Source organism: Candidatus Nitrotoga sp. M5, assembly GCF_927904885.1.
In the GTDB taxonomy this organism is placed as follows: domain Bacteria; phylum Pseudomonadota; class Gammaproteobacteria; order Burkholderiales; family Gallionellaceae; genus Nitrotoga.
This window is the reverse complement of the sequence record NZ_CAKMNW010000008.1, coordinates 57,672-113,523: the sequence shown is the minus strand read 5'-3', so window position 1 is coordinate 113,523 and position 55,852 is coordinate 57,672. Positions and strand designations below refer to the sequence as shown.

Below are 55,852 nucleotides of genomic sequence, written 5' to 3'. Positions count from 1 at the left end.
CCCCGATGCATCCAAGTTACCCCCGCCCCCGAGCGGTTCGACTGCTCCGCCATCTTAGTTAATGAATACGCTCTAACCAATACCAAGCCCAAGCCCTGGCCCAAGTGGTGATACTGTGTTTGTTATTTTGCTCTCCGCTCATTGATTGCCAGGATGTCTCCAACGATGCTTTGACTGCTGCTGGAATACAGTCAAAACTTATGCAATCTTGAGTCCTCTATATTCGTAATTCTAAGCTAAGCAGTCTGTCAGGCTTAAAGGAAATCGGCTGCACATTGGGCAGGGCGATGACTATTTCGCCGCAAGGTGAAAGCTCGAAAATTACCCCTTGCCCAGCTTAAATTTCCGCTACGAATTATTAAGTCTGACAATACTGCTAGTGAGGTGGCATTCCGGGTGCATGAGTATGCCCACCACCATTTTTGTTTGTTGTGGCTGCCCTATCTGTAGTCAGAGCTTCTTGGTCCGGCTCAGCATTTCGTGATGGCTCAACAGTTGACGAATGCTCATGATTATGGCTTGCGTGACTATGGCTCGGTCCTTCTGCTTTGGGCAAGGCCATTACGCCAATTCCATGGCGATATACCAGCTCCGCACCGAGCCATGCCGTACTCATCACGAGCAGCCATGCCGTAACAAGTAACCCCAAAAAACCATATGAAGGCAGCTTTCCAGAATGTCCGCGCCACACATCCCAAGCCATGAGCACAAGTAATGCGGTCAATGTACCCAGCGCCCAATTACGATGCAGGGTCATGGCGGCATGACTCACTTCATCATGAGTTACGCTATTGAAGGCAAACCAGCCGAATGTGGCAGCAATCAGCGCGAATAATGCTGTGCTCCAGAGCATCCAACGGCCTGTCATCAGACACTGCGTTGCATGTGACCAGCTTCTGAATACCGTGCCAGTGGTGATGAATACGACCGCAGCCGTGGCAAAGGCAATTGGGAAATGCACAATTGCTGGATGAAAATTTGGAATAATCTCGACCATGATTTTTTGCTCCTTAAATGTTCTTTTTTTGATGTAAGAGTGCTTCTTGTGGTGAATACGACCGGTATGGTTCGGCCAGGTTTTGTTGCGCAGTATCACATGGTTTCTCAGCATGCCCGTCTCCATAGCCAGTTTTCATCATCCTCATAACGATCGCTTTCCAGTTAAACGACAACAAATATCACCTGTCCTGTTTGATGCTGTTTCATCTATGCTGCCCCCATATAAAGGTTTTGAGCAGTTGACGAATGTTAGGAGTCGGCACATGACCTTCAACCACATCGACGATGGCCAGTTCCGTGCCTATACCGACCAAAGTGGTAGTCAGATAAAAGAGTTGTTAATTTTTCACTTTAATCCTCTCACTTGAAGCCAAGTTCGGAGATTTGATTTCCGCGGCGATTTTCCTGCAAATTCAATACCCAACCGTAAATGACCGGCAACACCAGCAGTGATAGTACAGTGGCGGTAAACATACCGCCGATCATCGGTGCGGCGATCCGCTGCATTACATCTGATCCAGTGCCGCCACCCCACATGATGGGTATTAGGCCGGCGATCGTGGCAGTGGAGGTCATGGCGATGGGCCGCACACGCTGGGTGGTGCCGTTCAGCACCGCTGCTGTGATGTCTGACACTTCCAGCGCGCCAGGTTTCTCGACGCGGCGTTGGGCGATTGCCTGGTCAATGAAGGTCAACACCAGCACGCCGATTTCGGCTGATACGCCGGCCAGTGCGATGAAACCGACCGCCACGGCCACCGACAGGTTGTAGCCAAGCAGCCAGACCGTCCAGAAACCGCCGATCAGCGCGAACGGGATGGACAGCATCACCACGATGGGCGCTGTCAGGTTGCGGAAGTTGAAATAGAGCAGCAGGAAAATGGTCAGCAGGGTAAATGGAATAACTATTTTCATGCGTGCGGCAGCACGCTCCATGTACTCAAATTGCCCCGACCATGCCAGCGAATATCCGGGCGGTAGTTTGACCGTGTTTTCAATCTGTTTTTTCGCCGCAGCCACATAGCCGCCGATATCGCTGGTCTTGATGTCCACATAAATCCAGGCATTGGGGATGGCATTTTCCGTTTTTACCACTGACGGGCCGCGCCGCAGCTTAAGCTCGGCTACCAGCGAAATGGGAATCTGCGCGCCCGTCGGAGTCATCATCAGCACGCGCTTCAATAACTCCATGTTGTCACGCAGCTCTCTTGGATAGCGCAGGTTTACCGGATAACGCTCCAATCCTTCGACGGTTTCAGTGACATTCATGCCTCCGATGGCCGATTGCACCACATCCTGCACATCACCCACGGTCAATCCGTAGCGCGCCGCCTCTTCGCGTTTGATATCGAAATCCAGGTAGTAACCGCCAACCGCCTTGTCGGCGAAGGCTGATAACGTGTCAGGCATGGTGACCAACGACTTTTCAATATCGCCGCCCACCTTGTCCAGCACATTCAAATCCGGGCCGGAGACTTTGATCCCGACCGGTGTCTTGATGCCGGTGGAGAGCATGTCAATACGCGTCTTGATCGGATAGGTCCACGCGTTGGCCACACCCGGGAGCTGGATCGCATTATCCATCTCGCTGATCAATTCTTTGGTAGTCTTGTTCGGATTCGGCCATTCGGATTTAGGTTTCATGCCCACGATCGTTTCAATCATGGACAATGGCGCCGCATCGGTAGCAGACTGGGCTCGACCAACCTTGCCGAACACGTGATGTACTTCAGGGAAAGTCGAAAGTATTTTATCGGTTTGTTGCAACAACTCTTTCGCTTTGGTGATGGAAATGCCTGGGTAAGTGCTCGGCATATACAACACGTCGCCCTCATCCAGTGGCGGCATGAATTCTGAACCGGTTTTAAGCACCGGATAAACCGTCGCCGCTAGCAACAGCAATGCAAGCACGATGGTCACGCCACGCCGACGAATGGCAATATCCAGCAGCGGGTGATGCAATCGTTTCAGCCAGACATTGATCGGGTTGCGTTCTTCACTCGGTATCTTGCCGCGTATCAGCAAGCCCATCAGCACTGGCACCAGCGTGATGGCCAACAGTGCGGCGGCGGCCATGGAATAAGTTTTTGTGAACGCCAGCGGGGAAAACATTCGCCCTTCCTGTGCCTGTAGCGTGAACACCGGCAGAAACGAAACGGTAATGATCACCAGCGAGAAGAACAGCGCTGGGCCGACTTCTTTGGAAGCTGCACCAACCGCCTTCCATCTTGCCTTTATGTTGTTGTTCGCTTCACCCAGACGCTCAAGATGTTTGTGGGCATTTTCGATCATCACGATCGCGCCGTCTATCATCGTGCCGATGGCAATAGCGATACCGCCCAGCGACATGATATTGGCGGACAGCCCCTGCCAGCGCATGACCATGAACGCAATCAAAATCCCGATTGGCAGGCTGATGATGACAACCAGCGCGCTTCTGGCATGCATCAAAAACAGCAGGCAGATCAGCGCGACCACGACGAATTCCTCGATCAACTTGAACTTGAGGTTGTCCACGGCACGTTCAATCAAGTCGCCTCTGTCATAGACCGGGACTATCTCCACCCCTTCCGGCAGTCCTTTTTTCAGGCTTTCCAGCTTGGCGCGCACCCCTTTAATGGTGGCCATGGCATTCTCGCCAAAGCGCATGATGACCACGCCGCCGGCCACTTCACCCTCGCCATTCAATTCAACCAGGCCTCGGCGTAGCTCGGGGCCGAGATGAATATTGGCGAGTTGCTTGAGATAAATCGGCGTGCCGTTCGCGTCCACGCCGACAGGGATCACTTCCAGATCGTGCAGGCTCTTGATATAGCCAGCAGCGCGCACCATGTATTCAGTCTCGCCCATTTCCACCAGACGACCGCCCACGTCGTTGTTGCTGCGTTGGATGGCCTGCTTTACCTTGGATAGCGGTATGTTGTAGGCGAGCAAGGCATCGGGCTTGACTTCAACTTGGTACTGCTTGACATAGCCGCCGACGGAGGCGACTTCCGAGACGCCGTCTACTGTCTGCAGCGGATAGCGCAAATACCAGTCCTGGATCGAGCGCAACTGCTCCAAGTCATGTTTACCGGTTTTATCCACTAGCGCGTATTCATACACCCAACCCACGCCGGTTGCATCCGGCCCCAATTTAGGCGCGACGCTAGCGGGCAGGCGATCGGCGGCGTAATTCAAATATTCGAGCACGCGGGTGCGTGCCCAGTACATGTCGGTGCCGTCTTCAAAGATCACATACACCATTGAAAAACCGAAGAACGAATAGCCGCGCACCACCGTGGTTTTCGGTACCGACAGCATCGCAGTAGTCAGCGGATAGGTCACCTGATCTTCCACCACTTGCGGTGCCTGACCGGGAAAGCCGGTAAAGATAATTACTTGTACATCGGACAGATCAGGAATTGCATCCAGCGGTATGGTTCGCATTGCCTGGAAACCGGCTAAGGTAATCAGTAGCGTCGCAATCAATACCATGAATCGGTTCCTGATCGATGTATCAATCAGCGAATGGATCATTGCTTGCCCTCCGCATCCATGCCGACCATACCCTTCATGTCAGCGTCCTTCATTTTCATGTCACTCATGTCATCCATGTTGTGATGGCGGTGGCTGTCTGCGCCGCCGATGTCAGGCTGATGCGTCTCCATGGGCGGCATTCCCGGATGCATGGTTGGCGCAGGTTTGACTTCGGAGATTGCGCCGGAATTAGACTTGGCTGCATCCATCATCTTCGCGGTTGCTTCTTTCAGCTTCGATTCCGAATCCAACAGAAACTGGCTGGAGGTCACCACCATTTCACCTTCGATCAGGCCGCTTACGATCTGGGTTTGTCCGTTCGCTGACACGCCGACCGTCACCTGGCGCGGCTCAAACCGTCCGGGGGCGCGCTGGATGAACACCTGTTCCCGTGTGCCGGTTCGCACGATCGCCTCGGCAGGCACGACTAGCGCATCCACTTGTTTGTCAGCCTGGATATCCACATTGGCGAACATGTCCGGCTTCAGCAGCAGGCCGGGGTTGTCGAACTCCAGACGCACCTTGATGGTGCGTGTCTTCGCCTCGAGATACGGATAGATGTAGGTGACCTTCCCGGTGAAGATGCGGCCCGGAATGCCTGCTACCGTCATTTCAGACATATCGCCTTCATGTACCCAGGACATATCATCCTCGTAGATATCCACGATCACCCAGATCCGGGACAGATCCGTAATCATGAAAAGTTCTGTTGCAGGGGTGATCCGTTCGCCTTCGCGCGCACCGATGTTCATTACAATGCCATTAAAGGGTGAGTGGATATGTATGTCCTTCATCACTTTGCGGTCGGCTTTGAGTTTTTTGACTTGATGTTCCGCCACGTCAAACAATTTCAAGCGTTCTTGTGCGGAACGCAGCAGACTTTCTGCACCATTGCGAATATCCGGAAATGGACTGTTTTTCAGTATTTCTGCACTATTCAGTGCAAGGAGATATTCTTCTTGGGTAGCCACAAGTTGGGGTGAATATATGGATACCAGCATAGTGCCGATATTGACTTGATCGCTGGTATTATGGACAAATAATTTCTCAATCCAGCCATCATATTTTGGATGCAGGCGCGCGACCCGCTGTTCATCATAGGTAACTCGGCCGATCGTGCGAATATTTCGGGAGAGGGCGGCACGCTTCACGGTTGTGGTCCGGACGCCAATATTCTGAACAACGGTGGGATCAATTTTGACCGTTCCTATTGGCGCATCCGTTGCCGTACCATCCTCTTGGTACACGGGAATATAATCCATGCCCATTTCATCCTTGGCCGGAACTGGAGAGGTTCTGGCCGGGGTCATCGGGTTGCGATAGAACAACACTTTACGTTCACTTATTGCTGCTTGCTTGCTAGCCGATCCGGCAGGCTTGCCGGAGAATATCCAATAGCCGATGCCACTGCCGATCAGCAAGGCAATGACTGCCGTTAAAATGATATTCCTATTCATGAGCCCTCCCCTGGTCCGTTTTGAGGGCATAATTGCGAGGTATCGTCGTGCCGACTGCGGCCTCCAGCCTTGCCCAAGCCTGCCAGCCTGAACTTAATGCTTTCCAGTATTGTGTTTCATAGTTGTAAAGTGTGATCTGCGAACGCACGAGATTTAAGAAATCTACCTTGTTCACCTGATAGGCTGCCAGCATGGATGACACCGTCATGCTTGCCTGCGGAATAATACCGGTTTTAAACAATGATGCCTGATCATGGCCGGCGCGATAATCGGCCAGGGCCTGCTCGATCTCTGTGTCCACCTGCACCACTCGGTCTTCCAGACTGAATTTTTCCTTGACCACTTCGGCTTTGCGTTGAGCCAACGCCCGATCTTGTTTTTTCCCAGTGTAAATCGGTAGATTCATGCTGAACATGATGCTGGTGAAATCGGCTCGTGCGCTGCCATTAGGGTTACTGCCATTGCGTGCACCATACGCCGCACCCAGCTTGAAATCCGGGTAATAATCTTTTTCGGCCAAATTTACGCGTGTATGCGCCGCATCCAGTTGACTACGCTGCGCAGATAGCGTCGGCCGGGTATCAAGAGCCAGCTTGCGCAATGGTGCTATGTCAGGATAATCGGGCAATAATTCATTCGCCTCCTGTGGTAATTTCACCTGCATGTTTGCGGGCCGGTTAAGCAGTGCGTTCATTTGCGCAGCCTGACCTCGACGCGATGCTTGCAAACTGATTTCAACATCCAATAATTTGGACAGCTCCACCTGAGCCAGCAGTACATCAGATTGCAGGCCTTGGCCGGTCTTATATTTTATTTCTGCGATCTTGACGAATTGGCGTAGCAGGACTTGATTTTGTCGAGCAATAAAAATTGCCCGATCCAGATAAAACAGGTTCCACCATGTCATGCGGACATTACGGATAACCACAAGCCGGGTTTCCAGGGTGTCCCATTCTGCAGCTGCGGCATCAAACTGTGCCGCTTCTTCACGCAAGCCCAATTTACCCGGAAAGGGCAATGTTTGGGCAATGCCGATCTGCATCTGTGTCATTGCTTCCTGCGAGCGCGAAAATGTATCCGTCGGCAAATTGAGTGCATTCAGTGACAGTGTTGGATCAGGAAGCGTGCCAACCTGTGACGGCACCTCGGCCAACGCCCGCGCTCGGGCGCCAATTTTTGCCAGGCCGGAATTACCCGCCACAGCGAGTGTTACTGCATCTTCCAGCAGTAATGAGTCTTCCGCTGCTGCCAGCCCAATCTGCGCTAGCAAAGAGGCCAGCAACCAGGCACGAAGAAAATTTTTGATCAAGTTTTGCATTCTGTTTCCTCCCTTTAGTGCGTCAGTCGCGGTGATCAACGACTGACGCATAGCCGACTCGTGATTATTTATGTGACGCAATGCGCGAGACTAAATACTTTGCTGAATGAATTTAGGGGGACGAAGTGCTTGGCGATGCACGAAAAAAAACGACGTACAGTCGCGGCACCGAACAGCGCGGGAGGAGAACCGGCTTATGAAAACAACAGACGGATTTGTCCCGCGTCAGGCGCGGGTAGATGGAGGGTGAAGTAGCGGGGCAGAAACGTGAGAGATAAAAATCTCAAGTGTGAATCTAATGAGTTGCTTGGTTGTGGTGACCAAGGGGTCAAGGTTAGACTGAAAAACCACGAAATTGTGGCAAACCAGTAGGCAGACACCGCAAGCCGCGCAAGGAGCAGAAGTATCAGTATTCGCGGCTTGATTGTCGTGTTGCGACATTACCATGGACTCATGGCAGCTGCCAGGTTGCATCTGCATGGCAAACGAGGCGGACAGTGCGCTACCGATGGAAAGCGGCAGCCACAGCAGCATGAACAATGCAATCAGCCTGGATGTGGTTATTGACATAGCGGTAACTGTTGCAGAGTTCGTGGTAATAGTCAATTGATTCATGTAGACAAGCGATAATTTTTTCGAGCAACGTCGTATTTCGACCAAAAGAGGCGCGCAGGCAAGCGGGTACATGCAAAATTTAATTTTTAAATGGGTGGAAGTCTGACAGTCTGTTTGCTCGAGTTATGCGTCATAACGGCATCGGAGTAGAAAAAAATGATTTCATTGGTAGCTATTGATTTTGTGCTAAATTAAAATAAATGTTTTTTTAAAAAGATGAGCAATGAGAGCCTTAATGTTGGTTTCTTCAAAGTTTTCGCAAAATACTATCCACCGGCATTTGTTGTTTCTTTCAAAACAGCTTACTTTTGTCCATTCAGTTCAGGCTGCGCGGACGTTTATCGTGGCGGGCGAAATAGACATCGTCTGTGTCGAAGGCGTACTGCCCGATGGATCCGGATTGGAGTTGTGCAAGGAAATCAGGCAGCATCCTTCTGGACATAACATCCCGGTTTTAATGCTCACTGGGTCAGATGATCCTAATCTTGAAACAGATGCCAAGGAAGCCGGCATCACTCAGATATTTCACAAATCTAATCTTAGTGCGCTCGCTGACTATATCACCGAATTCGAAAAGGATAGCCGGTCGACAGAAACGTTAACCGGAATGGCACTGTTGGTCGAAGATAGTCCGATGATGGCCAATTTTTTTGGTGAAGTATTACGCGGCATGGGCCTTACGGTGACAACACTGGCGAGCGCCGAAGACGCTTTTGATCTCTTCAGGAAACGAAAATTCGACATCGTTATTTCAGATGTTCAACTCAAAGGAGACCTCACCGGGCTTGGCTTGGTGCGGGCCATCAGGCAGCTGGACGAACCCTACTGCCGTGTACCGTTTCTTGCTGTTTCCGGTTCCATCAGTAAAGAGCGCCAGCTTGACGTTATTAGCTATGGTGCCAACGACTTCGTAGCAAAACCAGTCGCCTCCAAGGAGCTTGAAGTTCGGGTACATAATTTGCTCAAACAGAAGCAATTGTTTGAGCAAGTTGAGGCGCAACGTGATTATCTGCGCCATCTGGCGCTAACAGACCAACTCACTGGTTTGTTTAATCGGCACTATATGTCAGAGGTCGGCTCCCAGCGGATGACTAAGGCGATGCAGCATGGCATCCCGGTCAGTTTTTTGCTGCTGGACTTGGATCACTTCAAGAGAGTTAACGACACCAAGGGCCATGACGTAGGCGACACTGTCTTGTTTGAAACGGCCCAGGTGCTACATGAGCATTGTTTGAGTGGGGACATTGCTGCACGGGTGGGTGGCGAAGAATTTTGTGTCACGCTAATAAGCCGTGACCAGACCAACGCCATCGGCTTCGCCGAAAACCTGCGCAAGAGCATTGAGGTCAGGTTGCCTGAGGGAATTTTTGTTACTGCCAGTATCGGTTTGGCCACAGTGCCCAAGGATATGGTGGTGGATTTTACGACCCTGTTCAAAGCTGCCGATGAGGCGATGTACAAGGCCAAATTGGGTGGGCGCAACCGCGTTGAATCAGCTTGGGTCAATCGCTGACCGCCGAGCCTGGAACGAACTGGAAATGCCACGTTGGGCAAGCTCCGTGCTAAGGTTTCATCGACGCAGAGCGCATTGAATCAATTTAATTCTCGATTCGATCGGCGATCAGCAGTGGCGGGATTGGAGGACGATGTAGTACAGCATTCTCGTCAGAAATCTATTTTTGACTCTGGACCGCACAGTAGACTTGCGCAATTTAATTCGTCCAAAACTCAGGACACCTCCGATCAATGGAGCGTCGTCCATGTTTTCTATCACAACGCTCAGAACTTTAATGACAGGCATCCCGTAAAGCAATAGCTCTGCCATTCAAGCGCTGGGCGGTAAGCCGACCTTCGCGATTTTAAAGCGAAATGGGCCATGGTCTGACCCAGCCTATTCCGGATGGCTATGATACTCCCGGTAGTGGCAGCGCCGACGTAGCCATCGACAAGTTACTAGCCTCGATTGCCAGTTTCAAAGCCGATACCAACACTCTCCAATCCATTTAGCCAATGGCGTACTTAAAGCGATGCTGGTTAAGACAACAGATCTTGCAGGTTGCGCGTCATAGCTGTAGTTAGGTAAACAGGGTGGGCAGAAATGAAACAATAGTCCTTGGCATGTCGGTGAAATTCGAAATTGGAATTGAACAATACCGCAAGCCGACACGACACGATACATGTCATGGACATGATGATCCGTATCGTGCGGTGGACGGATCTGTGCGCCACAAAAAAGGTAAGGTAGAAAACGGGGCGAAACTTGACATACGGGTTGCTGAGGGACATCATTTAAATGACCATAATATTTTTAAGGCCATAAGGCGCAGTTACCTGCTGAGCGGCCTAATTATGAGCCGAAAATTTTTCTACCGCAGTTTGAAAAGAGGCTTAGTTTTTAAGTTCTACTTGGCTCAAGAGCCAGAAAAAATCTGATGGAGGTAAGCCACGGGGATTTAAGAAATAAATAACGAGAGATGAAATTTTTTCAGACGCGGAGTGAAGTACTTAAATATAAGGAGTAAATATTATGCTTCAACGATCAAGTAAAATTAGAAAAAATATAGCAGGGGTTTTTTTTCATTTCTGTTTATTTTTCTTAATTGCGCCCAGTTTAGCTTCGGCCAGTAGCGAAGAGAAAGCCAAACAAATCATAAAAAACCAATGCTCTGAATGCCACAGAACGACTGGGGAGGGAAAATCCCGATTTGAGATCAAAGCGCCGGATTTAATGTGGGCTGGAATCAAATTTAAACGCCCCTGGTTAATAAGTTTCTTGACGGGTAAAGAAGATAACATTTATCCAAAAAATTACCGGTGGGATGAGTCGACTAAGGCCTTGAAACACGTAGTCTTGTCCGAAGCGGACGCGGAATTGGTGGCGGATTATTTTAAAAAACATTTTATGGATCCGCGAGTCAAGAAGGACGCCCTCGACCTGTCTCATTTCACAGAATTGCATGCTGCTTTCGGCAGGCAGTTGTTCATTGAACATTCCTGTACCGGATGTCACCAGATCATGGACGACGGGAAAAAAATGGGTGGGCCGCAAAGTGCGTCCTTCGTTGGTGTAGGGAAACGTTTGAACAAGGACTGGATCTTGCGTTTCAACTCCAATCCACCTGATTTTGTTCCTCATAGTGGAGAATTTGTGGCCGATGTGAGCGAACTTGGGCTTCATTACATTTCAGGTTTTATAGCGACAGAAGGGGATGATAGTTTTAAATTTTATGAGCCCTGGAAGAGTGAATATTTTAAAAACGCCAGTACCAGTCGAGGGAAGACCATTTATAAAGAGTATTGCTCACAATGTCATGGTCCTGATGGAAAAGGCGATGGGCCGGCGGCATCGGGTCTGAATCCCAAACCCGCTGTTCACGCTCAAACGGCCCTGGATCAATATCCTCTGGATTATCTCTACAACATAGTCTATTACGGCGGTAAAGCGGTTGGAAAATCACACTATATGCCTTACTGGGGTCTTACTCTAAAATCTCAAGGTGTTGCTGATGTCATCGCTTATATGAGGGAAACTTTTAAAGGTGGGGAAAAAGTAGTTGCAGCAGCGGGGACGAAGAACTCAGGAGATTGTCCACAAAACCGCAATACCAAGGCGGTTTCCTCGGAATACATGAGCAAGCAAAACCCCCTGCAAGCGACACCCGCCAATTTGAAAGCGGGAGAGACGTTGTTTCATAAAACGGCTAAGCCCATGACCTGCGAGCTTTGTCATGGGAAACGTGGGGATGGCAAGGGACCCGCAGGGTCAGGCAGCAATCCCGCGCCCCGAAATTTCACCTGCTCTGAGACAATGAAAGACATTTCCGATGGGCAAATGTTCGGCATCATCAAGACGGGTTCTCCGGGAACCATCATGCCTGCCTTCAAAAACCTTAAGGATGAAGAAGCATGGCAGTTGATTCATTATATTAGGAGTTTTTCGAACTAAAAATTTGCTGAAATTTCGTTATTACTATTTATTTGAAGGGAAAGCGACTTGTTCCAAAGCGATGCTCTATCTGCCACAAGCTTAAAGGAAAACCGAATCCCAGTTTAATCTCAAAGCTCCCGCCCTGATGTGGGGTGGGAGCAAACTTTAAAGGGGATGGCTGGTTCGATGCCTCATGGTCAAGAAGATTGCCAGTGTCAGAAAGACGTACAAAGGGGTAAATCCAAAAGATATTCCAAGTATTTAGTTGTGATAAAAAATAAAATGAGGCCATCGCTGATTGTTTTAGTAAGAAACTGAATGATTCAAAAGTATAGAAATATTTTGGATATCACTCATTTCGCTGAGCTAGAAACTGCGTTAGGAAAAGAGATTTAGAAGTTCTCCTATATCGCCTTCCATCAAATCAAAGAGGTTGGCAAGGCAATTGGGGGCACACAAAGCATGTTCTTTCATGATGTGGACAAGCCACTTAATGAAGGCTCGGTTTATCGCTTAATTTAGATTCGCCCGGTTTTTTCTGTACCGCGGCGATTTTTTGACGTCAAATAATAACGGGTCAAGTTGCTTGATCAGTACCTTGGTAAGGATGTTTAACTTAGAAGTTAAAGTAGAGGAGGTTTGCAGATTTTTTAATTTATAAAGCAACTTGACCCATTGCTCGCATGTGTTTAACTTGTGAATATAATTACCATGCTATTTAATTCAGCCTACCAGCTTTAATTTTAATATATACATGGTCAGCATTTATGGTTTTCTTTGATGCTAAATAGTAATTGTTAGCATTATGATAACTGTTCGTGTTCTGATATAATTGTATATATCGTAAGTAATTTTTATATGTTTAAGGGGTGTGCTCATGAAAGCACTAAGTATTGTTTTATCGGCACTGATGTTAGTTAGTTTTAACTGCCAAGCCAGAGATTCGCTGAATAGTGCAGAAAAACTAGGCGAACTTTTATTTCAGGATGAAAATTTGTCTCTTAACAAAAATCAATCTTGTGCTACTTGTCACAGTCTGCAACCAACAGACAGTAAAATTTTTCCCAGCAGGTCAGTTTCAGGGTTTGTTGATCCAGATAACTTGAAAGAAGGATCCGCCGTTTCGGCAGGATCGATTCCAAATGCCACGGGCTCTTTAAATACCCCAAGCGCAGGCTATGCGGCATTTAGCCCTTTATTTCATTGGGACAAGGAAGAAGGCTTGTATGTAGGAGGACAATTCTTGAATGGGCGCGCGAAAGATTTAAGTGCGCAAGCTCGAGAGCCTTTATTGAATCCGCTCGAAATGGCAATGCCTAGCGAAAGTGCTGTGGTTGACCGTATAAAGGAGGATGAAAGATACAATGAATTGTTCTGGGAGGCATATGGTATCGATGTGGCTAAATCTAGAGTTGATCTCGTTTTCAATCTTGCAACAAAAGCTATCAGTGAATTTGAGAAAACTGCTGTTTTCAATAAGTTTACATCTAAATACGACTATGTTTTGGCTGGTCAAACCACTTTAACTGCAATTGAAGAAAAAGGTTTAAAGCTATTCAATGACGTAAATAAAGGCAACTGCGCCGCCTGTCATACCAGCGAGCCTACCCGTAACGAAAGTGGCGAATTAATGCTGCCGCTGTTTACCGATTTTACTTATGACAACATCGGTTTGCCACGTAATGTAAGAATTCCGAATAATCCAAAGCCGGACCTTGGGCTTGGCGGCCGTAGCGATATTGCAGCTACAGACCCAGAAGGCAATGAGCTTGGTAAGTTCAAAGTTATGACGCTGAGAAATATTGCACTGACGCCCCCTTATGGTCATAACGGCGTTTTGGACACGCTAGAACAACTTGTGCATTTTTATAATACCCGCGACACCTTGGGTGTAGCAATCGACAACAATGATCCAGGATTTGGTAAATCAGGTTGGCCTGAGCCAGAAATTAAGCAAAATATGAATCGTGAAGAGCTGGGTGATCTGGGGCTAAGCAACGAAGAGGAAATGGCTATTGTCGCCTTTCTGTACACCTTAACGGATGACTATCAAATTTGGGGGGGTGATAAGTGTGTGCCACCTTGGTCTCCGGCCCCGTTCGAAATATCTCCGCTAAACAGGGTAGTAGATATACTTTGCCCATCCGACCAAACTGCCACGGATTAAAAGACATGAGAATTATTGTCTTGCGCCAATTAGAAATGCACTTATCAAAGGTGCGCGGGCACGTCGCCCACTTCTCCTGATTGGCGAAGCCCTTATAGTTTTGTTGTAAAGCGGTGAAAGCGGTGAAAGTGGTGAGAGGGGCTGAATTGGGCTGATAAGTTAAGTAAATTTAGCATGTGGCGTGCTAACGTAGAAAGCACAATGCAACATTTTAATATTCTATTTAAAATAGAAAAATGTATTAATTTGGTGGTGGTGTTCGGATCGGATCTATAAAGAGTGCCTTTAAAATTTATAGATTCATCCGGAAAGTGCGAACTTATGTGATGAGCCGGCCAGATCATACTTGGCCTCATGCGGCGTAATTATTTTTAGTTTAGATAATTAATATCCCTGAAGATATAGGCACATTTTGTGCAAAATTTTAATTTTATTGTTGGTGCCTTGTATTCGTTGAATGGCAGTATCGATTGATGCTGCTCGTTAACCAAACGGCACGGTGCAAAAACGATTTATAGGCTTGCCTCTGCAATGCAGATCATGACTTCGTCAAACCGAACACCACTTCCGCAATGCGTCCTATTGTGTTTGAACAGTTATAGAGCTCGGAATAAAACGAGTGCTTTGACAAAATCATTAAATACGCCAAAGGTTTAATACAGCACACTGTTGTACACATTGAAAATGTCTCATGGTTAAAATCCAGAGACAATTCAATCTTAAGTCACTTTCATCCAATTGCTTTTGTCATCGCACTTGCCGGATGAAGCAGTTTTATGATCCCAGACTTTATTAGATCAAAAATTATCTGTCTCTGATCGAAGACCTGAAATCTAATATATATTCAATATGTTACTGGTATTGATAAGAAAGTGTCCCCTGTAAACGACATGATTATGTTCAATTTCAGTTAATCACGTCTCTTTGATCTATAAGATATTGTTTATTTATATATATTTAATTATGGCATAAATATTGCTTTCCAAATAATGGCTGACTTAGGGTCAGTTTCTATTAATTTTTTAAAGGAACTTAAGCAATGAAAAATTTAATGAATATGCTAGCGTTTATTTTGGTTGCTGTCGTGAGTTTGCCGGCATTTGCAAACGCCCCTCAGTCGGTGGAAGAATGTCAAAAGGCTTTTGCTGGCGACCTTGCTAAAACTCAGACTTGTATTGATGGTTTGAAGAAATAATTTGATGACCTCCTGGCAAAGCCAGCGTTAATTATCAGTGCTCTCTAAAAGAAGCAATCTATTAAAGGAAGTCAATTTATGGATAATTTCATGGATATGCTAGTTTTTGCATTGGCAGCTATTGTCGCTTTGTCGTCATATACAAGAAGCTCCCCTAATTCGGTAGCAGATTGCCAAAAAATTCATGGGGGCGATATTGTCAAAATATAGCTTGGTATCGATGGTTTGAAAGAGGATTACAAGGCCTCGGTAAAGCATGAGGCCTTGTGGACGACCTCTTCAAACAATCAAGCCTTGTCTCACAAAACAACATGCCTTATTAATGATACGGTGTATGTGGCTGCAAGACCTGAAAGTTATAAATAATACAAATTGTTATAATAAACATTGAGGGCGTCTGTGCGCTTCAGTAGTATGAACTAATGGCATGTGGCAACACGCTGTTGTAAATTCTAAACAGCAAGAGAGTTGGCCGTAACGAATTTAAGCGTAGAAATGGCCTCGAAATTCAAAAACTCGAAGGCTAAGCCCGTAACTGAAGGGCGAAGCAAGCAAGGTAGTCGAAATCTGACCGATACGACTATTCCATGTTGGCGGGGTGAAATTGGCAGTACGGTGGCAATGGCACGTAAAGCCTGCTGTCTGATGAGTGGTGGGTAGTGATTTTCAGTCTCTTCGACGTTTTTTGTTGGCCCATGAGTGTGTCTATATTTCAATTTATCCGCCACTGTTATTATCAGCGGTCATTTCTATTCGGGAAAAGTGGACATTCTACTTGGCGCAAACACTCTGCAAATGGCGCATGAAATGCTTATACTAAATATTTGATGCTGGGAACTGTCGGTGTCACGTTTGCGGACATCGAAGAGCAACAGATAAAGAATCAATTGATAGGGTGCACGTATGAGCCGTTACCAGCACGAAGGAAGGAAGCACTAAAAGGGCGACGGTAAATATAGGATTCTAGCGATTCGTGATCATGTGGTAGAGGGAGTTTTCAAGCTGATACTGGAGCCAGTCATCAAGGCAGACCTTCCAATCAGGGTCATGCCGGTCAAAAACGAGCGGCACGTGAGCGTTGAACTAGGTGGCACAAGTAATTGTTCAGGACAAGACGCAAGTGTTTGAGCTTGATCTTCGCACCTACGGTGACACAGTCAGGCAAGGATATCTGCTAAAAAGGTAACGCTACGCATCAACGACGATGACGTGATGCGCTTGCTGAAAGTGATACTGAAAGCCTCTGGCAAAAAAGCGTGCCGGAAAGAGGGGGGCGCAGTGCTCAGCAATCTTTATCTTGACGAGAAGACTGGATGCTGGAGCGCACGAAAGAAGTCACGCGCCATGAAAAATATACCTGTGTTGAATATGCAATATTTGTTGAGGGCATGGCGAACTTGGTTGACGCCCATCAGCAGCATAACTGGCTGATGAAAGCGGCTACGCGAAAAGTTTGCCAAGCTACAATTTGAGATTAATGAAGAGAAGAGCAGTATTTTTTCTCTGTGCATGAGCCTGGCTCAGTTCGCGCGTTTGCGAAAATGCAAAATGCCCCAAGCTAGATAACCCGAGTTTGCTGCTTTGACCCAGTTTTCAAGTCCCTGAATCATTCTGTCGATATAAGCAGGGTTAATCTCCTGAGTAAGCTCAGCGTAACGGCCGCTCAGACTTTCTTTCACTTTAGAGTAGTGGTTCCTCAATTGATGCGTTAGCTCAAGACATTCAACTTGCTCAAAATTAAGAGCTTCCAGTTCCCGCGTGTAAAACTCAAAGGAACCGAACGAATCCAGACTCAGCCTTTCTAACACGGACTGAAGAACTCCTGAAGGACAGTTGTCCGCTTGCATGGGGTCTGTGAAAATTACTTCTCCACCAGGCTTGAGTACTCGCTCGATTTCTTTCATAACCAGCTGCTTCTGGTTGCTATGCAAAAAGGCATCCTGCGACCAGACCAGATCAAAACTCGAGTCCTCTGCAGGGATGGACTCAAAGCTGCCATGCAAAACACTAACCTTGTCCGTTAGTCCCTGTTGCTCATTCAGCATGCGATTACGTGCATTCTGCACATCACTTAAATTCAAGCAAGTTACATGACACCCTTTAGTCTTCGCCAAGTAACGTGCCGAACCGCCGTAACCGGAACCCAGATCAATCACTTTACTGTTGGCATTTAAATTGCCTAGTCGCTCGACCATGGCCGTGACTGTGTTGCGGCTGGCCTGCTCTATGGACAGATCAGCTTCATAAAGACCTACATGAATGTCCTCGCCGCCCCATACCTTTTCGTAAAACTTATCGGCATCGGCGCTATCGTAATAGTCTTCGGCTATGCTCTCCGCTGTTGATCGTTTATTCTGCATCGTATGCCTTGTATGCTATGTGGACGAAAAAATCAGGATCCTGCCCAGGTTGGGTTTCCTTGAAATCACCAAAAGTTTCAATTTTCTGAAACCCTGCATCTGAAATTAATTTACGGGTATAGTCTTTGCGCAAGGGAAACATATTCAGATGATGCTTGGAGCCGTCTTCAAAAGAATATTCAAAACGCGCTAGCCCGTCATCCATATAGATTGGCTTGGCGGAGACACGCTCACCGCAGTAATAATATTTGTGTTTGGTGGAGAAACCATTGTCCAGGATTGAGTCATAATTACGCTGATCCAGTATCAGTATGCCGTCATGCTTTAATACCGAATAGAATTCAGCCAGCGCTCTTCTACGGTCATGCTCTTCAAATAAATGGGTAAAGGAGTTACCCAAGCAGATCACCGCATCAAATTGCTGGTCTTCCACGTCCCGGTTAAGCCAGCGCCAGTCGCCATGCACGGTTGTTAGTACATAACCGCGCTTTTGCGCATTATCAAACGCTTTAACTAGCATCTGGGCACTACCATCGACACTGGTGACGTTGAAGCCTGCTTTTATCAACTGCACTGAATGAAAACCGGTACCGGTTGCTACATCCAGTATTTTTTCCTTGCCTAGCGCCCGCAACTTGTCTATAAAAAACTGTCCCTCGCCTTCTGTCCGGGCATCCCAGTCAATCAACTCGTCCCAACGTTCAACAAAATTCTCTACGTATTCTGCCTGATAATGATCGGTAGAACGATCTTGGGTAGGATCTTCACCATAGACCTGATGCTTCGGGCTTTCGTGGAGTGGAACCACTTCATTTTTTGCCAAATTGGAATCGTTACTTTCTGCAGACGGCCGTTCGCTTTGTCCAGACATTCACTATCTCCTGCTTTATTTATTTCGAGTTCTAAATTAATGAGGGTCGTATTATAGACATGATCACAAGAAAAATTTATCCCATGATATTCATCATCATAATAGATTTTAAGCTAAAGACCACAAGATACTAACAACCTCTTAGTTCCTACATAGTACACTAAATACGACCAAATTTACCACTGCTGTCCAGTTTAACGAGAGGGCGAACCGCCGAAAGCCACGTATGACGCTGATTCCAAGCGACGATGGTGGTGTCGATTTGAACGGCGCAAGACAATTCAGCCAGTCTTCCGATTTTTCTCCCGGAGGTTGCCATGAAAACTGGCAAGACGCTGCTCGCCCAACTGATGAATTTTCTGCGTTAACAACGTTAGAGTACTATTAACAAAGGGGGGCAAGCCTCGGTGCTGCTCGGTCAATAAAAATTGGTAAAATAAAATCTAGGTTTGAATAGCAAAGCGCTGTCTGAACACTATGAGGTCAATTTTTGACGCCACAGATGTCATCTAGCTCTACATTCGATCGGGACTGCCCAGAAGCTTGCAGCCATTGAGTTAAATCAAACCTTGGTTAGTATCCCAGCGTAGCCATGGTATGGCATATCTTTAATTCAGGTACGGTTGCTCCCCGCTACCATCTTGTATTCAAATAAACGACACTCAATTGCACCGTTAAACAGCAGAGTGCGGCGGGAAACGGACAGGCGGATGAACTTCGGCATGCGTAAGTCGGAAGTAAACAGATAGGCGTTCCATCCGCCGAACTTTTTCTTCAGTACGTCGCCCAACTTTGGGTATAACGCTTGAAGTTCTTCCAAATCGCCCATGCGCTCGCCATAAGGCAGGTTTGCTACCAGCACGCCATGGTCGGCGGGCGCGGAAATCTCCAGCACATTCGCTTGATTGAGCGTTACAGCTTCCAGCAAACCTGCATTTACCAGATTAAGTTGCGCTGCTTTAAGCTCGTCACCATATAAATCACTGCCGAAAATTGGCAATTTGCTAACCGGCTTTTGCGCCGCTTGCGCTTGACTACGCATTTCGCCCCACGCGGTGGCGTCGAAAATTTTCAGTTTTTCGAAGGCAAAACTGCGGCTGATTCCAGGGGCGATGTTAAACGACATCAGTGCCGCTTCAATCAGAAAAGTGCCACTGCCGCACATCGGGTCAAGCAGCGGCACGCCGGGCTGCCAACCCGCCAGCAGCAAAATGCCCGCCGCCAGATTCTCGCGCAGGGGTGCAACGTTTGTGTACTGGCGCACACCGCGCTTGAACAGTGCATCGCCGGAAGTGTCGACATACAGCGTCATGCGGCTGGACTCAAGGAAGGCATGGATGCGGATATCCGGCGTATGGGTGTCCACGCTGGGACGGTTACCGGTGAGCGCGCGGAATTTATCGCACACTGCATCCTTGATTTTCAGGGTGGCGAAATCCAGACTTTTCAAGGGGCATTTAATTGCTGTCATGTTGACGCGGATTGTGTGTGAAGTGCCGAACCAATCGTTCCACGGCTGCGCATAGGCCGTATCGAAAATATCTTGCTCGTTGCGATAGTGTGCTATCGCCACACGCCACAGTACACGACTGGCAATGCGGCTATGCAAGTTGACACGGTAGCTTAACGAAAAGGGACCGGTGAATTGCACGCCGCCATCGGTGGTGCGCACATCTTGAGCGTCGAGTGCATTCAGTTCATTGGCGAGCATTGTCTCCAAGCCGCGCGGACAGGGTGAAAAAAAGGTTTCAAGCATATATTTATACAGGTTTGACGATTACAAGAATAATGATGGCAATCATAAGCAATACTGGGAATTCATTGAACCAGCGATAGAATACATGACTGCGTTTATTGCGATCGGTTTTAAAATCGCGTAGCAGCTTGCCGCAATATATGTGGTAAGCGATCAACAATAACACCAGTGTGAATTTGATGTGCATCCACCCACCAGTTACACCATAACCAAACCACAGCCACAATCCAAAAATAATAGTCAGCACGCCACCCGGCGTCATAATGCCGTAAAATAATTTTCGTTCCATGATTTTGAATCGCTCGATACTGGCCTTATCTTCGCTCATGGCGTGATACACGAACAGACGTGGCAGATAAAATAAGCCAGCGAACCAGGTAACCATAAAAATTACGTGCCATGCCTTAATCCATAACATAATTTATTCCTTGTTCTAAAGGTGCATGCATAAATTCAAAATCCTAAGCGAGACCAAGGTGCAAAGGAGTAAGCCGGCAAGCACACTGGTCGAGAATAAGTTTTAACGAGCAGCATATGTATTATATGTAGGCAATAAAAGTTATTGAGCAACACTGATCATAGCGCTTGCCCCATGAAATTGTGGCGCACAATTTCTTTCAACTGTTCCAGACGGCCATGGAAAAAATGCTCTGCTCCCGGTAATACTACGATAGGCAGACGCTGTGGGCGCGCCCATTGCATAACGTCCGTCAACGGGACGATTTCATCCAGCTCACCGTGAATCAGCAGCGTGTTGTGCGGTACGGATGGCATCGCATAACGCATCACTGCCGGCGCGATCAGCACCAGTTGACGCTGAGGCAATTGCTGTGCCGCGCGCGCCTGCACACAACCACCGAAGGAAAAGCCGGATAAAATCAGAGGCAGGTCGCCATATTCGCTTAATGCATAGCGCGTTACTGCGAGTGCATCTTCTACCTCACCATTTCCATTATCAAACTCGCCGCTGCTGGCACCGACGCCCCGAAAATTGAAGCGTAAAGCGGCGAACCCCAGCTCAGTAAAAGTCTTGGCCAGAGTGGTTACTATCTTGTTTTCCATCGTTCCGCCCATAGTGGACAGCGGATGCGCTATTACCGCGATAGCACGTGGTTCAATGTCCGGCATCTGTACCACAACCTCAAGTTCACCGACTGGGCCGGGAATAGAGACCTTTTTTATAGCGGACATTAAATTTTCAGGCGTTCCACCACGCGTCCATTCTGCAAGTGTTCAACGATGATTTCGTCGAGATCGCTCTCATCCATATAGTTGTACCAGACTCCCTCGGGATATATTACCAATACAGGTCCTTCATCACAGCGATTCATGCAACCTGCTGAGTTGATGCGTATACGATTTTCTTCATTAGACAATCCAAGCATTTGGACTTTATCTTTGACATAGTCGCGCATCCATTGTGCATTAATATTATTGCAACACTCCGCGCCTTCTTCGCGCTGGTTGGTACAAAAGAAAACGTGCTTTTGATAATGACTCATACAAGACCTCACAAGAAAAAATTATAATTATACAGCGCCTCTGCTATGTATCTTTAACACGCCAAAGGTGGCCGACCATGAGAAACGGAAATACATAGGCAATAGTTTGCGACAAGCCATTGTAATTGAGCAGGTGGCCGTAATTCCATTGGTACAGGCGCATGGCTGCAGAAGGCTCACCGCTATCCAATATCCATTGCGCCAACACCCAATAACCTAGCGCGACCAGCGCGGCACATTTCAATAGCTGCGAGCGGGATAATCCGCTAACAGCGATCAGAAGCAGCACGCCTGAGAAAATGCCAAGCATGGCCTCACCATTTAGCCATAGCAGCAGTGCCCATGATTTGAGTAGTATGGCTGCTGCGAGGAACTTCGCTAGCGCTACTGCACACAATACCAGCAACAGTGTACTTACTGCTTGGCGGCGTATGCGTAATAAGGTTAGCAGAAGCATTCCCAGCATCAGCAGATTGAGCAGAACCACCATGCTTTCCATCCAGTTAAACGGTTCAGGCAGTACCACGACGAAAGGCACTCGCGCCACTTCGCTAATAAACACATTGCCCAGCATTGGTAACGAAGGGTTGATTTGCGCGAACATCCACAACGCAACCAGTGCCAAACCGAAATCCACTCCTCCGCTGTCACGAAATAAATGCATACGCCAATACGTCAGATGCAGAGCAAACCATTCGCGTGGTGCAATGCAAATTGCCAAAATCGCCCCCGCCAGCGTGCCGCTACTGTTGGCAAGTAAATCGAGGCTGGAGCTAATACGAATAGGCAAATACATTTGAGCATATTCCATCATGGCGGAAAGCACTACCCCGCCCAACGTAGCGAGGAGTAAAGTCCAGCTTAAGTTGAAGCGTGCGCGTAGTGCCAGCCCAAGCAACAGTCCAAACGGTAAATAGCCGAGCAGATTCGCGGCAGCATCGAACCAAGTATATTGCTGCAATAACGGAAAAGCCAATACAGCAGAAAATTCCAGCCCCTGCTCCTGCCAACCTGTAAACGGCGTTAAGCTGGCATACATGATGAACAGTGCATAACCTACGGCAAGGTATGTGCGCAGAAGTGCGCGAGACGGAGCGATATTAGTTTTTTTCATAATCGGATTACATTCACCCAATTATTTGATTTTGCTCATTTACGCCGTGTAACATTTTACGTGCGGTGGTAGCGAAACGGTGCATGTTGCGGTGGTAGGGCATCTCTAAAAATCCAATTTTGCGAGCAGCCGCTGCTCAGCTTGCCTGCTGATCTCTTTTCGTCACAATACGGCGTTACTCGAAAAAACTATCGCTTACATATTAGCAATATGATGTACTCAAATTTTTTACTTGTGCCTTGTCTTGCTTAGAAACTTGAATTGTTAGAGGTGTCTTTATGGATTTCAATCAAGCGGAACCAGCCGTTTGCAAGCGCTGGCTCATTGCTCAATACTCGCAATCCTGGTACCGCTTCCAACATCTCCTCAAACACCACGTCGAGCCGTGTGGCCAGCTGTCCTGTCAGGGGAGTCAGGCCGCGCCGCACCCAAGCGCGATTTCCACGCCGCAGAAATTTATCGAAGAGCAAAATATGACCGCCCGGCCTGAGTACGCGCGCCGTTTCTGCCAAGCAATATTGCGGTCGTGATACTACCGCCATAATTAGATGCAGCACAGCATAATCGAAACTACCTGAAGCGAAAGGTAAAGCCATGCTGTCCCCTCGCACCCATTGCATACTTAATCCGGTAGCCTTTTTTTTTGCCCGTGCCAACATTGCACCTGTAAGATCCAGCGCAGTGTATTCATGGTGGGGCGGTAAAAAAGGAAAATCCAGGCCAGTGCCTGCACCACTAAGCAGTACGCGCGCTGCACCTTGTTGCGGCAGTCTTGCCAAACTGTGCTGGCGTGCGCTACGCGTGACGCGATCAAGGACGACATCATAAATTGGAGCGATGAAACGATAGCTGGTTTTAAGCGACATTGCGTCAATGCAATACGCGCGGGACACTTAATACGAATTGGGGAATGGGCGCGTCAAATTTGGTGCCGTCTTCCGTTACCATCTGGTAGCTACCAGACATAGTGCCCACCTGTGTGGCGAGCACCGAACCGCTAGTGTATTCGAAACTTTGGTTTGGCTTGAGGACCGGTTGTTCGCCCACGACCCCTTGGCCGCGCACTTCCTGCACATACTGATGGGCATCAGTAATAACCCAATGACGGCTGATCAGCGTGACTGTGGTATCGCTTTCATTAGTTATAGTGATTGTATAAGCGAAAACGAAGCGATTATCAGCCTCATCTGACTGCTCGGCCAGATAATTTACTTCGGTGGTGATTTTTATTTTGAATTGATTATCTTTTTCCATCGCGGTATTACACATCATTTTGTTCGGTATGACAAGGCTGATGGAGACTGGAACTTTAAAAGCAAAGAGCACCTCTAAAACTATAATCTTCATCGCAATACGGCGTTACTCGACAAAAATTATCATTCACGTATACACTATCAAATTGTGCTTAAATTTTTAACTAGCGCTTTGTTTTTATTATAAATTGTATTTTTTGAGGCGCTCCTAAAGTGAGTCCTGATGTCAGGTTAACATTAGTCATTAAATGAGCGTAATATTAAGCAGGTTATGACAGACAGGTCACGAAGCTGACGGCAGGGAGTTTCGAAAATTTTGGCATAGAATTATTATTTTCCATTACCCTGAATTTTATTCGGTTTTGGTTAGCTGGCATTGAGGGTGGCTAGCAACTATAATCGCGCCCTTGTTTAATTTTTGGTCTTTCCTGGACTATGCAATTATTCGCCTTCGGCATTAACCATCAGACCGCGCCGCTTGATGTGCGTGAGCAGATTGCGTTCAATATCGATGCAATGGAGCCAGCCTTGCGCGACTTGGTCGGGCAGGGCGCAGCTAAGGAAGCGACCATACTTTCCACCTGCAACCGCACTGAGGTGTATTGCAGTACGCACAAACCGGCACAGATTGTTAGCTGGCTAGCTAGTTATCATGAGTTACAGCCGCGCGAAATTGAGCCATACCTTTATACCCTGTCGCATGCGCAGGCGGTGAAACACGCTTTTCGCGTTGCGAGTGGATTGGACTCCATGGTGTTGGGTGAGCCGCAAATTCTGGGTCAAATGAAGCAAGCAGTGCGTTATGCAGAGCACGCTGGCACGCTGGGCTTTCTACTTCATAAACTATTTCAGCGCACCTTCTCCGTGGCCAAGGATGTGCGTACCCAGACCGAAATTGGATCAAATTTAATTTCCATGGCAGCGGCTGCGGTAAAGCTGTCCGAGCGCATTTTTCCCAGCATTGCCGAACAGCGTGTATTGTTCATTGGCGCGGGGGAGATGATCGAATTAAATGCTGTGCATTTCGCGGCTAAATTGCCAAAGCACATTACCGTTGCAAACCGTACTTTGGAACGCGCCCAAGTATTGGCTCGGCGTATTGGCGGGCATGCCATCACGTTGAGTGAATTGCCAGAACAACTGTCGCAGCACGATATCATCGTGACCAGTACCGCCAGCCCGTTGCCGATATTGGGTAAAGGTATGGTTGAGCGCGCACTTAAGATCCGCAAACATCGCCCTCTTTTCATTGTTGATCTCGCTGTTCCGCGCGATGTTGAAGCCGAAGTGGCCGAGCTGGAGGATGTGTTCCTGTATACCGTTGATGATTTGGCCGAAGTTGTGCGTGATGGCTTGGGTGCCCGTCAGGGTGCGGTGAAAGAAGCTGAAATAATTATTGAATCTGGTGTGGTGGATTTTATTCACTGGGTAGAATCACGTGAAGTAGTACCCACTATCCGTGCGTTACGCGATCATGCTGAACGCCAACGTCGGCACGAAATGGAAAAAGCCTTGCGCCTGCTGGCCAAAGGCGAATATCCGGAAAAGGTACTGGAGTCTTTAAGTAATGGGCTTACAAATAAATTTCTGCATGCACCTACCCATGCGCTGAACCATGTTCAAGCCGAAGAGCGTGAAGCGTTCCTTGAAATGTTGCGCCGTATTTATCACATGGGCCCCTCCGAATGAAGCCTACTATTGCCACTAAACTTACCCAATTGGGAGAGCGTCTAGATGAGGTGCGTCGTCTGTTAAGCAGCGAAAATGCCACTTGTGATATGGAAAGCTACCTCAAGCTCAATCGCGAACGCGCGGAGCTGGATCCAGTGGTGGAGCTATACCAGGCCCATCAAGCCTGCGCTGATGATATCGCAACTGCACTGGAAATGGCGAATGACCCTGAAATGCGCGAGTTTGCCACGGCTGAGGTGAAGGAAGGGCGTGAACGACTGGAGCAGATTGAGATGGATCTGCAGAAAAAATTGCTGCCAAAAGACCCAAACGACGAACGCAACGTATTTTTGGAAATTCGCGCAGGAACTGGCGGCGACGAGGCGGCATTATTTTCCGGCGATCTGTTTCGCATGTATGCGCGTTTTGCCGAACGTAACCGTTGGCAAGTTGAAGTAATTTCCGAAAACTGCGGCGAAAAGGGCGGTTTCAAGGAAATCATCGCACGCATAGTCGGTCAGGGTGCCTACTCGGTACTGAAATTTGAGTCAGGCGCACATAGAGTGCAGCGTGTGCCTACCACCGAAACGCAAGGCCGAATTCATACGTCGGCCTGCACCGTGGCAGTGCTGCCGGAAGCGGATGAAGTCAGCGATGTTGTATTAAACCCCGCTGATTTGCGTATTGACACCTTCCGAGCTTCGGGTGCGGGTGGTCAGCATATTAATAAAACCGATTCAGCCGTACGTATAACGCACCTGCCGACGGGTACCGTGGTGGAATGCCAGGATGGCCGTTCACAGCACAAAAACAAAGCCCAAGCGCTGGCAGTTCTGGCCGCTCGAATCAAAGACAAAGAAGAGCGTACCGCTCATGCCAAGCAGGCCGCCGAGCGCAAATCGATGGTGGGTAGTGGCGATCGGTCGGAACGCATACGCACTTACAATTTCCCGCAAGGCCGTGTCACCGACCATCGCATTAACCTCACACTGTACAAGATGGATCACATTATGGATGGTGACGTCAGCGAGATGTGCAATGCATTGATGGCGGAATACCAGGCGGAGCAGCTGGCAGAACTATCAAATGAAAGGCCCAGCTAAGCTTGCTGCGCACCATACAAGAAGCTCTGCTTCAGGATGCAGCATGTCTGACCGAGACGCTGGCGATAACCCCCAGCAGCGCACGCATTGAAATTCAGTGTTTGTTGCGACAAGTGTTAAATGTTACGCGCGCCTGGTTGCTGGCGCATTCTGAGTACTGTCCGAACGAAACCGAGCTAACCCGTTACCGTGAATTGTTACAGCGCCGCCTTCGAGGAGAGCCAGTTGCGTATCTGCTTGGGGAACGTGAATTTTTTGGGTTAAATTTCAAGGTGACGCCCGCAACGCTGATTCCCCGTCCAGAAACAGAATTACTAGTTGAGCTGGTTTTGCCGAGCATCTCTCAGCAGGGTTTATGCCGTGTGCTCGACCTGGGCACGGGCAGTGGTGCAATTGCTCTGGCGCTCGCCCATGCGCGCCCGGATGTCGAAGTGCTTGGCTGCGACTCTTCCACTATGGCGCTAATGGTTGCGCAAGCAAACGCACAGCAACTGGCCATCGCAAATGTGGTTTTCAAACACAGCGAATGGTTCGCTGCATTCACAGCACAAAAATTCAACATCATTGTATCCAATCCACCTTACATTGCGGCTGGCGATCCTCATCTGGCGCAGGGTGATTTGCGATTTGAACCAAGATCTGCGCTTGTATCCGGAAGTGATGGCTTGCACGATATCCGTTATATTGTGGCTCATGCTCCAGATTATCTTGAATCCGGTGGCTGGTTGTTCCTTGAACATGGTTACGACCAAGCCACACAGGTTCGTGAACTAATGCAGCAGGCGGGGTTCGACGCAGTATTTTCGGCGTGCGATCTGGCGGGGATAGAGCGGGTCAGCTGCGGACGTATCGGTTGAGGATGTATTTGCAACCGATCAACTTGGTTACACTGCAATTATTGGTTCAATAATTAAGGACTTGTAAACCAATAATTTGACTTTTCCTTGGGCGATTTGGGCGCATTACGTCGGTGTGAATGGATGGTTGCGTTTGTGTTGGGTTGAAATTATTCTGTCGGTTGGCGTTTTGCCAAGTTTTTATTTGCCTGTCCCAGTGTGATTCGCTAGACAACCTTTGAGACCTACCATGTCTAACATTAACTTACTTTCTCGTTCCCATTCTGCTGTATGGCACCCATGCACGCAGATGAAGCACCATGAGACTTTACCGCTAATACCTATCCAGCGAGGACACGGTGTGTGGCTATACGATTTTGACGGAAATCGCTATTTAGATGCGGTGAGTTCGTGGTGGGTAAATTTGTTTGGGCATTGCAACCCACGCATTAATGCTGCCATTACCCTTCAGTTAGAGCAACTTGAGCATGTGATGCTGGCCGGTTTTACGCATGAGCCGGTGGTGCAACTTTCTGAGAGGTTGGCGCAGCTGGCACCTGTCGGGCTAGGTCATTGTTTTTATGCCTCAGACGGTGCATCGGCTATTGAAATTGCGTTAAAGATGAGCGTGCATTATTGGCGCAACAATGGCCAGCCTCACAAGACTGATTTTATCAGTTTGAAAAATAGTTATCACGGCGAAACACTGGGCGCATTGTCTGTGACCGATGTGGCATTATTTAAGGATGCATATGGTGCATTGGTCAAACAGAATGCTACGGTACGATGCCCTGACTGGCGTAATGCAGAGCCAGATGAGAGCGCACGAGATTATGCCGTACGCTGTGTTACGCAGCTTGAAACACATTTGCAGCAGCATCATCACAATATTGCCGCTTTCATTATCGAACCCTTAGTACAAGGGGCTGCGGGCATGGTTATGTATCACCCAGCTTATTTAACGCGTGCGCGCGAGTTATGCGATCAATATGATGTGCATTTCATTGCCGATGAAATTGCAGTGGGGATGGGGCGGACGGGAACGATGTTTGCCTGTGAGCAGGCGGAAAAGTCCCTCAGCCGAGTTAGCGGAGAAAAGGGTATTTCGCCGGATTTTCTGTGTGTGTCCAAGGGTCTCAGCGGGGGGTATCTGCCATTATCTGTGGTGATGACCACGGATGCAATCTATCAAGCTTTTTATGCTGATAAAGTGACGCGTGGTTTTTTACATTCGCATTCCTATACTGGTAATCCGCTGGCCTGCCGTGCAGCACTGGCTACTTTGGAAATCTTTGAGCAAGATGATGTCATCGCAACTAACCGCAACAAATCCGCTTATTTTAACCGCATTGCAGAACCTTTACGTGGTCACCCCCGCGTAAAAAATTTCCGCAACACTGGCATGATTTGGGCCTTTGAGGTGGATAGCTTGCACGATGATTTCGCACAACGCTGTTTCAGCCTCGCACTGGAGAAAGAGCTGCTGCTGAGACCAATGGGCAATACGATATATTTCATGCCACCCTATATTATCAGCGAGGCTGAGATGGATGTCCTGGTTGAACGTACACTGGCAATCATCACAGTGCTCATTTAATTTAACCGAAACAGAGCAAATCAAACGCGTTATTTCCGCGAAAATGGGAATAAGGCATGTTATAGAGGTATTCATGAAGCTGCTTCACGCCTTGCTACTCATCTTTTGTTTTATCCCCAGTGCTCACGCAACCACATTGCCGCCGTCAGTGGTGCAAGCACTGAAACTGGCGCACATTCCGCTTGATAGTATCGGGGTGGAGGTACGCGAGGTAAATGCAAGCACGCCGCTCATTAGTGTGAATGCGAAGCAGTCGATGAATCCGGCTTCAACCATGAAGCTGCTCACTACCTACGCCGGACTGGAATTGCTAGGCCCTTCGTATAGTTGGAAGACGGAGGCTTATATCGACGGCAAGCTGGAACAAGATGTACTGCACGGCGACCTAATCCTGAAGGGGTACGGCGATCCCAAGCTGACGCTGGAGAAATTATGGCTGTGGTTGCATGAGCTGCGTAGCCGCGGTCTTCGTGAGATTCGCGGTGATCTGGTGCTGGATAATAGTGTATTCCAGCTCGCTCCACACGACCCTGCGGAATTCGACAACGAGCCGATGCGTCCCTACAACACGGGACCAGACGCGCTGCTGCTTAATTTTAATTCTGTACACCTACGTTTTATTCCAGAGGGTAAAAAAATCAAGATTATCAGCACGCCGGAACTGGCTGGCATCAAGCTGGACAACCGCGTTACGGTAGCAACCGTAAAAAGAAGTTGCAGCAATTGGAATGAAGCGCTGTCCATGCAATTGCAGGGCGATACGTTACTTGTGCAAGGTGTCTATCCAATTCAGTGCGGTGAGCGTGAACGACATGTCAGCCTGCTGTCCCACTCTAGCTATCTGTATGCCGTGTTTCTTACGTTGTGGCAGGAAATGGGGGGGCTGCTACAAGGTACATTGCGTGAGGGTGCAGTTACAGGTAGCGCGATTCTGTTTTCTACACACCATTCCGCATCTTTGGCCGAACTGATTCGCGATATTAACAAATTCAGCAACAATGTCATGGCGCGTCAACTTTTTCTAAGCTTGGGTGGGACTGCCGAGGCACCCGCCAACATCACCCAAAGTGAATTGACTATACGCAATTGGCTGACACAAAAAGAATTGCACTTCCCTGAACTGGTACTGGAAAACGGTGCCGGACTTTCGCGCCGAGAACGGATAAGTCCGTTTAGTTTGGCATTGTTGTTGCGTAGTGCGCAACGCAGTCCGTTATCAACGGAATTTGAGGCTTCCTTACCCATCGTCGGCGTTGATGGCACCTTTAAAAAACGCCTCACGGATAGCAAAGCTGCTAGCCACGCCCATCTAAAAACTGGTTCGCTGGAAGGTGTGCAAGCCGTTGCTGGTTACGTACAATCCCTTAGTGGAAAGCAATGGATTTTGGTTTTTTTAATCAACCACCCCAATGCCGCAGCAGGGCGGCAGGCACAAAATGCTTTAATTGAGTGGGTACAGCTACAAAATTGAAGAAATTTAGGTTCAACTGAGAGTTAGCTTTGGCAATACCAAAGCGTTTATTAACAGGTGGGATTGGGCATACATAAAATCCAATACAATATGCATATGGAAATAAATTTCGACTTAATCAATATATTTAATACAGTATGAAAATTGCGACTTGGAATGTGAATTCGCTTAAGGTGCGTCTGCCTCATACATTGGGCTGGCTGGCGGATAATCAGCCGGATGCGTTGTGTTTGCAGGAAACCAAACAAGAGGACAGTAAGTTTCCTCTGGCAGAATTACAACAAGCTGGCTATCAAGCAGTGTTCAGCGGGCAGAAAACTTATAACGGCGTTGCCATTATCAGTAAGGCTGAGCCTGAAGACGTAATGTACGGCATACCAAACTTCTCGGATGAGCAACGGCGTGTAATTGCTGCCACGCTCAACGGCGTGCGTGTGATATGCATTTATGTACCTAACGGACAGAGTGTAGATTCAGACAAATATCAATACAAATTGGTGTGGTTGACTGCTTTGCAGAAGTGGTTAAAGGACGAATTGGTGCGTTACCCTAAGCTTGTGTTGCTTGGAGATTACAACATCGCGCCCGAAGACCGTGATGTGCATGATCCTCAGGCATGGGCAGGCTGTGTGTTGGTGAGCGAGCCAGAGCGTGCGGCTTTGAGAGCGCTCGAACAACTTGGGCTATGTGATAGCTTCCGCCTGTTCGAGCAACCAGAGAAATCTTATACTTGGTGGGATTACCGCATGATGGCCTTCCGCCGCAATATGGGGTTGCGTATTGACCACATTTTGGTGAGTGAGGCGCTGGTACCGAATTGCACTGCCTGTAGGATAGATCGGACGCTACGAAAGTTGGAGCGTCCATCAGATCATGCGCCAGTAGTGGCGGATATTGTAGTCTAGATTGTTGATAACAAAAAAACGCTAGTCCAATCTTTTGGTTACGGCAGAACTCAAGCTTCTGCTGGGTAAGTTAGATGTCATTTCCCGTTTCGCCAGTGTAATCCAGTCCAGCTAGCACCATCTCGGCGGCACGTAGCACTGCGCGTGCTTTATTCTGCGTTTCTGTCCATTCGCTAGCCGGTATCGAGTCGGCTACTAATCCACCCCCAGACTGTACATAAAGAGTGCCTTCTTTGATCACCGCAGTGCGGATGGCGATGGCAAGATCCATGTCGCCGTTGAAGCCAAGATAGCCGACTGCGCCTGCATAGATACCACGCTTGGAAGGTTCCAGTTCGTCGATGATTTCCATCGCGCGTACTTTTGGTGCACCGCTCACCGTGCCAGCCGGAAAGGTTGCTTTCAATACCGCAATTGCATCCAGTCCTGGTTTGAGCTTGCCTTCGACATTAGACACGATGTGCATCACGTGTGAATACCGTTCAATCACCATTTTTTCGGTAAGCTTTACCGTGCCCTGCTGCGCAACGCGGCCAACATCATTACGCCCGAGGTCTATGAGCATCAGGTGTTCCGCGAGCTCCTTTGGGTCGCTCAGAAGCTCTTGTGCCAGCTGGGTATCCTGTTGCGGTGTCTTACCGCGCGGTCGGGTGCCAGCGATGGGCCGCACGGTCACGTTGTTACCTTCCAGTCGCACCAGAATTTCCGGTGAAGCACCGACCACATGGTGGTCACCCATGTCGTAATAGAACATGTAGGGTGAGGGGTTAATGGAGCGCAGCACCCGATAAAGGTTGAGCGGTTCAGCAGGAAATGTCTGGCTCATGCGCTGCGAAGGCACAACCTGCATCATGTCGCCATCGAAAATATAACGTTTGGCTTTCTCTACGGCCTGTTTATAGGCTTCCTCACCGAACTCAGATACGGCCTGCTGGGGAGGAAATTGCTGGGCACGAGGAATTTTCACTGGTTGGCGCAGTAACTGTGTCAGTTCTTGCAGGCGCTGCCGTGCCAGAGCATAAGCATTTGGCAGTTCGGGATTGGCATGTACGATGAAAATAAGCTTGCCGGATAGATTGTCCACTACTACCAGTTGCTCGGTAAGCATTAGTAGTATATCAGGCGTGCCGAGCACGTCTTGCTTTTGCGTTTTGGCTAAACGCGGTTCAATATAGCGGACGGTGTCATAGCCGAAATAACCAGCCAGGCCGCCAGTAAAGCGAGGCAGGCCGAGCAGCGGCGCGACTTTGAAACGTGACTGGTAATCGTTGATGAAATCCAGTGGATTGTCTGCATGGTGGACAGTTTCGCTAGTTGAAGTGGTTAACGTAATCTGTGTGCCGCGCACTGTAATGCGTGTATCAGCGGGCAGACCGATGAAGGAGTATCGACCGAAGCGTTCGCCACCCTGCACCGATTCCAGCAGATAGGAATAAGGTTTGTTGGCAAGCTTGAGATACAGCGACAGTGGCGTGTCCAGGTCAGCAAAGGTCTCTGTCACTAGAGGGATGCGGTTATATCCCTGCTCAGCAAGTTGATTGAAAGATTGTTCTGAAATGGGATTCAACACGAATTGCTCCTAACTCAAAAAAAGAAAGACGGCAGCACTAAAATTAAAATGTGGCAGCCACGCCAAACGGTGAGATGATCACCATCGCCATGGGGTAGTTTCTCTCCAGATTTTGAAATTTTCGTGTGTCATCAAATCATGCTTTTTGAATCAGTTTCATCACATCTGGTAGCGTGTTAATCACAGCATCCAGATCAAGCTTATCCACTGGCTCGCCGTGATTGTATCCGTAGGGCACACAGACTATTGGGCAACCGGCAGCACGCGCCGCAACCGTGTCATTGAGTGAATCGCCAATCAGCAGCACTTGCTCCACTGGAACACCGAAAAACTTCGCGGCATGCAGTAGTGGTAGCGGATGTGGTTTTTTTTCCGGTAGGCTGTCGCCGGACAGCACGATCTCAAAATAATGTGCGAGTCCTAAACCCTCAAGCAGGGGTTCAGTGTAGCGTTTTACCTTGTTGGTAATGCAGCCTAGGTGGAAACCTGCCGCTTGCATGGCATCCAGTCCGGCAATCACTCCCTCAAATGGTTTGCTCTGCAACAGCAAATCATTGTAGTGTTTTTCGAAAATCGGCAGCGCTTGCTCATATAAATTTGTATCCGGCTCGGCGTGCATGTCGCCGGTCAACGCGCGTTTTACTAGCCAGCTGACACCGTTGCCAATGTAGCTTGTCAGCAATTCTTTCGACACGGCAGGACGATTCAAATCAAGTAACATACGATTGGCAGAGGCCACCAGTTCAGGTGCCGTGTGGAGTAAGGTGCCATCCAGATCGATGAGGATGGCGGAGATGCTCAGCGGAAAACGTGCTTTCATCATTGCTTGCTTACTTTGGCTAGTTCGGCGCGCAAAGCTGCGATGATGGAATCATAGCGGTGCGGATCAGTGTCCTTGCCTGCACCATAAACAGCAGAGCCAGCCACGAAGGTATCGCAACCCGTAGCAGCAATTTCCGCTATGTTGCTGGTGTTCACGCCGCCGTCGATTTCCAGCATAATGTCGCGTCCGCTGTCATTGATTTTTTGGCGCGCAGTGCGCAGTTTGTTCAGCGCGTCGGGGATAAATTTCTGGCCGCCGAATCCGGGATTCACTGACATAATCAGGATCAGGTCGACTTTGTCCATGACATGGTCGAGATAGCTCAATGGTGTGCCGGGATTGAATACTAGCCCAGCCTTGCAGCCATTTTCTTTGATCAGACCGAGAGTGCGGTCGATGTGCTCGGACGCTTCCGGGTGAAATGAAATAATATTGGCGCCAGCTTTGGCGAAATCCGGGATGATACGGTCCACCGGCTTAACCATCAGGTGTACGTCAATTACTGCTTGAGTAATTGGACGAATAGCAGAACACACCAGCGGACCAATGGTCAGGTTGGGCACGTAATGGTTGTCCATCACGTCGAAGTGGATAATGTCTGCGCCAGAGGCGATGACATTGGTGACTTCTTCACCGAGTTTGGCGAAATTGGCAGAAAGTATGCTAGGTGCGATTTTGTACATGGCGGCGCCTTTAACAAGTTTGAATTTGAAGCGCGCATTCTACCCGAAACTTTCCCGATGAATAAATCCAACAGTTTTTCGCGCACTGCTTTCGTCATGTTAATTGACGATTGTTACTAGTATCGCTCGGTCATAAAAGTAAATTCCTGAGCGTTAAGCTTCGCACTCATATTTGCCGCCATACTGTTGCAAGACTTTAAGGATTGCCGCAGCTTTATCTAACGTCTCTTGATATTCTGCATCTGCGTCAGAATCCGCTACGATGCCGCCACCTGCCCAAAAACGGATTTCGCCATCGGCAAATACCAACGTACGGATAGTGATGTTGCTATCCATATTGCCATCGAAGCCGATATAACCAATCGCACCGCAATATACCCCGCGTCGATGCGGCTCCAATTGTTCGATAATTTGCATGGCTCGTTGTTTAGGTGCGCCAGTTACAGACCCACCGGGGAAACAATCTTGTAACAGCGTCAGTGCATCGCGTCCTGGTGCAAGCTGACCGATAACGGTACTTACTAAGTGGTGTACTTGGGCAAAGCTCTCCAGTTTGAATAGCTTGGGTACATGTACTGAACCAGACTCACAACTTTTGCCCAGATCGTTACGCAGTAAATCAACAATCATTAGATTCTCTGCGTGGTCTTTGTCGCTAAGAGCCAACTCTTGAGCCATCATTGCATCCTCGTGACGATTTTTTAGACGCGGCCGCGTGCCTTTGATCGGATTAGTTTCGACCCGTCCCTGCTGTACTTGCAAAAAACGTTCTGGAGAGGCGCATAGAATCTGCGCATGCGGAAAATTGAGATAAGCGGAATAGGGTGCCGGGCTCAGGCGGCGCAATTTGAGGTATGCTTGTAGTGCATGACCGGAAGCGCGGGCTGCATAGCGTTGCGCTAAATTGACTTGATAACAATCGCCCGCGCGCAAGAAGCGTTGTATGGCATCAAATGCAGATTTATACCCAGCGCGCGTAAAATTAGACTGAATGCGCCCGTGCACTTTGAATTTTTCCTGAGGCACCTTGCTGCTCTGTAGCAATCTCGCAAGGATTTGCGGCAACACTTCCGCCGTTGCTTGCTCGCGAAGCTGTGATACCAGATGTGTCGATTTTTCCTGATGATCCAGCACAAGCGCCCAGTCGTAAATGCCAGCCATCATGTCCGGCAAATGTTCAGTATTCTGCGTTAGTGTGGGTAAAGTGTGCAGGCGGCGTGCCAGATCGTAACCCCAGTAGCCTAATGCGCCGCCTGCAAATGGAATACCTGGTATTGCTGCAACGGGTGCACCCAATTGCTGGCGTAAGAGGTCAAATGGATCTGCGGTTACACACTGCACTCCAGATGCGTTTGTTATTTCGGTATGTGTGCCATATGTGACCAGAGTTACAGTAGGTTGAGCACAGAGAATGTCGTAACGTCCTCGCCCACCGCTGTCCAGCCACACTGCCCAAGGCAAATCCGCGATGGCCGCGAAGTAAGCAGCAGCATTGGTGGCATAGGGGAGGGGGGTGCTATAAAGCATCAGAGATGGTGTGGGTGAAGAGGAAGGTTTGTGCTCCTTCGCAGTACTGCTCGATCAGTCTGGGATCGGCATTATGCGTCAAGCTAGCGATTCGATTTATATTAGGTGGTAGTAGGGGGGTAGTGAATTTGGGTAATTAATGGGATGCATTGTTAGACAACAGAATTAGGGGATTAGAATTGACCTGTAATAAATATTGACTATTAGTGGTAACTATTTGAATACATAGCTGCTGTTGCAAAGTAGTTAAAGGTTATGTAATTGCACTTTGAGATTCCAAAATACACTGGTCGATTGTGTAGCAATTAAGTCAGCTTTGCGCGACCTTAGTCCATCCTTGTCGGACTTATTGTATGGTCGCTTTTATCTTTCGCAGATGAAAATTGCAATAGCTGGGAACTTGAGATGCTTAGCCTATTCCGCGAGTAAGAATGTCCAGTCCCACCTTGCCTTCGCTGATTTCGCGCAGAGCAATTACTGTAGGCTTATCTTTGCATTCTTCCACTAGATAGCTGGCACCATTGGCCAGCTGTCGTGCGCGGTAGGCTGCAGCCAAGGTGAGCTCAAATCGATTGGGGATGTTAACCAAACAGTCGTCTATCGTTACGCGGGCCATGGTGTAATTTTTCCTTCTTGTAGTTGATTTATTAAAGTTTGCTGGCGTTTGAGTTGTCTATCGCGGCGAAGTCCTGCGGCAACTGCGATAGCATTGAGCTGTTGCAAAGCAATATCCAGCTTGTCGTTAATAATAACATAGTCAAACTCTACGACATGGGCGATGTCCGCTTTCGCGGCGTGCAGACGTTGTGTGATCACGTTGGTGTTATCTTGTCCGCGCGAATGCAGGCGATTTTCTAGCGCTTGCAAAGAAGGTGGCAAGATGAAGATGCTGATGCAATCTGGAAATGCGCTTCGTACTTGCGCCGCGCCCTGCCAATCAATTTCCAATAGTATATCGCGCCCGCTCGAAATTTCAGCTTCAATCCACGATTGTGAAGTGCCATAGAGGTTGCCGTACACTTCGGCGCTTTCCAAAAAATCGCCTTGTTTTGCCATACTTAAGAAGGTTTCACGGCTTACGAAATGATAGTCTTTCCCTTCAATCTCGCTTGGCCGTGGCGCTCGCGTAGTGTAGGAAACAGACATGTCAACCTGTTGATTGCTGGCCAGCAGCGAGCGGACCAGACTGGTTTTTCCAGCACCTGATGGTGCACTGATAATAAAGAGGTTTCCTGGCATGTTATGTATAGGCATATATGATAATTGAGCAGCAATTTCAACGTAAAACTTTACCGCAGACCGCAGTGTGATTTTACCATCAACTGGCGAGAGCTTCTGAAAATTCAATGTTTACCCTCATCCGAACCATGTAAACAATTTTGCTGCGCCATATGTCTCTAGAATATGTGGGCCAAGAAAACTTGGCAAAAAGTTGCTGTGCAGCAAGCGTTGAAAAATTCGGATTAAGAAATCCCTGATAATATGAATGTTGCACGGTGTAAAGGTTGTAGGGGCACTGGCGTGACACATGGCTCAGAATCTAAAGAAATAACCAAGTTTGCTGCGGGTCATCCTGAAGGGAGCTGATATCTAGTAAAACACGCAATCAGGTTTAGAATGCAATATTCGTTAAATCAATGCTTTTATAGCACTAGCTCAAGGTTTTTTTCTTATGTGTGTTCCATTAATTTCCCCACCTCTTTACTTCAGGTGTTGCGGACTCACCTATATGTCTATATTTTATAAATTGCGATACCAGTTTTACCATTCGATATGAAGTTGTCTGCCAGCACAAACCACAGCGCGATGCATTTAACCTTTGCTCTACTCCGCACCGGCAACAACATCTAGTCGCGAATGCGTGCTTGCGTGGCCCGCGTAAACTTGACGACACCCGTGTTCACCAATGCAGTTACGTTGTCCGTGAATAACTTTTCAAGTGCTTCGCCGTGAGCAACACAAAAGTCAGATAGCTTATGGTAGTTGGCTTGCACTCTGCTGCATATCCAGCGATAGGCGTCATGCGCCAAAGCTAATCGTGCCGGTTCGCGTGCGTTGTTGACATGATCGATGGTGGCATAAAGCCACAAAGTCAACGATATCTCCGGCGCAATCGCGCTGCGATACGTTAACGTGCTTTGATGGCGTCATATAAATATGACTTTGAAGTCTTTTTTTTTACGCAGCACCAAACCAGATGCGCATGATGTTCGCCCGGCAGTAAGGATTCAATATTGCTAGGGTGAAGCACAATTTGTAATCGGCTGATTTTTGTTAAATGAATGCTTCACTATAATTTTTGTGTGAGGTGTTTAAATGACAGGGGTGAGATGATTTTGACTTTTTCACAGGTTCTAAGGGCGCTATAGCGTTAGGCCTGCACTTTGTAGAGGCAAATCGCAAATAACGTGGAATGCGCTCAGCGATTCGTTTTTTTTTCTTCCGCCAGGAGAAAGTTGGGTAACAGAAATGGAGAGTTTTAATTTGGTGTAGCATCGTTTCTATGCACGTTAGGCTAAAATCCATATTGGAAGAGGCTATCGTTTGCCGTCCCCATCCTATTCCAGTATAGTTATAACTGCCGTTTAAACCAATGGAAGAATATGCTGCCTGGTCTGTAGTAAATACAGGCGCATTGCCGAAGGCGTAACACCCGTAATCGCTCAGGTTCAAGAACTGTTGGCACAGGCAAATCTGGAGAGTGCTGTTTACACAGCCACCGAAGGGGCACACGGATATATTCGTAATCTCTCAGGTAAAGAGGACAGATGGGGCGAGGCAGATATTTTCTGCCTCGCCTTTTTTATTTTTTGAAAGATTACTCATGACCCTCAAACAAACTCCTCTTAATGTAGCACATCGCGCAATGGGCGCGAAGATGGTCGATTTCGGCGGTTGGGATATGCCGTTGCATTATGGATCACAAATTGACGAACACCATCAAGTACGTCGCGATGCCGGCATGTTTGATGTTTCGCATATGCGTACACTCGATATGAGGGGCGAAGGGGTGCGCGACTTCTTGCGTTATCTGTTGGCAAATAACGTGGACAAACTGCAATCTTCTGGAAAGGCGCTGTATTCCTGCCTGTTGCGTTCGGATGGTGGTGTGATCGACGATCTGATCGTGTATTTTATGGATGAAGAGTGGTTTCGGATCGTAGTGAATGCGGGTACAGCAGATAATGATATTGCATGGATGATTGAGCAGGCTACCGTCCGCGCGCCTCAATTGCAGATCACTCCACGCAAAGATCTGGCGATGATCGCCGTGCAAGGACCAAATGCGGCGGCAAAGCTATGGCTGGCTTTGCCCGGATCACAAGCATTGGCGGAAGGGCTCAAGCCCTTTAATGCCGTAGAGTGGAATTCGATGTTTATCGCCCGGACTGGTTATACCGGCGAAGATGGCTTCGAAATCATACTGCCAGCTACGACTGCCCCCTCTTTCTGGCAAACACTGAATGACGCGGGAGTAAAACCTATCGGGCTAGGCGCACGTGACACTTTGCGCCTGGAAGCAGGTATGAACCTGTACGGACACGACATGGATGAGACCATAAATCCGCTAGAAGCCGGGCTGGCATGGACAGTAGACTTAGTGAGTGAACGCGACTTCATCGGTAAAGCTGCACTCGTAGCCAAGCCTAGAGCTCGTAAATTAGTCGGCCTTGTATTGCAGGATCGCGGGGTGTTGCGTGATCACCAAGTGGTAAGCAGCATTCATGGCGATGGCGAAATTACCAGCGGCAGTTTTTCGCCCACGTTGAATCAGTCAATTGCCTTGGCACGTGTACCCTCTGCGGTGCAAATGGGCGACATGGTGCAGGTGGCAGTTCGCGATAAAATGCTGGCGGCTAAGGTAGTGAAATACCCATTCGTACGTAATGGCATAAGCTTAATCTAATTTTTTACTTTTTTAAGGATATAACCATGAGCAATTCAAACAGTCTGCCGGGTAACCTGAAGTACACCGCATCCCATGAGTGGGTCAACAAAGAGACCGACGGTACGATCACTATTGGCATTACCCAGCATGCACAGGAACTGCTGGGTGACATGGTGTTCGTGGAAAGTCCAGCGGTTGGTCGCCAACTGAAGGCCAAGGAAGAATGTGCTATTGCTGAGTCGGTGAAGGCCGCAGCAGACCTTTATGCACCTGTTACCGGTGTAGTGGTAGCGATTAACTCTGAGCTCGGCGATACACCAGAAAAGATCAATACTGATCCCTATTCCGCGTGGATATTCAAAATGAAGCCAGATAATGCCGCCGACGTAGACGCGTTATTGGATGCGTCTGCATACCAGACGCTAGTCGATAGCGAAGCACATTAAAACGCTTTAGATAGCTACATAATTCCCGTTTTTAATACCTGTTAACATACTTAAAAAATAAAACCAGCAATGATTACAACCGATAAATTTGTTAACCGTCATAACGGTCCGCGCGAAAATGATGTTAAGGAAATGCTTGATATAATTGGTGCAAATTCTGTAGATGAATTAATTGATAACACAATTCCTGCTGCAATCCGCTTAAAAAAGCCATTGAACTTACCATGTGGACTAACTGAATATCAGTATCACAAACATTTACGTGGTGTTGCTGCTAAAAATAAAGTTTTTAAGACCTATATTGGTTTAGGGTATTACAACACGATATTGCCTGCTGTTGTCCAAAGAAATGTTTTAGAAAATCCTGGTTGGTACACTGCATACACTCCTTATCAGGCTGAAATTTCACAAGGCCGTTTAGAGGCATTGTTGAATTTCCAAACCATGATTATGGATTTAACAGGCATGGAAATTACAAATGCATCATTGCTGGATGAATCCACTGCGGCAGCAGAAGCAATGGCAATGTTGTTCAATAGTCGCACACGTGAAGCTATTGAAAATGGAGCGAACAAATTCTTCGTTTCCAACGAATGCTATCCGCAAACTATCGATGTATTAAAAACACGTTCAACTCCAATGGGTATTGAATTAGTGGTTGGTGACTTTAAAGCTGAATCGTTAGATAGCAGTATTTACGGCGCATTGCTGCAATACCCAAGCGTTGATGGCAAAGTTCACGATTACGCAGACTTTGTAAAAAGAGCGAAAGCAAATGGAACTACCATTGCAGTTGCAGCCGATATACTAAGTTTAGTATTACTAACCCCTCCAGGTGAATGGGGAGCTGATGTTGTTGTTGGCTCCACACAACGCTTTGGAGTTCCAATGGGATATGGAGGTCCGCACGCTGCTTATTTTGCCTGCCGTGAAGCATTTAAACGGTCTATCCCAGGCCGCATCATCGGTGTGTCGATTGATGCGGCCGGAAATCAAGCATTACGTATGGCATTGCAAACGCGCGAACAGCATATCCGTAGAGATAAAGCCACTTCCAATATTTGTACTGCGCAAGCGTTATTAGCCATTATGGCAGGTATGTATGCAGTTTACCACGGACCGGAAGGGCTCAAAGGAATTGCACAACAGGTACATAGTAGCGCTATAGCATTGGCAACTGAGTTAAAAAAATTAGGTTGTATTATTGAAAATGGAGTTTATTTCGATACTATAAAAATCAATGGGACAGACAATGCAAAAATTAAGCAATTAGCAGAAATAGCACAAATTAATTTCCGCTATACGGATGATGCGATCACTATTTCTGTTGATCAAACTACTGATGTTGATGACTTGAATGCAATTATTAATGTATTCGCACAAGCAGTTGGAAAAGCCACCTCTAAAATTACTGTAGAACAAATTTTTAATCAAAAACCTTTAATCAATAGTCGGCAATCTTTAATCCTTCAACATCCTGTTTTTAATGTTTATCATTCCGAGTCTGAGATGATGCGTTATATCAAGCGCTTGGAAAATAAGGATTTATCTTTGACGCACTCAATGATTTCATTGGGTTCTTGCACTATGAAATTAAATGCCGCATCCGAATTAATTCCTATTACATGGCCCGAATTTGCACATATTCACCCCTTTGTGCCAGCCGAACAAGCGACGGGTTACCATGAGATAATCGATGAGCTGGATAAGTCATTAAGTGAAATTACAGGTTTCGCAAAAATGAGTTTTCAGCCCAACAGCGGCGCTCAGGGTGAATATTCGGGATTATTGGTCATTCAGGCTTATCATCAGTCACGTGGTGATGCGCACAGAAATATTGCGTTGATTCCGACATCGGCGCATGGCACCAATCCTGCCAGTGCTGCAATGTGTGGCTTAAAGATAGTCTTGGTGAAATGTGACAAAGTAGGAAATATTGATGTAAGCGAATTACGTGAAAAAGCAATTCAGTATAAAGATAATCTGGCATGCTTAATGATTACTTATCCGAGCACTCACGGCGTTTACGAAGAAAGTATTATCGAGATTACCAACATCATTCATGAAAATGGCGGACAAATTTATATGGATGGTGCCAACATGAATGCACAGGTGGGCTTAACCAGCCCCGGAAATATTGGAGCTGATGTTTGCCACTTGAATTTACATAAAACATTTGCAATTCCTCACGGTGGAGGCGGTCCAGGCATGGGCCCTATTGGCGTTGCAAAACACTTGGCACCTTTTTTACCTTCACATTCGTTAGTAAAAACTGGGGGCAATAATGGGATCCATGCAGTGTCAGCAGCGCCTTACGGTAGCGCTTTGATTTTGTTGATATCTTATGGATACATAAAAATGTTAGGCGGAGATGGTGTTACAGAGGCAACACGCATCGCAATTTTGAATGCCAACTATATTAAAGATTCATTAAAAAATCATTTTACTACGTTATATAGCGGTGCTAATGGACGTTGCGCACACGAAATGATTTTAGCTTGCGTTGCGTTTAAAAGAGAAGCTGGAGTAGAAGTAGGAGATATTGCAAAGCGATTAATGGATTATGGATATCATGCACCGACAGTTTCATTCCCGGTACCAGATACGTTAATGATTGAGCCAACAGAAAGTGAATCAAAGGAAGAGTTGGATCGTTTTTGTTCTGCTATGATTTCTATACGCAACGAAATTGATGAAATAATTTCAGGTAAAGTGGATAAAGCAGATAACGTAATTAAAAATGCACCACATACGTCTAAAGCAGTTATCACGAGTAATTGGAAACATAGCTATTCGCGCGAGAAAGCAGTTTATCCATTAAAGTGGGTCCAAGACAACAAGTTCTGGCCAAGTGTTGCCCGTGTAGACAATGTGCATGGTGATAAAAACCTGATTTGTGGTTGTCCGCCAATACAATCATATTCAGATGATACACTGTGACAAGCCTTAAAATAATGAGAAAGTAATCATGACTAATGAAACTTCAAATAACTCTGCAGTTACCTTGAATGGTACGCCCATTACTTTGTTCGGCACCTTCCCAACTGTTGGTCAAATCGCTCCTGAGTTCACACTCGTGGATAAAGATCTGAAAGATGTGGCGTTAAAAGACTTTGCTGGTAAGCGCAAGGTTCTGAACATTGTCCCTAGTTTGGATACCGCCGTGTGTGCCACCTCTACGCGTAAATTCAACGAAGAGGCAAGCAAACTTGACAACACAGTGGTGTTGGTGATTTCCGCCGACCTACCGTTTGCCATGAGTCGTTTTTGTGTGGCTGAAGGATTGAATAATGTCACCACACTTTCCTTAATGAGAGGACGCGATTTCATGCGGAACTATGGCGTCAAGATTGCTGATTCTGTCTTACGCGGTGTAACCGCACGAGCCGTGCTGGTGCTGGATGAAAATAACCACGTGTTGCACTCAGAATTAGTGGACGACATCACGCATGAACCTAACTATCAAGCAGCGTTAAGTGCACTTACGCAATAGAATTAATGATCAGTAGAATTAATGATCAGTTGCTTGCCCCCGTCTAATCCGGGGATAGCTGCTGCACGAGCCTCATTGCAACCATTTCTTCTTGTCACAGCGCAACCAAGGGTAGGTTTTCAGCAGTGCTTTACAATCGATCAGTATTCCGTACATTTTACGTGCCTCGATCAACCTGTATTAATCGCTAATGGCCATACGAATTAGGTATTCATTGAAAATTCCGTGCTGAAGTATCGGCTGCAACTTCCTTTGAGGTTGCTCGGGTCAAGGTCGCCTTCCAGCTACCGGAGAGCGCTGGGCAATCGGCTAGAGCCAACGCAGCTACGTGGCTCTCCTTGCCTTGTGCAGCTGCTACGATGCTCTCCTTGCGATGACGCATTATGTTATTTGCGGTTTCGATTGTCCATTGAGGATAAGGACGTTCAACCAATATCATTTCCGCTCCGGCTTGAATGTATCCCTCGCGCAGCACACGGAAATACCAGCCTGTTTTGCCCGCGTGCACAACTCGCGCCACTAAATCCTGAATCCTGAATCGGCGAGAAAGCTTCCAGCATGGCTGACGAGGTTGAGAAATCTGTACCAATGCATCACCAAGCTCGTAAATATCACCAATGCAAGCTTCCGTCTCCAGTACCCCTGATACGGTAAAATTTTCTCCGAATGCGCCATTGTGCAATTCTTTATAAGCAAGATCAGTCTGCCAGAATGCATAATGTTCGATAGGGTAGACGTTAATCGCTTTATCGGGACCACCATGGACGCGAAGATCAGCTTGCCCGTCTCCAGCCAAGTTGGTTTTTCCAGCCCAAATTGGGCCTGACACAGGCTCCTTAAAGAAGCCTGTTGTCCACTCCTGATCCATGGGGTCTGAGGCATTAGATGTGCCTAGTGTTTTAGGCAGGCCGACCTGAATAGAGATGAGTTTGATGCCAGTATTATTCATTAAGAGTATCCTGTGTGAAATTAAATAGTCGGGCTTCCGTTTATCGTAACAATCCGAAGTTACATCAACCACATTATCGGCATAGTAACCCGCGAGTTCCGTAACGGCCGTCTCAATCCAACCGGTGATTAGACGACCATGCGCGATCGCGAATTATCCCATAACACTTGGTCATGCCACCATTAACATTTTCGCTGCCAAGATAGGTGTTTCATCCCGTGTGATCAATCTTCGCCCATGCACCCGTGAATCGGTAATTACGAGTACCAGTTTCGTGAATATGACTCGTGTGATTTCAGACGATCAGAATTTTGATAGGTTTTTGACGGTCTCCGCGAGCGGATCGGCGAATAGATTCAGCCGATTATCTTATTTAAATCCCACATATGGAGCATTGCGCTTGCTTAGCTGCTCTTATAGATTTTCAGGGTCAATAAGACCTCTCTGAATTTTAGATTCTATGACAATATCGGAAAGCTTAAATAATTAATTATATTACTAATACAGTCAGTTGTAACTATTTTGTAAAGTTAAAAACGGCGCTTCACTAAGCGGTCTAGCTTTGTTGCTTGATTCTATAGATGCACCCTAATTATAGAGGTGCAGTATGTAGGGGCAAAGTCGTTTCTGATTGTTCTGAAGGTTGCTAAATTTCTCGGGTAGTAAGCAGCCGCCGAGGTTGTGTTAAAATACTCCAAGTTGTTATTTCAAACAATTTTTACTTTCTCCAATTCCGAGGGGCGCTGCGACCTTGCATGAGGCAAGGCCAGGCTCGGAACGTTGGAGTGTATCTGTAGCAACTGCGCTCATTCATTAACTTGAATGGAGAAAATATGAACGCCGTTACCAACTCTGAATTTACCGACTACAAAATTACCGACATCAATCTTGCACTTTGGGGGCGCAAGGAAATCGCCATTGCCGAAATTGAAATGCCAGGGTTAATGGCGATTCGCGAAGAATATGCAAGCGCACAGCCGCTGCGAGGTGCACGCATCGCCGGCTCGCTGCATATGACCATCCAGACTGCTGTGCTGATTGAAACCTTGAAAGCCTTGGGCGCAGAGGTCCGCTGGGCTTCCTGTAATATATATTCCACCCAGGATCATGCGGCGGCAGCTATAGCCGAGGGCGGCACACCGGTATTTGCGATCAAAGGTGAATCACTTGAAGATTATTGGGAATACACCCATCGCATCTTCGATTGGCCTAATGACAATCACGCAAACATGATTCTGGATGATGGCGGTGATGCAACCTTATTGTTGCATCTGGGTGCGCGTGCTGAAACAGATGCTTCGCTTATCAGCAAGCCCACGTCGGAAGAAGAAACGTTTTTGTTTGCAGCTATTAAGAAGCGCCTTGCTTCACAGCCTGGCTGGTATTCCAAACGCCTAGCGGCAGTTAAAGGGGTGACGGAAGAAACTACAACAGGTGTACATCGTCTGTATCAGATGCATGCGCGCAAAGAACTCAAATTCCCTGCTATTAACGTAAACGATTCAGTTACCAAATCCAAGTTCGACAATCTGTACGGTTGCCGGGAATCACTGGTAGATGCTATTAAACGTGCAACCGACGTAATGGTTGCTGGAAAAATTGCTGTTATTGCAGGTTACGGAGATGTGGGTAAAGGTTCGGCACAAGCAATGCGCGCACTGTCTGCCCAAGTTTGGGTAACTGAAATTGATCCGATTTGCGCGCTGCAAGCTGCCATGGAAGGTTATCGTGTCGTTACCATGGACTATGCTGCTGAACATGGCGATATTTTTGTGTCCTGCACCGGTAACTATCATGTGTTTACACTTGAACATATGAAAAAAATGAAAAATCAGGCCATCGTGTGTAATATTGGCCATTTTGACAATGAAATCGATGTTGCCGCGCTTAAGGCTTACACTTGGGAGAACATCAAGCCACAAGTTGATCACATTATTTTCCCCGCAGCAGACGGCCAACCCAGCAAGCGCATTATTCTGCTGGCCGAAGGCCGATTGGTGAATCTGGGTTGCGGCACGGGCCATCCTTCTTACGTGATGAGTTCTTCATTTGCCAATCAGACCATCGCTCAGATCGAGCTGTGGCTCGAGGCAGAAAAAGGCTCTGGGAAATATCCGATCGGTGTGTACACCTTGCCCAAGCATCTGGATGAAAAAGTGGCGGTGCTGCAATTGAAGACACTTAACGCGGAATTGACTGTGCTGACTGACGAACAAGCTGCTTACATTGATGTACCTAAGGAAGGTCCTTACAAGCCGGATCATTATCGCTATTAAAGTGTGAGTTTCACACACTCATAAGCAACATCAAAAGTCACTTTATGCGACTCATCCTGATCTGTTTTTTCAATGCGTTAGCACTGCTGGCGGTTGCTTACCTGTTGCCAGGTATTAATGTGGAGGGTTTTATCTCCGCATTAATTGCTGCATTGTTACTGGGCCTCATTAATACGTTTTTGCGGCCCCTGCTGATTTTGCTTACCTTGCCAGTCACAGTGCTATCGTTTGGCTTGTTCATCCTTGTCATTAACGGTTTGCTATTCTGGTTTGCCGGTTCGGTATTGAAAGGTTTCGAAGTCAACGGCTTTTGGACAGGCGTGACGGGTGCTTTGTTATATAGTGTTTTCTCTTTCTTACTCTCGCTGCCCCTGCGGCAAAATGTTTCGCAGCAGGGGCCAGTGATTATCGATCATGACAAACTCTAAATCATTCAGTTTTGAATTCTTTCCACCACAAACGCAAGAAGGTGCGAGCAAACTCGCCGATACATGTAAGCGCTTGGCCGTACTTAAGCCTGCATTCTTTTCTGTTACCTTTGGTGCAGGCGGTTCCACGCGTGAACGCACTTTGGAAACGGTGAAGCAGATCATGGCCGATGGCTATGATGCCGCGCCTCATTTGTCGTGCATAGGATCTACACGTGAGAATATCCGCGCGATTTTGCACACCTATAAAAACATGGGGGTCAATCGCATCGTGGCGCTTCGTGGTGATTTGCCTTCAGGGATGGCCACTTCAGGTGAATTTCGCTATGCCAATGAGTTGGTATCATTTATCCGCGCCGAGACAGGAGAATACTTCCATATAGAGGTGGCCGCCTATCCGGAATTCCATCCACAAGCGAAATCGCCACGCGACGATCTGTTGAACTTTAAGCGCAAAGTGATGGCCGGAGCAAATTCAGCCATCACCCAATATTTTTATAATGCCGATGGCTACTTCCGTTTTGTTGAGGAATGTCGCAAGATGGGTGTTAGCGTTCCCATAGTGCCCGGCATAATGCCCATTATGAAATTTTCGCAGCTAGCGCGTTTTTCAGATGCATGCGGCGCAGAAATTCCACGCTCGATACGCAAAATATTGGAAAGCTATGGCGATGACAACGAATCCGTGAAGGCATTTGGACTAGATGTTGTCACTGAGATGTGCGAACGTCTCCTCGCTGGAGGTGCACCTGGCCTCCACTTCTATACGCTGAACCAGTCAGCGTTTTCGTTGGAAATATGGAAGCGCCTAGGATTTTGACCGCCTTGTAGTAATGGGCTACTGTCTTCGTGCGATATATGAATCTCTTGAGGGTGCCTCTAAATATCGCATTTAGCGTGCATCCGTTTTGCCAGCTTACCTTGCTTCGTCACAATACAAGGTCATTCGAAAAAATTATTGCTTATCATATGAACTAGTATGTCATGCTAAAATTTTTTGCTTGTGCCTCGTCTTGCTAAGAAACTTGAATTTTTGGAAGCTCTTTACATAAGAGGCCGCTTTATGGATTACAATAAGAGCTATGTCGCAACTTGATTTCAGGCATCATTTTCTCATCGCCATGCCAGCCATGGTAGATTCGCCTTTTGCCAAGGCACTTGTTTACATTTGTGAACATAATGAACAAGGTGCATTGGGCATCATAGTCAACGGCCCGACTAATCTCACACTTGGCGAGTTGTTCGAACAAACTAAAATTCCGATGGGCGCGTTTGAGTTAAGTGACATGCCAGTGTATTTTGGCGGACCAGTTCAAACTGATCGGGGTTTTGTGTTACATAAACCGCTAGGCCAATGGCAATCAACTTTGACCATCAATGACAATCTAGGCTTAACCACCTCCAGGGATATTCTGTTAGCGGTAGGTGCAGGACAAGAGCCCAAAAATTTGCTGCTGACCTTGGGCTATTCCGGTTGGGCGCCGGGACAATTGGAGCATGAGTTAACAGAAAACGCTTGGCTCACTGTGCCAGCCTCTGAGCATATTTTATTCGAGCTGCCTCCCGAGGAGCGTTTGCCTGCCGCAATGGCGTTGCTAGGTGTGGATTATGCATCACTCTCAGAGTATGCCGGACATGCCTGACGAGGGCATTGCTATTTCAGTAATCGGTATTTTGCTGGGATTCGATTTTGGCACTAAACGCATAGGTGTGGCGGTAGGTAATTCGATTTCTGGAACTGCACGGCCATTAACTACCTTGCATGGCGAACATAATGGGCATCGTTTCGCTGCCATCGCTGAGCTCATTCGAGAATGGGAGCCATCTGCACTGGTAGTGGGGTTGCCCTGTCATGATGATGGTACGCCCCACGAACTAACCCGCTTATGTCGCCGCTTCGCTCAGCGCCTCGAAGGGCGCTTTGATTTGCCCACTCTTTTAGTGGATGAACGATATACTTCTACTTCCGCAAGTTCTCAGCTGGCAGAGATGGGAATACGTGGTATCAAGCAAAAGCCGCTGCTCGACCAAGTCGCGGCGCAACAAATTTTGCAAGCTTACTTTGATGAGCCCGCCATAGAACACATTGCATGAACAATCCACAACTCAACAAACATGGTGAGCTGCAGCACTTACTCTCTACTGAGGGGCTGCCAGCACCTATCTTGCGAAGTATTTTAGATACAGCGGCTTCCTTTATGAGTGTGACTGAAGGGCGCGATATAAAAAAAATTCCATTGTTGCATGGCAAGTCAATATTCAATATTTTTTTTGAAAGCAGCACTCGCACCCGTACTACGTTCGAGATTGCTGCCAAGCGTCTTTCGGCCGATGTGGTCAATTTGAACATTGGCTCTTCCTCTGCCAGTAAAGGCGAAACTTTGCTAGATACTGTCGATAATTTATGCGCCATGCACGCTGACATGTTCGTGGTACGCCACTCGCAGAGTGGTGCAGCTCACCTTATCGCCAAGCATGTTGCGCCGGAAATTCATGTGATTAATGCCGGTGACGGGCGCCATGCACACCCGACACAAGCGCTGCTCGACATGTTCACCATCCGTCATTACAAGAAAGAATTTCATAACCTGCGAGTAGCGATCGTTGGGGATATACTGCATTCGCGCGTGGCGCGTTCTCAGATTCATGCCCTGACCACCTTAGGTGTGCCGGAAGTTCGCGTCATTGCCCCCAAGACCTTGTTGCCAAGCGGTGCCGACAAGCTTGGGGTGCAGGTATACCACGATATGACGCAGGGATTACGCGATGTCGATGTGGTGATGATGTTGCGTTTGCAGAATGAGCGAATGCAGGGCGCGGTGTTGCCCAGTGCACAAGAATATTTCAAATACTATGGTCTTACTCGGGAAAAATTGGTGCTTGCCAAAACGGATGCAATAGTGATGCACCCGGGACCGATGAATCGTGGTGTTGAAATCGATTCCAGCGTTGCAGATGGGACACAATCGGTGATCTTGCCACAAGTTACTTTTGGCATTGCGGTTCGCATGGCGGTGATGAGCACTTTGGCGGGAGTTGGATGATGAACATCCAGATTAAGAACGGACATTTGATTGATCCAAAAAATCAAATCGATGGTCTCCGCGATTTATTTATCACGGCAGGCAAAGTGGTTGCTGTTGGCAGTGCCCCAGAAGATTTTGTGGCGCAACAAGTGATTGATGCGACAGGCCTTGTGGTTGCCCCCGGCTTGATTGATCTTGCCGCGCGTCTGCGCGAGCCAGGTTACGAATACAGGGCTACGCTTGAATCCGAGATGGACGCAGCAGTGGCCGGCGGCATCACGACACTGGCATGTCCGCCGGACACTGATCCGCCGTTGGATGAACCGGGGCTGGTAGAGATGCTCAAGCATCGCGCTCGAGAATTGAATAAGGCGCGCGTTCGTCCTGTGGGCGCGCTGACCCGAGGGCTAAAAGGTGTGGAGCTTACCGAGATGGCTGAATTGGCCGATGCCGGTTGCATAGCTTTCAGTCAAGCCGATGCTACTCTTACTGACACTCGTGTATTGATGCGCGCAATGCAATACGCCGCCACCTTTGGTTTCAGTGTTTGGTTGCGTCCACAAGATAGTTTCCTGACACGCGACGGCGTGGCTCACGACGGGGAAGTTGCTACACGGTTGGGCTTGCCCGCCATTCCCGTCTGTGCGGAAACCATTGCGCTGTCCACCATGCTGCAATTGGCGCATGAGACCGGCGTGCGGTTGCATATCTGCCGGATCTCCAGTGCAGGCGGAGTGGCACAGGTGCGTACCGCCAAACAACAAGGATTGGCGCTTACCTGTGATGTGTCTGCCAATCATGTACACCTGTCCGAAATGGATATCGGATTTTTTGATGCCAATTGTCACCTGGTACCACCGTTGCGTAGTCAACGCGACCGTGATGCATTACATTCCGGATTGTTAGACGGATCCATAGACGCCATTTGTTCTGATCACACTCCAGTGGACGACGATGCCAAACAACTGCCTTTTGCTGAGGCCGAAGCAGGTGCTACTGGATTGGAATTGCTGCTTCCACTGACCCTCAAATGGGCGAGGCAGAGCCATCGTGCACTCTCCGATGGGCTCGCCAAGATAACTCTCCAGCCTGCGCTTATATTAGGTTTGGACGCTGGTCATCTGTCTGTCGGAGCCGCTGCCGATGTATGCGTGTTCGATCCAGAAGTGTATTGGAAGGTCGAATCTGCGGCATTGAAAAGCCAAGGGAAAAATACGCCATTCATCGGCATGGAATTGCAGGGTCGCGTGCATTTTACCTTTGTTGGCGGGCAGCTCGTTTATCAATTCAAAGGCTGTTAGTCAATAAAATTGGTGGTGCAGCGGTCAGTAGATTTAGGTTGGCTATTTAATAACGGGCTTTTCTAAAATAGTTAAAGTTCACCCAGAGCAAAGTGTAACAATTTCACAGTGCCAGCAAGTATTCTCTGGCTGAGCTATGGGCTTTAGAAGTGGCTTTTATTTTGTGAACCCCTCTCATAGGGGTGGAATCGTGGGGAGCCTAAAGTCACTAGCTCACACTCCCATTTGCGGCTGGTCGTATTGCGCACTTTTTTTATCTGAATTTCTGGCGCACGCTCTGACCATTTCTTCTTCAAATCCTGTCGTTGTCACGAAATACCCTCGCTCCTTAAAAATTTTCTCCCATAAATCCCGTGTTTTGCCTGCGAATCGTCTTGCATTCGATATCGCAAATTTGCCTTTTTATAACCAATCACGTACGACACCCGATGTTTCTGTGGAGTATTGATGCAGACATGCACATGATCCAGTATCAAGCGCCATTCCACAATATGACATCACTTTTGTTTCGCCAACTCACGAAATTCCTCACCAAGATATTTGAAGATTGCCCGAAAATATTTTTTCGTGCCTTAGGTATAAGCTCTACGTGATACTTGCAATTTTACTTCGTATGACAAAGACTCTGATACGCTCTTATGATTCCACTAACCTTTTGTCATGTCAGTAAATTCTGGCAAGCCGTAGCGCACTGTCATACCTAGTGAGTCCCCCTTGCAAAGCCGGGGATTACTTTACTATTTATGTATTAATCATTCAGAGTCTGGCCTGTTGCTCAAACGGTTGTGCAGCAAGTTAATAGTGATTGGAAAGCAGTGTATTTAGATGGTTAACAGTGGCCTAGCCGCAACACAAACCAGTAACCTTAACTAATATGTTTAAAGATTTGACCATAAAATCGCGCTTAATCGTTACCATTTTTTCCATATCAGTCATGCTGTTAGGAGTTGAATCGGTCTCTTTGTTTGGAATGAGCAAAGCGAGAGACAGCCTGAAAACCGTTTATGAGGACCGCATCGTTGCACTCGATCAGTTAACGGACATTGGATCGTTGATATTACGTAACCGCATCGCAATAAAGACCAGCCTGGAGACGCCGACGCCCGATGAAATTAGCATTAATATTGCAAAGCTTGATAGGAATAACGCGGAGATCGACAAGATATGGGAAGCCTACATGGTCACCTATCTAACACCTGAAGAAAAAATACTGGCGGCTAAATTTGACTATGACCGAAGAAAATTCTTTAACCAAGGCCTTTATCCAGCAATAGAAGCTTTGCAGGCAAACGAAATAACGAAAGCGAGCAGAATTTTTACGGAAAATATCCGGCCTCTCTATCAACGCCTTGAGCAAGGAATCAAGGCACTTGGCAAGCTGCAATTGAGTGTCTCCAAACAGGAATATGAAGTGGTACAGAATCGCTACGATATTATTCGCAACATTCTTATTGCTACAGCAATCATTGGTCTGGGGCTAGCTGTATGGATTGGCTTTACGCTTGTCCGTGCTATTTCCCAGCCACTGGAAAGTGTAGTGAGGATTGCCCGAGGCGTTGCCGCAGGAGATTTGAAACAGCGAATCGAAGTCAGCTCATCAAATGAAATTGGCCAACTGATGAAAGCTATGAAGGAAATTCACGATAACTTGGTGAAGGTTATCGGCCAAGTACGTGACAGCGAAGCGCATATCCGTGCAGTGCTGGACAACGTGGATGAAGGCATCATTGCAATCAATGAAAGCGATGTGATCGAAATATTCAACCCGGCCGCGGAGTATATTTTTGGCTACAAAGGAAACGAGATCATTGGTAAAAATGCGAGTCTGCTGACGCAAGAGCCAAGCCAAGAGCAGAGAAATAGTTCTCTTGAACGACATCATCAGTTGAATAAACCCACAGATCCTGGAGTCAGCCGGGAAGTGATGGGCGTGCGCAAGAATGGCACAAATTTTCCGCTGGAATTCAAAACGCGTGAAATTCATTTCAATATTGGGCAGCTTTATATTGTGGTGATAAGAGATTTGACCGCCAGAAAGCAAGCAGAGGCAGAGCAGAAAAAGTATGAGCAGGTGCAGCAGAGGAACGTTGAATTGGAGGCGACGAACCGAATGAAATCGGAGTTTTTGTCTACTATGTCGCACGAATTAAGAACGCCACTTAACGCCATAATCGGTTTTTCTGAGGTGCTCAAGAATGGTCTGACGGGCGATCTGACAGATGAGCAACGTGGCTATATAGGTGACATTTTTGAGAGCGGCCAACATCAATTGGCTCTGATCAACGATATCCTGGATCTATCAAAAGTGGAAGCCGGCAAGATGAACCTCCATCTGGAGCAGATCGATCTGGCTTTACTATTTTCCAACAGCCTATTTATGGTCAGGGAGAAAGCTGCTGCCCAACACATTCACCTCAACTTGGATATCGCCGATGGGTTGAGAGATATCCAGGCAGATACGCACAAAATCAAGCAAATTGTTTATAACCTGCTCTCTAATGCAGTTAAGTTTACTCCAGGCGGCGGTGATGTCACCCTGCGTGCCCACCGCGTGTCGCGTGCCCAAGTCGGCCAGCTAAACGGTAGATGGGCGGGGCTGAGTCTCCCCTGGAGTGATAACAAAACTTCAGATTTCATTGAAATTAACGTCACCGATAGCGGAATCGGCATCGCTCATGAAAATTTTGAACGACTGTTCACACCTTTCAACCAGATTGATAGCAGTTTGGCGCGCGAATTCGAAGGGACGGGATTAGGTTTGGCGATAGTAAGGGGACTTGCTGAGCTGCATGGAGGCGCGGTGGCGGTAGAAAGTGCTGAGGGTCAAGGCACCTGCATCACGGTCTGGCTACCGCTAAGGACAACGGAGGAAGGAATTGCTGCACTGTGACCAAAAAACCAGCCGATCCAGTCATGCTGTCGCTCCCCTGAATGATGCTCCTTCATTCAGGGGAGCGATTCGCCCTAGTACTAGCAAATAGCGACCGACCGGCAGAGTTGAGGGCACCTCTAAAAATCCAATTTCTTCACAATACTGCGTTACTTTAAAAATTTATCGATTACATATTAAACATATGTCGCGCTTAAACTTTGGCTCGTGCTTTGTCTTGTATAGAAAATTAAATTTTAAAGGCGCCCTTGATCCGTATCCGACTGGAATTGTGGGGCAATGATCAAGGCTCAGTTGGCGAAGTGTGATTGTTTGTTATATTCTTTCACGGAGCTAGACAAAGAAGTCACAAAAGAAAGCCCGTCATGACACCCTATCAAGCAACGATCCTGATTGTGGAAGATGAATCCAAAAACAGGAGATTGCTGGAGATCATGCTTAAGCCGGAAGGTTACCGTATCGTTACGGCTAACAGCGGCGAAGAGGCATTAGCGATGGTGGCTGAGAAGCCCCCTGACTTGATACTGCTCGATGTCATGATGCCTGGCATGAACGGCTATGAGGTGACGGCCAAGCTTAAAGCCAATGCCACTACCCGCAACCTTCCCATTATTATTCTCTCTGCGTTAGATGACCGTGGCTCCATGCTGGCTGGGCTGAGCGCTGGGGCAGAAGACTTTATTGCTAAGCCGATAGATCGGGCCGAGTTGTGGGTGCGTGTTCGTAACCTGCTACGCTTAAAAGAATATAGTGACCTTCTCGCCGAGCAAAATCAGCTTCTCGAACAGGCTGTGCGCGAGCGAAACGAGGAGATCACGGAGCGCAAGCGCGCAGAGGCACTTATCATTCGACTCAACCGCCTCTATGCGATTTTGAGCGGCATCAATGCGGCCATTGTCCGAATTCGGATCCGG

Annotated in this window: 49 protein-coding genes and 3 riboswitches (1 of these 52 running past the window's edge); of the genes, 27 read left to right on the top strand and 22 right to left on the bottom strand. The window is 47.8% G+C overall.

The genetic code is table 11. From position 1 onward, the window contains the following. Window positions 1-376: 376 nt before the first annotated feature. From MJ770_RS03630 to MJ770_RS03610, 5 genes are all read right to left on the bottom strand, one after another. Complete coding sequence (locus MJ770_RS03630; protein WP_239250244.1) at window positions 377-1,111, bottom strand: DUF2231 domain-containing protein; 735 nt, start codon at window positions 1,109-1,111, stop codon at window positions 377-379. 248 nt (window positions 1,112-1,359) lie between these two features. After that, window positions 1,360-4,518 (bottom strand): efflux RND transporter permease subunit, encoded by a 3,159-nt coding sequence (locus tag MJ770_RS03625; RefSeq protein WP_239250243.1) that lies wholly within the window; start codon window positions 4,516-4,518, stop codon window positions 1,360-1,362. Next, entirely contained in the window at window positions 4,515-5,975 is a 1,461-nt protein-coding gene (locus MJ770_RS03620) for an efflux RND transporter periplasmic adaptor subunit (protein ID WP_239250242.1), read from the bottom strand. Before MJ770_RS03620 ends, MJ770_RS03625 begins: the two co-directional genes overlap by 4 nt. Beyond that, window positions 5,968-7,293, bottom strand: a complete 1,326-nt coding sequence (locus MJ770_RS03615; protein ID WP_239250241.1) for a TolC family protein — start codon at window positions 7,291-7,293, stop codon at window positions 5,968-5,970. The genes MJ770_RS03620 and MJ770_RS03615 overlap by 8 nt, the downstream gene beginning before the upstream one ends. A 225-nt stretch (window positions 7,294-7,518) precedes the next feature. After that, entirely contained in the window at window positions 7,519-7,863 is a 345-nt protein-coding gene (locus MJ770_RS03610) for a DUF2946 domain-containing protein (RefSeq protein ID WP_239250240.1), read from the bottom strand. Between the two features lie 280 nt (window positions 7,864-8,143). On the opposite strand from MJ770_RS03610, the gene MJ770_RS03605 reads away from it, so the two are divergent. From MJ770_RS03605 to MJ770_RS03575, 7 genes are all read left to right on the top strand, one after another. After that, complete coding sequence (locus MJ770_RS03605) at window positions 8,144-9,421, top strand: diguanylate cyclase (protein ID WP_239250239.1); 1,278 nt, start codon at window positions 8,144-8,146, stop codon at window positions 9,419-9,421. Between the two features lie 356 nt (window positions 9,422-9,777). Then, the gene (locus MJ770_RS03600; RefSeq protein ID WP_239250238.1) at window positions 9,778-9,915 is read left to right on the top strand and encodes a hypothetical protein; all 138 of its coding nucleotides are present in this window, start codon (window positions 9,778-9,780) and stop codon (window positions 9,913-9,915) included. 81 nt (window positions 9,916-9,996) lie between these two features. Further along, the gene (locus MJ770_RS03595) at window positions 9,997-10,341 is read left to right on the top strand and encodes a hypothetical protein (protein ID WP_239250237.1); all 345 of its coding nucleotides are present in this window, start codon (window positions 9,997-9,999) and stop codon (window positions 10,339-10,341) included. Between the two features lie 94 nt (window positions 10,342-10,435). Then, the gene (locus tag MJ770_RS03590; protein ID WP_239250236.1) at window positions 10,436-11,854 is read left to right on the top strand and encodes a c-type cytochrome; all 1,419 of its coding nucleotides are present in this window, start codon (window positions 10,436-10,438) and stop codon (window positions 11,852-11,854) included. 859 nt (window positions 11,855-12,713) lie between these two features. Further along, entirely contained in the window at window positions 12,714-14,003 is a 1,290-nt protein-coding gene (locus tag MJ770_RS03585) for a cytochrome-c peroxidase (protein WP_239250235.1), read from the top strand. A 1,039-nt stretch (window positions 14,004-15,042) separates the two neighbouring features. Continuing rightward, window positions 15,043-15,198 carry a hypothetical protein gene (locus tag MJ770_RS03580; protein WP_239250234.1) on the top strand — a complete coding sequence of 52 codons (156 nt, stop codon included), beginning with the start codon at window positions 15,043-15,045 and terminating at the stop codon, window positions 15,196-15,198. 1,313 nt (window positions 15,199-16,511) lie between these two features. After that, window positions 16,512-16,670, top strand: coding sequence for a hypothetical protein (locus MJ770_RS03575; protein ID WP_239250233.1), 159 nt, complete (start codon window positions 16,512-16,514; stop codon window positions 16,668-16,670). 48 nt (window positions 16,671-16,718) lie between these two features. On the opposite strand, the gene MJ770_RS03570 is transcribed toward MJ770_RS03575, so the two are convergent. After that, window positions 16,719-17,558 carry an SAM-dependent methyltransferase gene (locus tag MJ770_RS03570; protein WP_239250232.1) on the bottom strand — a complete coding sequence of 280 codons (840 nt, stop codon included), beginning with the start codon at window positions 17,556-17,558 and terminating at the stop codon, window positions 16,719-16,721. Then, complete coding sequence (locus MJ770_RS03565; protein WP_239250231.1) at window positions 17,548-18,429, bottom strand: glycine/sarcosine N-methyltransferase; 882 nt, start codon at window positions 18,427-18,429, stop codon at window positions 17,548-17,550. The genes MJ770_RS03570 and MJ770_RS03565 overlap by 11 nt, the downstream gene beginning before the upstream one ends. Window positions 18,430-18,655: 226 nt before the next feature. Here MJ770_RS03565 and MJ770_RS03560 point away from each other — a divergent pair, with 226 nt between their 5' ends. Continuing rightward, window positions 18,656-18,817 (top strand): hypothetical protein, encoded by a 162-nt coding sequence (locus MJ770_RS03560; protein WP_239250230.1) that lies wholly within the window; start codon window positions 18,656-18,658, stop codon window positions 18,815-18,817. A 225-nt stretch (window positions 18,818-19,042) separates the two neighbouring features. On the opposite strand, the gene MJ770_RS03555 is transcribed toward MJ770_RS03560, so the two are convergent. From MJ770_RS03555 to apaG, 7 genes are all read right to left on the bottom strand, one after another. Then, window positions 19,043-20,185, bottom strand: a complete 1,143-nt coding sequence (locus tag MJ770_RS03555; protein ID WP_239250229.1) for a THUMP domain-containing class I SAM-dependent RNA methyltransferase — start codon at window positions 20,183-20,185, stop codon at window positions 19,043-19,045. A 4-nt stretch (window positions 20,186-20,189) separates the two neighbouring features. After that, window positions 20,190-20,603: a protoporphyrinogen oxidase HemJ gene (hemJ, locus tag MJ770_RS03550; protein ID WP_239250228.1), complete on the bottom strand. Its 414-nt coding sequence runs from the start codon at window positions 20,601-20,603 to the stop codon at window positions 20,190-20,192. A 158-nt stretch (window positions 20,604-20,761) separates the two neighbouring features. Next, window positions 20,762-21,376, bottom strand: a complete 615-nt coding sequence (locus tag MJ770_RS03545; RefSeq protein WP_239250227.1) for an alpha/beta hydrolase — start codon at window positions 21,374-21,376, stop codon at window positions 20,762-20,764. Further along, complete coding sequence (locus tag MJ770_RS03540) at window positions 21,376-21,687, bottom strand: (2Fe-2S) ferredoxin domain-containing protein (protein WP_239250226.1); 312 nt, start codon at window positions 21,685-21,687, stop codon at window positions 21,376-21,378. Before MJ770_RS03540 ends, MJ770_RS03545 begins: the two co-directional genes overlap by 1 nt. Before the next feature lie 43 nt (window positions 21,688-21,730). Next, window positions 21,731-22,801 carry a VanZ family protein gene (locus MJ770_RS03535; RefSeq protein WP_239250225.1) on the bottom strand — a complete coding sequence of 357 codons (1,071 nt, stop codon included), beginning with the start codon at window positions 22,799-22,801 and terminating at the stop codon, window positions 21,731-21,733. Window positions 22,802-23,049: 248 nt separating this feature from the next. Continuing rightward, on the bottom strand, window positions 23,050-23,667 hold the full coding sequence (locus tag MJ770_RS03530; RefSeq protein WP_239250224.1) for a class I SAM-dependent methyltransferase: 618 nt from the start codon (window positions 23,665-23,667) through the stop codon (window positions 23,050-23,052). Between the two features lie 4 nt (window positions 23,668-23,671). Then, window positions 23,672-24,055, bottom strand: a complete 384-nt coding sequence (gene apaG / locus MJ770_RS03525) for a Co2+/Mg2+ efflux protein ApaG (protein WP_239250247.1) — start codon at window positions 24,053-24,055, stop codon at window positions 23,672-23,674. Window positions 24,056-24,489: 434 nt separating this feature from the next. Between apaG and hemA the strand changes: the two genes are divergently transcribed. The 6 genes from hemA (at window position 24,490) to xth (ending at window position 31,637) form a co-directional block, all read left to right on the top strand. Further along, the gene (gene hemA, locus MJ770_RS03520; RefSeq protein ID WP_239250223.1) at window positions 24,490-25,743 is read left to right on the top strand and encodes a glutamyl-tRNA reductase; all 1,254 of its coding nucleotides are present in this window, start codon (window positions 24,490-24,492) and stop codon (window positions 25,741-25,743) included. Then, window positions 25,740-26,828 (top strand): peptide chain release factor 1, encoded by a 1,089-nt coding sequence (gene prfA / locus MJ770_RS03515; RefSeq protein WP_239250222.1) that lies wholly within the window; start codon window positions 25,740-25,742, stop codon window positions 26,826-26,828. The genes hemA and prfA overlap by 4 nt, the downstream gene beginning before the upstream one ends. Window positions 26,829-26,830: 2 nt before the next feature. After that, on the top strand, window positions 26,831-27,685 hold the full coding sequence (gene prmC, locus MJ770_RS03510; protein WP_239250221.1) for a peptide chain release factor N(5)-glutamine methyltransferase: 855 nt from the start codon (window positions 26,831-26,833) through the stop codon (window positions 27,683-27,685). 229 nt (window positions 27,686-27,914) lie between these two features. After that, the gene (bioA, locus tag MJ770_RS03505; RefSeq protein ID WP_239250220.1) at window positions 27,915-29,261 is read left to right on the top strand and encodes an adenosylmethionine--8-amino-7-oxononanoate transaminase; all 1,347 of its coding nucleotides are present in this window, start codon (window positions 27,915-27,917) and stop codon (window positions 29,259-29,261) included. A 73-nt stretch (window positions 29,262-29,334) separates the two neighbouring features. After that, window positions 29,335-30,732 carry a D-alanyl-D-alanine carboxypeptidase/D-alanyl-D-alanine endopeptidase gene (gene dacB, locus MJ770_RS03500; protein ID WP_239250219.1) on the top strand — a complete coding sequence of 466 codons (1,398 nt, stop codon included), beginning with the start codon at window positions 29,335-29,337 and terminating at the stop codon, window positions 30,730-30,732. A gap of 137 nt (window positions 30,733-30,869) precedes the next feature. After that, a complete protein-coding gene (gene xth / locus MJ770_RS03495; RefSeq protein ID WP_239250218.1) occupies window positions 30,870-31,637 on the top strand; it encodes an exodeoxyribonuclease III in 768 nt (255 codons plus the stop codon). A 70-nt stretch (window positions 31,638-31,707) separates the two neighbouring features. On the opposite strand, the gene trpE is transcribed toward xth, so the two are convergent. From trpE to MJ770_RS03460, 7 genes are all read right to left on the bottom strand, one after another. Beyond that, window positions 31,708-33,207, bottom strand: a complete 1,500-nt coding sequence (trpE, locus tag MJ770_RS03490) for an anthranilate synthase component I (RefSeq protein WP_239250217.1) — start codon at window positions 33,205-33,207, stop codon at window positions 31,708-31,710. Window positions 33,208-33,343: 136 nt separating this feature from the next. Beyond that, complete coding sequence (locus MJ770_RS03485; RefSeq protein WP_239250246.1) at window positions 33,344-34,027, bottom strand: phosphoglycolate phosphatase; 684 nt, start codon at window positions 34,025-34,027, stop codon at window positions 33,344-33,346. Next, entirely contained in the window at window positions 34,027-34,713 is a 687-nt protein-coding gene (gene rpe / locus MJ770_RS03480; RefSeq protein WP_239250216.1) for a ribulose-phosphate 3-epimerase, read from the bottom strand. Before rpe ends, MJ770_RS03485 begins: the two co-directional genes overlap by 1 nt. 153 nt (window positions 34,714-34,866) lie before the next feature. Next, window positions 34,867-36,240 carry an aminodeoxychorismate synthase component I gene (gene pabB / locus MJ770_RS03475; RefSeq protein WP_239250215.1) on the bottom strand — a complete coding sequence of 458 codons (1,374 nt, stop codon included), beginning with the start codon at window positions 36,238-36,240 and terminating at the stop codon, window positions 34,867-34,869. 409 nt (window positions 36,241-36,649) lie between these two features. Next, the gene (rpoZ, locus tag MJ770_RS03470; RefSeq protein ID WP_239250214.1) at window positions 36,650-36,856 is read right to left on the bottom strand and encodes a DNA-directed RNA polymerase subunit omega; all 207 of its coding nucleotides are present in this window, start codon (window positions 36,854-36,856) and stop codon (window positions 36,650-36,652) included. After that, a complete protein-coding gene (gmk, locus tag MJ770_RS03465) occupies window positions 36,844-37,479 on the bottom strand; it encodes a guanylate kinase (RefSeq protein ID WP_239250213.1) in 636 nt (211 codons plus the stop codon). Before gmk ends, rpoZ begins: the two co-directional genes overlap by 13 nt. 608 nt (window positions 37,480-38,087) lie before the next feature. Then, window positions 38,088-38,336, bottom strand: coding sequence for a hypothetical protein (locus tag MJ770_RS03460; protein ID WP_445083120.1), 249 nt, complete (start codon window positions 38,334-38,336; stop codon window positions 38,088-38,090). A gap of 488 nt (window positions 38,337-38,824) precedes the next feature. Then, window positions 38,825-38,929, top strand: a riboswitch (glycine riboswitch). Then, window positions 38,930-39,018: riboswitch (glycine riboswitch) on the top strand. Between the two features lie 46 nt (window positions 39,019-39,064). Between MJ770_RS03460 and gcvT the strand changes: the two genes are divergently transcribed. The 4 genes from gcvT to tpx all read left to right on the top strand — a co-directional run bounded on the left by gcvT (window position 39,065) and on the right by tpx (window position 44,068). Continuing rightward, window positions 39,065-40,147, top strand: coding sequence for a glycine cleavage system aminomethyltransferase GcvT (gene gcvT / locus MJ770_RS03455; RefSeq protein ID WP_239250212.1), 1,083 nt, complete (start codon window positions 39,065-39,067; stop codon window positions 40,145-40,147). 26 nt (window positions 40,148-40,173) lie between these two features. Continuing rightward, on the top strand, window positions 40,174-40,575 hold the full coding sequence (gene gcvH / locus MJ770_RS03450) for a glycine cleavage system protein GcvH (RefSeq protein WP_239250211.1): 402 nt from the start codon (window positions 40,174-40,176) through the stop codon (window positions 40,573-40,575). 69 nt (window positions 40,576-40,644) lie between these two features. Continuing rightward, window positions 40,645-43,515, top strand: a complete 2,871-nt coding sequence (gene gcvP / locus MJ770_RS03445; protein WP_239250210.1) for an aminomethyl-transferring glycine dehydrogenase — start codon at window positions 40,645-40,647, stop codon at window positions 43,513-43,515. 28 nt (window positions 43,516-43,543) lie between these two features. Beyond that, complete coding sequence (gene tpx, locus MJ770_RS03440) at window positions 43,544-44,068, top strand: thiol peroxidase (protein ID WP_239250209.1); 525 nt, start codon at window positions 43,544-43,546, stop codon at window positions 44,066-44,068. A gap of 211 nt (window positions 44,069-44,279) precedes the next feature. Here tpx and MJ770_RS03435 read toward each other — a convergent pair whose 3' ends face one another. Next, window positions 44,280-45,017 (bottom strand): MOSC domain-containing protein, encoded by a 738-nt coding sequence (locus MJ770_RS03435; protein ID WP_239250208.1) that lies wholly within the window; start codon window positions 45,015-45,017, stop codon window positions 44,280-44,282. A gap of 729 nt (window positions 45,018-45,746) precedes the next feature. After that, window positions 45,747-45,832, top strand: a riboswitch (S-adenosyl-L-homocysteine riboswitch). An 18-nt stretch (window positions 45,833-45,850) separates the two neighbouring features. Between MJ770_RS03435 and ahcY the strand changes: the two genes are divergently transcribed. The 9 genes from ahcY to MJ770_RS03390 form a co-directional block, all read left to right on the top strand. Beyond that, a complete protein-coding gene (gene ahcY, locus MJ770_RS03430) occupies window positions 45,851-47,293 on the top strand; it encodes an adenosylhomocysteinase (protein WP_239250207.1) in 1,443 nt (480 codons plus the stop codon). Window positions 47,294-47,337: 44 nt separating this feature from the next. Beyond that, window positions 47,338-47,721, top strand: a complete 384-nt coding sequence (locus MJ770_RS03425) for a phage holin family protein (protein WP_239250206.1) — start codon at window positions 47,338-47,340, stop codon at window positions 47,719-47,721. Further along, a complete protein-coding gene (gene metF / locus MJ770_RS03420) occupies window positions 47,708-48,541 on the top strand; it encodes a methylenetetrahydrofolate reductase [NAD(P)H] (RefSeq protein WP_239250205.1) in 834 nt (277 codons plus the stop codon). The genes MJ770_RS03425 and metF overlap by 14 nt, the downstream gene beginning before the upstream one ends. Before the next feature lie 262 nt (window positions 48,542-48,803). Continuing rightward, on the top strand, window positions 48,804-49,364 hold the full coding sequence (locus MJ770_RS03415; RefSeq protein ID WP_239250204.1) for a YqgE/AlgH family protein: 561 nt from the start codon (window positions 48,804-48,806) through the stop codon (window positions 49,362-49,364). After that, entirely contained in the window at window positions 49,330-49,815 is a 486-nt protein-coding gene (ruvX, locus tag MJ770_RS03410) for a Holliday junction resolvase RuvX (RefSeq protein WP_239250203.1), read from the top strand. Before MJ770_RS03415 ends, ruvX begins: the two co-directional genes overlap by 35 nt. Next, window positions 49,812-50,765: an aspartate carbamoyltransferase catalytic subunit gene (locus MJ770_RS03405; protein ID WP_239250202.1), complete on the top strand. Its 954-nt coding sequence runs from the start codon at window positions 49,812-49,814 to the stop codon at window positions 50,763-50,765. Before ruvX ends, MJ770_RS03405 begins: the two co-directional genes overlap by 4 nt. Further along, entirely contained in the window at window positions 50,765-52,048 is a 1,284-nt protein-coding gene (locus tag MJ770_RS03400) for a dihydroorotase (protein WP_239250245.1), read from the top strand. Before MJ770_RS03405 ends, MJ770_RS03400 begins: the two co-directional genes overlap by 1 nt. A gap of 874 nt (window positions 52,049-52,922) precedes the next feature. Then, window positions 52,923-54,938, top strand: coding sequence for a Tar ligand binding domain-containing protein (locus tag MJ770_RS03395; RefSeq protein WP_256448791.1), 2,016 nt, complete (start codon window positions 52,923-52,925; stop codon window positions 54,936-54,938). Between the two features lie 365 nt (window positions 54,939-55,303). Beyond that, window positions 55,304-55,852, top strand: the start of a protein-coding gene (locus MJ770_RS03390; RefSeq protein WP_239250200.1) for an EAL domain-containing response regulator. 1,785 nt of this gene lie beyond the right edge of the window; only the first 549 of its 2,334 coding nucleotides appear in the window; its start codon is at window positions 55,304-55,306; its stop codon lies beyond the right edge, outside the window.

What these genes read in the sequence shown, in the direction of transcription:
- MJ770_RS03585 (WP_239250235.1), top strand. Translation starts at nt 12,714, where the DNA reads ATGAAAGCACTAAGTATTGTTTTATCGGCACTGATGTTAGTTAGTTTT.
- gcvH (WP_239250211.1), top strand. Translation starts at nt 40,174, where the DNA reads ATGAGCAATTCAAACAGTCTGCCGGGTAACCTGAAGTACACCGCATCC.
- MJ770_RS03540 (WP_239250226.1), bottom strand. Translation starts at nt 21,687, where the DNA reads ATGAGTCATTATCAAAAGCACGTTTTCTTTTGTACCAACCAGCGCGAA.
- rpe (WP_239250216.1), bottom strand. Translation starts at nt 34,713, where the DNA reads ATGTACAAAATCGCACCTAGCATACTTTCTGCCAATTTCGCCAAACTC.
- MJ770_RS03485 (WP_239250246.1), bottom strand. Translation starts at nt 34,027, where the DNA reads ATGAAAGCACGTTTTCCGCTGAGCATCTCCGCCATCCTCATCGATCTG.
- apaG (WP_239250247.1), bottom strand. Translation starts at nt 24,055, where the DNA reads ATGGAAAAAGATAATCAATTCAAAATAAAAATCACCACCGAAGTAAAT.
- gmk (WP_239250213.1), bottom strand. Translation starts at nt 37,479, where the DNA reads ATGCCAGGAAACCTCTTTATTATCAGTGCACCATCAGGTGCTGGAAAA.
- MJ770_RS03610 (WP_239250240.1), bottom strand. Translation starts at nt 7,863, where the DNA reads ATGTCAATAACCACATCCAGGCTGATTGCATTGTTCATGCTGCTGTGG.
- MJ770_RS03580 (WP_239250234.1), top strand. Translation starts at nt 15,043, where the DNA reads ATGAAAAATTTAATGAATATGCTAGCGTTTATTTTGGTTGCTGTCGTG.
- ruvX (WP_239250203.1), top strand. Translation starts at nt 49,330, where the DNA reads ATGCATCACTCTCAGAGTATGCCGGACATGCCTGACGAGGGCATTGCT.
- MJ770_RS03555 (WP_239250229.1), bottom strand. Translation starts at nt 20,185, where the DNA reads ATGCTTGAAACCTTTTTTTCACCCTGTCCGCGCGGCTTGGAGACAATG.
- dacB (WP_239250219.1), top strand. Translation starts at nt 29,335, where the DNA reads ATGAAGCTGCTTCACGCCTTGCTACTCATCTTTTGTTTTATCCCCAGT.
- ahcY (WP_239250207.1), top strand. Translation starts at nt 45,851, where the DNA reads ATGAACGCCGTTACCAACTCTGAATTTACCGACTACAAAATTACCGAC.
- xth (WP_239250218.1), top strand. Translation starts at nt 30,870, where the DNA reads ATGAAAATTGCGACTTGGAATGTGAATTCGCTTAAGGTGCGTCTGCCT.
- MJ770_RS03590 (WP_239250236.1), top strand. Translation starts at nt 10,436, where the DNA reads ATGCTTCAACGATCAAGTAAAATTAGAAAAAATATAGCAGGGGTTTTT.
- prfA (WP_239250222.1), top strand. Translation starts at nt 25,740, where the DNA reads ATGAAGCCTACTATTGCCACTAAACTTACCCAATTGGGAGAGCGTCTA.
- MJ770_RS03570 (WP_239250232.1), bottom strand. Translation starts at nt 17,558, where the DNA reads ATGCAGAATAAACGATCAACAGCGGAGAGCATAGCCGAAGACTATTAC.
- MJ770_RS03435 (WP_239250208.1), bottom strand. Translation starts at nt 45,017, where the DNA reads ATGAATAATACTGGCATCAAACTCATCTCTATTCAGGTCGGCCTGCCT.
- MJ770_RS03425 (WP_239250206.1), top strand. Translation starts at nt 47,338, where the DNA reads ATGCGACTCATCCTGATCTGTTTTTTCAATGCGTTAGCACTGCTGGCG.
- bioA (WP_239250220.1), top strand. Translation starts at nt 27,915, where the DNA reads ATGTCTAACATTAACTTACTTTCTCGTTCCCATTCTGCTGTATGGCAC.
- hemA (WP_239250223.1), top strand. Translation starts at nt 24,490, where the DNA reads ATGCAATTATTCGCCTTCGGCATTAACCATCAGACCGCGCCGCTTGAT.
- MJ770_RS03565 (WP_239250231.1), bottom strand. Translation starts at nt 18,429, where the DNA reads ATGTCTGGACAAAGCGAACGGCCGTCTGCAGAAAGTAACGATTCCAAT.
- gcvP (WP_239250210.1), top strand. Translation starts at nt 40,645, where the DNA reads ATGATTACAACCGATAAATTTGTTAACCGTCATAACGGTCCGCGCGAA.
- MJ770_RS03615 (WP_239250241.1), bottom strand. Translation starts at nt 7,293, where the DNA reads ATGCAAAACTTGATCAAAAATTTTCTTCGTGCCTGGTTGCTGGCCTCT.
- MJ770_RS03620 (WP_239250242.1), bottom strand. Translation starts at nt 5,975, where the DNA reads ATGAATAGGAATATCATTTTAACGGCAGTCATTGCCTTGCTGATCGGC.
- metF (WP_239250205.1), top strand. Translation starts at nt 47,708, where the DNA reads ATGACAAACTCTAAATCATTCAGTTTTGAATTCTTTCCACCACAAACG.
- MJ770_RS03535 (WP_239250225.1), bottom strand. Translation starts at nt 22,801, where the DNA reads ATGAAAAAAACTAATATCGCTCCGTCTCGCGCACTTCTGCGCACATAC.
- MJ770_RS03630 (WP_239250244.1), bottom strand. Translation starts at nt 1,111, where the DNA reads ATGCTGAGAAACCATGTGATACTGCGCAACAAAACCTGGCCGAACCAT.
- MJ770_RS03575 (WP_239250233.1), top strand. Translation starts at nt 16,512, where the DNA reads ATGCTGGAGCGCACGAAAGAAGTCACGCGCCATGAAAAATATACCTGT.
- MJ770_RS03400 (WP_239250245.1), top strand. Translation starts at nt 50,765, where the DNA reads ATGAACATCCAGATTAAGAACGGACATTTGATTGATCCAAAAAATCAA.
- pabB (WP_239250215.1), bottom strand. Translation starts at nt 36,240, where the DNA reads ATGCTTTATAGCACCCCCCTCCCCTATGCCACCAATGCTGCTGCTTAC.
- hemJ (WP_239250228.1), bottom strand. Translation starts at nt 20,603, where the DNA reads ATGTTATGGATTAAGGCATGGCACGTAATTTTTATGGTTACCTGGTTC.
- MJ770_RS03545 (WP_239250227.1), bottom strand. Translation starts at nt 21,376, where the DNA reads ATGTCCGCTATAAAAAAGGTCTCTATTCCCGGCCCAGTCGGTGAACTT.
- MJ770_RS03625 (WP_239250243.1), bottom strand. Translation starts at nt 4,518, where the DNA reads ATGATCCATTCGCTGATTGATACATCGATCAGGAACCGATTCATGGTA.
- gcvT (WP_239250212.1), top strand. Translation starts at nt 39,065, where the DNA reads ATGACCCTCAAACAAACTCCTCTTAATGTAGCACATCGCGCAATGGGC.
- MJ770_RS03605 (WP_239250239.1), top strand. Translation starts at nt 8,144, where the DNA reads ATGTTGGTTTCTTCAAAGTTTTCGCAAAATACTATCCACCGGCATTTG.
- MJ770_RS03530 (WP_239250224.1), bottom strand. Translation starts at nt 23,667, where the DNA reads ATGTCGCTTAAAACCAGCTATCGTTTCATCGCTCCAATTTATGATGTC.
- rpoZ (WP_239250214.1), bottom strand. Translation starts at nt 36,856, where the DNA reads ATGGCCCGCGTAACGATAGACGACTGTTTGGTTAACATCCCCAATCGA.
- MJ770_RS03395 (WP_256448791.1), top strand. Translation starts at nt 52,923, where the DNA reads ATGTTTAAAGATTTGACCATAAAATCGCGCTTAATCGTTACCATTTTT.
- MJ770_RS03405 (WP_239250202.1), top strand. Translation starts at nt 49,812, where the DNA reads ATGAACAATCCACAACTCAACAAACATGGTGAGCTGCAGCACTTACTC.
- MJ770_RS03600 (WP_239250238.1), top strand. Translation starts at nt 9,778, where the DNA reads ATGGGCCATGGTCTGACCCAGCCTATTCCGGATGGCTATGATACTCCC.
- tpx (WP_239250209.1), top strand. Translation starts at nt 43,544, where the DNA reads ATGACTAATGAAACTTCAAATAACTCTGCAGTTACCTTGAATGGTACG.
- MJ770_RS03560 (WP_239250230.1), top strand. Translation starts at nt 18,656, where the DNA reads ATGACGCTGATTCCAAGCGACGATGGTGGTGTCGATTTGAACGGCGCA.
- MJ770_RS03415 (WP_239250204.1), top strand. Translation starts at nt 48,804, where the DNA reads ATGTCGCAACTTGATTTCAGGCATCATTTTCTCATCGCCATGCCAGCC.